We start from the raw sequence: 57671 nt of genomic DNA on the forward strand, positions 1-57671 counted from the left end.
GGCTGCGTCGATGCCGACGAGGCGCAGCAATACACTCATCAGGTGATGGATCATTCCGCCGTTTTCGCCCCGATCACCAAGGCCACCTTTACGCTCAGCACCGCCAGCGCAGGATTAATCACCGATAAGGCGCTTGGCATCGCGCTCGAGGGCCGGCCGGGGCCGGTGTTCATTGACGTGCCAATTTCTGTAGCCGATGCCAACGTCTCAAATGCGATCACTCCCCACCGAGCTCCTGCGGGCGCGACCGCCCCAGCACATGGTGTGGATCTGGATCGCGCGCGTGGCTGGCTGGCCAAGGCGCGCAAGCCGGTGATGATTGTTGGTGTCGATGCAATGAATGAGAGGGCCGAGGAAGCACTCTTGCAGTTTGCTAATCATCACAACGTACCGTTCGTGACGACCTATAAGGCCAAGGGCATCATTGCCGAAGACCATCCGCTTTGTCTGGGGGGGGCGGGGTTGTCACCCTTGGCGGACAAACATCTGCTGCCGTTTATTCAATCAGCGGATCTGATCCTTTGTGCTGGTTACGACCCGATTGAAATGCGCACGGGCTGGCAGAACATCTGGGATCCGGCACAGGTGAACGTGATCGACATCAGTGCCGAACCCAATCACCACTATATGCATCAGGCAACTTTGAACTTTACCTGTGACACCGCGACAGGCTTGAACACCCTGTCGGATGGAATTGCACCTGTTCAAACGTGGACGGCTGGTGAAGTGTCTGCGGTCAAAGACGCTTTGAGCAAAGCCTTTGACACCTCGGAAGATTGGGGCCCCGCAGCAGTCATCGCAGAGTGCCAAAGACATCTGCCTGCCAACACCACTGCCACCGCTGACTCCGGTGCGCACCGAATTTTGCTGTCACAAATCTGGAAATGCTCAGAACCGCGCAGCCTGCTGCAGTCCTCTGCACTCTGCACTATGGGCTGCGCCGTACCATTGGCTATTGGCGCCTCAATAGTTGAGCCGGAGCGGATCTCTGTGTCTTTCTCGGGCGATGCTGGGTTTCTGATGATCGCGGGTGAGCTGGCCTCAGCCGCCGAACTGGAGTTAAAAACCATTTTTGTGGTTTTTGTAGATCGCAGTCTGGCACTGATCGAGCTGAAACAACGCCAGCGTCAGATGGTCAATCGCGGTGTCGATTTTGCGCATCACGACTTTGCCGCCATTGGCCGCGCTTTTGGCGGGCAGGGGCACCGGGTCACCTCGCGGGTTGAATTGGCCGAGGCTCTGAAAGCCGCGCAGCAAGCTGACACATTCACCGTAATTGCCGCTGAGATCGAGCGCGGCGCCTATGATGGAAGGATTTGATACATGGCAGGGGCACTTGATGGATTAGTTGTTCTGGATCTGAGCCGCATTCTGGCCGGACCAACCTGCACGCAGATGCTGGGCGATTTGGGGGCAACCGTCTGGAAGATCGAAAATCCAAAGTCCAAGGGCGATGACACCCGCGCTTGGGGTCCGCCCTATGTGCGCGATGTGGACGGCAATCAAACCGATCTGAGCGCCTATTTCATGTGTACCAACCGCAACAAGCAATCGGTTGCAGTCGATATTGCCACGCCCGAAGGGCAGGAACTGATCCGCCAACTGGCCGTGCGCGCCGACATCGTGGTGGAAAACTTCAAGCCCGGCGGTTTGTCGAAGTATGGCTTGGACTATGAGGGTTTGAAGGTAGTGCATCCATCGCTGATCTATTGCTCGATCTCGGGCTACGGCCAAACCGGCCCGAACCGTGAAAAGCCCGGTTATGATCTGATGGCACAGGGCTTTGGCGGCATCATGAGTTTGACCGGAGAGGCCGACGGGCAGCCGATGAAAGTGGGCGTCGGCATCGCCGATGTGATGTGCGGCATGTATGCGACTATCGGCGTTCTGGCGGCGCTGCGTCACCGCGACCAAAGCGGCGAAGGGCAGCATATAGATGTGGCGCTGGTTGATACGCAAATGGCCTGGCTGATCAACGAAGGCGCCAACTTCCTGACCAGCGGGCAGTTGCCGCAGCGCCGCGGCAATGGCCACCCGAACATCGTGCCTTACGAGGTGTTTGGCACTTCAGATGGCCATGTCATCGTGGCCGTGGGCAACGACGCGCAATTCCGGCGGTTCTGTGATTTCCTGGGGCTGGCGGAATTGGCTGATGACGTGAAGTTCAGCACCAATCCCGCGCGCATTGAAAACCGATTGGAGTTGATCCCGCAGATTGCAACGCGTCTGAATGATTACACGATGGACGAGGTGATCGCAGGACTGGAAGCGGTGAAAGTGCCGGTGGGGCCGGTCAACACGCTGGATCGTGCTCTGGGGTCGGATCAGGCCAAAGCGCGTGATGGAGTGATTAAAATGCCGGTGGAGAGCGCAGAAAACGGCGAGGTTTCCTTGCTGGGCAATCCGCTGAAGTTTTCAAAAACACCGGTCAGCTATCGCACCAGCCCACCCCGCTTTGGCGAACATACCGAAGAGGTTCTGGCGCAGCTACAGCAGACGGAAGTGACCTAACGGCGCGCATCATTGATGCGCTCAGGATGGATTGCGTTCAGGCCACGCAGGCCTTGGGGGCGCTGCCCCCAAACCCCCGGCCGTTGTGCTGGAGGCGAGCGAAATGATTACGCCACGCCCGTGCGCAGGATGTCATGAATATGCACCAGCCCCTGCACTTGGCCTTGATCATCCACCGCAAAGAGGGCGCTGATTTTCTTGCTGTTCATAATTCCCAAAGCTTCGGGCAGCAGGGCTCCGGGAGAAATCGTGGTTGGCGTGCGGGTGGCAACATCAGCCGCTGTCTGGCTCATCAGCCCATCCATATTGCGGCGCAGGTCGCCGTCGGTGATCACCCCGGTCAAGCGGCCGTTTTCGATGAGTGCAGCCACCCCGAACCCCTTGGCGGTCATTTCAAGCAAAGCTTCGGTCATGGGGGTCGCCTCGTGCACAATCGGCAGGTCATCGCCCGTGTGCATCACCGCTGAGACCGGCATCAACTGTGCCCCCAATGAGCCGCCCGGATGGAAGGTCAGGTAGTTTTCCTTTTCAAACCCGCGCAGATGCATCATCGCCACCGCAACCGCATCCCCCAGTGCCAGCGTGCAGGTGGTAGAGGTCGTGGGCGCCATGCCAAGCGCGCAGGCTTCGCGCGCTTCGGGCAGTTGCAGCTGGTAGTCGCCCTGCTTGGCCAAAGTGCTGCTGGCGCGTTTGGTGATTGCCACCAGCGGAATGGCAAACCGCCGTGTGTGCGCGATCATATCAGCCAGTTCTTTGGTCTCGCCAGAGTTGGAGATCAGCACCACCGCATCCTGTGCCGTGATCATCCCCAGATCGCCATGGCTGGCCTCGCCCGGGTGAACATATTGTGCTGGCGTGCCGGTGCTGGCCATGGTGGCGGCGATTTTGGCAGCGATATGGCCGGATTTGCCCATGCCCGAGACAATCACCCGCCCCTGCACCTTGAGCAACATCTCAACCACCGCATCAAAGTCCGGCGGCAGATTGTCCCGCATGTCAATCAGGGCATCGATTTCAATCGACAGCACGTCGCGGGCATGGCTGGAGGGGGTCGTCATCGGCGTTCCTTCACGCAAATCCTATGCGCTGTGATAGCCCGAAGCAGCCCGGGGGCCAACCCCCTGACAGGTGTCGCTTATTCGCCGCCCGGCAGATAGGGCATATGCACTTCGCCACGTTTTTCCGACAGGGCAATCTGCTTTTGTCGCTCGCGGAACCGGCCCTTGTCCCAATCCGAGGTTTCATTGATGCACTGGTGGCACGAGACCCCGCGTTCGTAGTCTTCGCGTTCCATATCCGCAGGCAGGATCGGACGGCGGCAGGCATAGCACAGCTCATGCGGCCCTTCCTTCAGCCCGTGACCAACAGACACTCGCCCGTCGAACACAAAACATTCGCCTTCCCAAGTACTGTCCTCTTGCGGCACTTCCTCAAGGTATTTCAGGATCCCACCCTTCAGGTGGTAAACATCCTCAATCCCTTGTCCCATCAGGAAGTTGGTCGATTTCTCGCAACGAATGCCGCCAGTGCAGAACATCGCAATGCGCTTGTTGTGGAACCGCTCCTTGTTTTCCTCCCACCACGCTGGAAAGTCACGGAACGAGGCGGTTTCCGGGTCCACCGCACCCTCAAAAGTGCCAATCGCCACCTCGTAGTCATTGCGCGTGTCGATCACCGCCACATCGGGGGAGCGGATCAGCTCGTTCCAGTCCGCAGGCTCGACATAGTGGCCTACACTAGCCGTCGGATCCACGTCCGGCTGGCCCATGGTGACGATCTCTTTCTTCAGCTTGACCTTCATCCGTCCAAAGGGGCGGGCTTCGCTGAAGCTCTCTTTGTGCACCAGTTCAGCGCAGCCGGGCAGGGCTCGGAGATGCGTCAGCAGCGCATCAATACCCGCGCGCGGCCCCGCGACGGTGCCGTTGATCCCTTCATTCGCCAGCAGCAAAATACCGGTGATGCCCTGCGTATCGCACAGCTCCTTGAGCGGCCCCTGAATGGCGGCTGGGTCGTCAAAACGGGTGAAATGATAGAGGGCAGCGATGGTATACATGGGCTCGGATCAATCTGGTTAATAAGGGGCAGTTCGCACAAGGCACGACAAAACTGCCTTTGACAGGCGGCAATACGCCTCTCATGCCTCAGGATCAAGAGCGCGGTCTTTGATGTGGGTCAAATTGGCTCTTTCGCGTATCTGCCTTCGTCTATCCGTGCCGAAAGCGCAGTAAGTTTTGTTCAAAGGCAAATTTGAAGGATTCAAATTCTGATGTTCCAAACGCCAATGAGATGACTGCGGCTTTCTTGCTGCCGTAATGAATGAAGAGGCTTTCAGACCATTGCGTCGAATGTGCCTCAAATTTCGAAATGCTTTGAAACGGAATTTCGAGGGTTTTGAGCGACAGGGCCGATTTGGGAAGAATAATACGATCATCGAATACTTCTATGTATCTTGAAACACTGAATGCCAGATAGGTGATCCAGGACCCAAACCAAAAGAAGAGCGCGCCAACGAGGGCGAGAAACCAAAGCACATACCAGCTTTGGTCACGCGTCAGGTTTTTAAAGTGTTTGGAACCAACGACCAGATCGCCTGTCCATAAGGCATATGCCGACATAGCGAACGCGGTAATACCAAATGCCAAAGAAGTAAGCGCAAAGAATTTGTTGGGCGAATAGTTAAAAGATTGAATGTTCAATTGTCGGGTTTCTCGTTCGCCGCGATCAATGACACCTGTGTTGGATACGACGCAGCTTAGGTGCTTTGATGCCTCTATCGTTATTCGATTTCAATATGAGGTAGCCGGTCTGAAATACGCTGCTTGATTTGTTTATAGTGTTTCTTCCTTAGGTATCTTGCCTGGATAATCGCCACTTGATTTGCTTGCTCCGCGACGACCCAAAGAACTTCCGGCTTGACGCTACTCTCTTTTAAGAAAGTGACATCCTCCCAACGCAACTGATCGGCCTCTTTACTCAGTTGAGAGCGCGGCACTCGGATGTAATGTTCGTCTATAGACACATACACTGGCTGCGTGATCAACTTCACCAAAATATGCACCATTGCAAGTAAACCAAGGCTCACCACCGCAGATAATATCCAAAAAAAAAGTATGGCTGTGGATTGGGTGCCCAGTTCAATTCTATTGACGATGGTTAGGGTCGAATCTGCCTTCAAAGCCATAAGAGTTGTGCCAGCTAATGTGCCCGCTACAATCAGGATTGCGATCGTCGATTGAAACAACGAAAGGCCATACCGAAATGTCAGTTCATTCATTTAATGTGCCTTCGTGATCATTTGGAGCTATGAGCGTGGGCCATCCGCTTGACCCCCTCCATTCAACCCCCTAACTCTTTGGCGCAAAGGGAGGCGATAACAATGACGCAAGCATTGATCGTGATTGATGTCCAGAATGATTTCTGTCCCGGCGGTGCGCTGGCCGTGGCGGGGGGTGACGAGATCGTGCAAGGCATCAACAGCTTTATGGCCGATTTCTCTGCATTGATCCTGACGCAAGATTGGCATCCGGCGGGCCATAGCTCCTTCGCCAGTGCGCACGATGGCAAAGCGCCTTTCGAACTCACTGAAATGCCTTACGGTCCCCAAGTGCTCTGGCCCGATCACTGCATTCAGGGCAGCGCGGGCGGCGCCTTCCATCCAGACCTCAACACCGCCCGCGCCGATATGATCGTGCGCAAGGGCTATAACCCGGCAATTGACAGCTATTCAGCGTTTTTCGAGAACGACCAGAAAACCCCCACCGGCCTGCATGGCTACCTGCAAACCCGGGGCATTACGGATCTGACCATGGTTGGCCTTGCCACCGATTTCTGCGTCAGCTTTTCTGCGCAGGACGCGGCCAAGCTGGGTTACAAAACAACCGTGCGCACTGATCTGTGCCGCGCGATTGATCTGGATGGCTCACTGGCCGCCGCCACTGATGCCATGACACAGGCCGGGGTCACGCTTGCCTGACATCGCCACCGAAATCGCCACCTGTCGGATTTGCGAGGATCGCTTCGCCGCCACCCATACCGCGCATGAACCGCGACCGGTGGTTTGGTTTCAACCCTCTGCGCGCCTGCTGATCGCAGGCCAAGCCCCCGGCATGCGGGTGCATAAATCCGGCCAGCCGTTTGATGACCCCTCCGGTGATCGCCTGCGCGACTGGCTGGGCCTAGATCCTGAGGCGTTCTACAATACAAAAAACGTCGCCATTGTGCCCATGGCTTTTTGCTTTCCCGGCTATGATGCCAAGGGCTCCGATCTGCCGCCGCCAAAGATTTGCGGTGAAACGTGGCATACCCGCGTGATGAACACCCTCAAGAACGTGCAGACCACCGTGCTGGTTGGCGGCTATGCCCATAAATACCACCTTGGGGCCAAAACTGGCGTGACCGAAACGGTGAAATCTTGGCGTGACCATGCGCCCAATGTCTTCACCCTGCCGCACCCCAGCTGGCGCAATACCGGCTGGCTCAAGAAAAACCCGTGGTTCGAGGCGGAGCTGCTGCCCGTCCTGCGTGCCCGGGTCAAGGATGCCCTCAATGCCTGATACCCCGCTTGATCATGCCTTTGCCGCGATGCAGGCCGCGCCAGACAACACACAGGCCGAACTGCACTATTTTGAACACCTCGCCGGGTCCGAGCTATTCTTGCTGCTGACCGAAGAACCGGACCTCGACAACATCTCGCCTGATCTGTTCGAGGTCGAAGGCACAGGGTTTGCTTTGGCCTTTGATCGACCCGAGCGTCTGGCGGGCTTTGTCGGGCGCGAGGCCCCATATGCCGCGCTCTCTGGCAGCGCGCTGATCAGCATGCTGGCCGGGCAGGGGATTGGTCTTGGCATCAATCTGGGCATAGACGACGGGCAAAACCTGCTGGAACCCGCCGCCCTTGAGTGGCTGCAACAAATGCTGCCCGATACGCCCGATGAAACCACCCGCCGTCCGGTGCAGTTTGACGCCCCCGCTGGCTTGCCCGAAACCGTGTTGACCGCGCTGGACACCCGCCTATCACACGCCGCCGGTCTGGCCGAAAGCGCCTATATCACCAAGGCCAGCTATGACAGCGGCGAGCAGGGGTTCTTTGTCGGCTTCACCGGTGCGCCCACCGCCGCCCAACCCGCGCTGGCCCAGATGGTTGCCGAAGTGCTGGCCTTCTCCGGGCTCGAGGCTGCGGCGATGGATGTCGGATTTCTGCGCGCCGATGACCCCGCCACTCAGGTCCTTGCCGCGCAGGCTCTAAGGATCGACCTGCCCACACCAGAAGAACCGCAAAGCCTCACCCCCACCGCCCCCGGCCGCAACCCCGCAAAACCGCCGAGATTGCGGTAGCAAGGACTGTAGTGAATTTCGGTAGAGTGGGTGCCAGCCCATCATGGCTACGAGACGCTTAATCTATATACGATGGTAAGTTATGGGTGCAGGGAAGTTGATTTGAGCGGTATTTGGAAGAGAATCCGAAGAGAGATATAAGAAAATCGCAGACCCGCCCCGGTGAGTCTATTTGAGAAATGTAAACATACGCTGGCCATTCTGAATCTTTTATCCACTGGGATGCCGTAAAAATATTTCCTGTTGGGATCGGCGAGTCAGGTATTTCTACTGGGAGTTCATCGGAGTTCACGATTTTTATATTGTGCCTGATGGTTTCTTGAGTTTTCGTGTGATCGGGCCCGGCGGATCTATGTGTAACGCAGGAGAAAAATTCCTCACTCGGGTTCTCATCTGAAATGAAGAGGCGGACAATAGGACCGTCAGATGAGTCAGAGTTGAAGCCGTTCACTGTGATTTCGCCAAGCTTTCGGTTAGGAATAGCACCTTTCACAAATGCCTCAATGACGTTCACGTCTAACTCTTCGAAATTGGTACAAACATAGATGTGTTCAGCTCTGAATATCTTTTTTGTCGGTGTTGGTAGATCTCGAAGTTCTTCGACGTTGTTTTCCGCTTTGATCGGGCTGTGGATTCCGGTTCCGACAAGAAAGCTAGCGAATACTGTGAGTGCCTCTAAAAATACCTTCACGCGTAGCATGGCTCCGTATTGCCTTCTGAGATGAACAGTAAACGTAGGGTGGGCAATTTTGCCCACCAATTCTTAATCTGACACTACCACCCGGCACGCGCCCAAACTGACCCGTTTTGACGGCGCACGACGCCACACCCCGAGTTTCGTAAAAAACCCATGTGCAAGTCGTACAACCTGTACATGGGTTTCCAGACCGTACGGACTAGTAAACCTTAGTTCATCAACCCTGCAAAGCGTAGGGCGTCATCGACCAGAACTTTGGTCTCGTCGCTCAGGCTGGTAAGGGGCGAGCGCACCTCTTCACTGCACAGGTCCAGTTTGGACATGGCGTATTTTGCGCCCACGAGACCCGGCTCGGTAAAGATCGCCTTGTGCAACGGCATCAATTTGTCCTGCAAATCCAATGCAGTGGCATAATCGCCGGCCAATGTGGCCTCTTGCACCTGAGCCACCAGCTTGGGCGCGACGTTGGCGGTGACAGAGATCACACCTTGTCCGCCTTGGGCGTTGAACCCATGTGCGGTGGCATCCTCGCCCGAGATCTGGGCAAAGTCCTTGCCGCAGGTCATGCGCTGCTGACACACCCGCGCCAAATCGCCAGTTGCGTCCTTAACCCCAACAATTCTTGGCAATTTCGCCAGTTCACCCATGGTCTCGGGTGTCATGTCGACGACTGATCGACCGGGGATGTTGTAGATCACAATAGGCAAGTTGCAGCAGTCATGCGCAGCCGTGAAATGTGCGATCAGCCCGCGTTGTGTGGGTTTGTTGTAATAGGGTGTGACAACCAGACCAGCAGCGGCACCAACCTTTTCGGCGTGCTGCAGGAAGCGCATTGTTTCCAATGTGTTGTTGCTACCCGCGCCTGCAATCACCGGGATGCGGCCAGCGGCGGCACGCACCACTTCCTCGATTACGGTTTCATGCTCTTCGTGGGTTAGGGTTGGGCTTTCGCCGGTGGTGCCAACAGGGACCAAACCGTTGCTGCCTTCGCCGATATGCCACTCGACCAGCTTTTTGAGTGTTTCCAGATCCAGCTCGCCGTTCTTGAACGGCGTGACCAAAGCAGGAAAAGATCCTTTGAACATGACACGCTCCTTTCATCATCGTGTGGCGGGCAAAGGGCCCGGTTGCATAAACCGTGCGACACTTAGCGAGAATATGTCCCTCTGCCAAGCTTGTGAGTGGACGTTTGCCAGTGACGCACCTAGGTTGACGGTGTCTATCCTTTGCCTGAGCTGGAAATGCAAGACATGATGCGCCGCTTTTCGATACTGATTGCCCTTCTGTGCTTGGGAACCATCGCCCGGGCCGCTGATCCTGAACCCATTGCGCCCCGACCGTTGGCCAGTGCCTTGCATGCCATGCGGGCCGATCGTTGGGATGTGGCGGCAAAACTGGCCGCCCGAGACGGGCCGGTGGCGGTTGACATGATCGAGTGGTTCCGCCTGCGCGAGGGAGAGGGTACACCGGGCGAAGTGCTTGCCTTTCTTGCGCGCAATGACGATTGGCCGGGTGTTGCCTATTTGCGCAAGCAGAGCGAGTTCGTCATGTCCACGGCAGACAATGACGCGATTTTACGCTTCTACGATGGATATTTGCCCCAGACCGGTCTGGGGGCCCTCAGCTATGCGCGCGCGTTAGAAGCGTCGGAGCGTTTGGAGCGCGCGGAAATAGTCATCACGCTGGCGTGGTTGTCGCTGGATTTGACGACAAAGGAGCATGATGCGATTCTGGCCGTTTACGGTGACGAACTGAAGGTGCATCACGAAGATCGTCTGGACATGGCCCTGTGGCGCGGTCTGAAAGATCACAAGCAGATGCTGCCGTTGGCGTCAGAGAAAAAGCGTAAGCTGGCCGAGATTCGGCTCAAGCTCAAAAACGGCAAGAGCGGCTTGTCAGATTATATCGAAGGCCTACCTAAGGCGACCCGTGAGGATCCGGGTGTCGCTTATGAGGCGTTCAACTATTACATTCGCCGCAATGTGCCGGATGCGGCCATCAAAACTATTCTGCGTCAAAGCCGGATGAATGGCGGCTTGAGTGAACCTGACCGTTGGGCGGGATGGCGGCGAGTTCTGGTGCGCCAGCACATGGGCGAAGGTAACGCGCAGCTGGCCTATGATTTGGCCTCAGTACACCAAATGACCAACGGGGCATCCTATGCGGATCTGGAGTGGTTATCAGGCTATCTTGCGCTGACCTATCTGGATGAGCCGGAGCTGGCGCTGGACCATTTTCAGAGGTTCCGAGCCGCGGTGAAATCTCCTATCTCGATGGGGCGCGCCGGGTATTGGTTGGGTCGAGCGCAGGATGCGTTGGGCGATAACGAAGCGGCAAAGATCGCCTATGCTCAAGGGGCGCGTCATCAAACCAGTTTTTACGGATTACTAGCGGCTGAAAAGGTCGAACAAACGCACGATCCTGATTTGGCAGGCAAAGAGGTGTTTCCCAATTGGGAAGACGCAGACTTTGTGAATTCCAGCTTGTTCAAAGCCATGGCCTTGGCGCGGGCGGCGGGTGATCTGAATCTGGCAGAGCGCTTTGTGGTTCAGATGGCCGAAACCCTGTCGCGCGTAGAGTTGGGTCAGTTGGGGGACGCTTTGGAGGAAATGCACGAGCCTCACCTACAGGTGATGATGGGGAAGGCGGCAGCGAAGCGCGGCATGGTTTTGCCTGGACCGTATTACGCCTTGCATCCGATGAAAGAGATGGAGTTCCCTGTGCCAACGGAAATGGCGCTGGCCATTGCCAGACGCGAAAGCGAATTTGATACGCGTGTCGTTAGCGGTGCCAAGGCGCAAGGGCTGATGCAAATCCTTCCGGGAACGGCGGCGGATGTCGCGCGAGAATTAGGCATTGCCCACGACCCTGCACAAGTACTGAGAAATTGGCGTTACAATGCGCGGCTCGGCTCGGCTTACCTTGCTGGTCTGTCCGACCGGTTTGACAGCAACGTGATCCTGATGTCAGCGGGCTATAATGCTGGCCCAGGTCGGCCAATTCGGTGGATGAAAGACCGGGGTGATCCACGTGATACGTCGGTGGATGTCATCGACTGGATCGAGCACATCCCGTTTCGGGAAACTCGTAACTATGTGATGCGGGTTGCTGAAAGCCTGCCGGTCTATCGCGCGCGACTCGGCAAGACACCACATCCGGTTCCATTTAGTGAAGAGCTGAAAGGCGCCACTGTCCCGAGTAATTAATCATCATCGCCGTTTCGGTGCTTTGAATTGACGCCACGGGTGCGATTCTTTTCTAGTCGAATCCGTGGCAATTGGTGCTTTGGGTAATGCCGATGCTGCGAAAGATGGGTTTCAAGGTGAACAGAAGGTGAAAGATTGACCGGATTGTTTCTTTTCGCCTCTAAGAATTGCTCGACCGTGAAATCGGCTTAACCCTTATTTTAAAGGTCTTTTTCGGACACCATTCGGGCGATCATAATTGCGCCTTATTTGAGGCGTCAAAAATTCCCATTTAGGCCAAACAAACACCGCCTTGAACGTCATGCTCGCACTGGTTGGGGGAGTGAGTCTTTAGGCACGGTGCTGTGCGAAGGATTTGCTGATTTTACTCTAGGGTTCATAGGGGTCTGGAATGAGCGAAATGCTGAATAACGCAACGAATGGAATTGGTTCGATTTTCATCGCGCGCGAAAGCTTCATAGGCGAATTGAAAGCGCTCACCAGAAAACACCCAGATATTGGCTTTGGTATTGCGCTGCAGACGCATGCAGGTGAACAGTACCTTCTCGCAAATACTAATATGCCCACGCCAAAAGACAAAAGTCAGGGCTTTCCAACCGGGCGCCGTATTGCATTTCTTGAAAATGGCGAACGCTTCAAAGCCGTAGAGGTTTTGGCCGACACGGGTGAATCCAAACCAACTGACCCGCGCGCAGAAGCTGCGTTGCTGGAAAACGTAATGAAATTAATCGCGCAAATCGAAGAGCCGACGACGCTACCTGTTGGTCGATTTGATCTGCGTTGCGAAGAAAAGTGTGTTGCTACCGGTACAAGGGGTTAAGTGATATGGCGCGTAATGAGCATCTTTTATCAGTCGGAAATGAAGCATTGGAGCCGATGACCTCGGCAATGTCAGGGCTGACCACTCAGATTGATCAGTTGACATCAGTTGCAGATGCGCGCTCGTCCGCGCGCTTGGCGACGTTGAAAACACGAATGGAAGAATTCACCGCCAGTGTGACGTTTGTTGGACAGGTCAAGGCGGGTAAATCTTCGACCGTAAATATTCTGGCGGGTCGCCCGAATTTGTTGCCGTCAGATGTAAACCCGTGGACCTCGGTTGTGACGACGTTGAATGTTAACACCCGTGCTCCCAGCGATATCAAGTCCAAATTCACGTTCTTCAATCAGGATGAATGGAATAATCTGATGGTTGGAGGAGGTCGTCTCGGCGAGTTGGCCAACCGGGCCGGTGCCGATGATGAGATGGATGATATCCGCCGTCAAATTGGTGAAATGAAAGCCGCTTCTGAGGAGCGTCTAGGCAAACACTTTGATCTGGTTCTGGGGCAAAGCCACCAGTATGATTATTTCGATGATGAGCTGATCCAGAGGTATGTCTGCCTCGGGGATGAAGATGATCCCGATATCGATCCCAAAACCGGGCGCTTTGCGGATGTCACCAAATCGGCCGAACTCTACATGGATATTCCGCAGTATCCGATCGCATTGAAACTGTGTGATACTCCGGGTGTGAACGATACCTTCATGGTGCGTGAGCAAATCACACTGCGGAGTTTGCGCGGGTCTGAAGTTTGTGTTGTGGTTCTGGCCGCCAGTCAAGCGCTAACCACCATGGACATGGCGCTGATGCGGGTCATTTCACAATTTGAAAACCGCCAGTTGATTTTGTTCATTAACCGAATTGATGAGCTAAAAGATCCGGTGACACAGGTTCCTGAGATCCGCGAGCGGGTCATGGATACTCTCGCACAAAATGACATTTCGACAGATACCAGTGTGGTTTTCGGAAGTGCAATGTGGGCCGAAGCGGCATTGACTGGCGACCCTGACATTTTGACCAAAGATTCGCGCGAAGCACTGAACACATTTTATGTGGCGACAGGACTCGATGCTGAAAAAATCTCGTTGGACAAGATCTGGGCGCTATCTGGGATGCCTGATTTGTTGTTTGCGATAAACGAACGCATTGCTGAAGGTGCGGGGATGCGGCTCTTAGAGCGAACCAAGAACAAGGCGCGCAACGTGGCCAGCCAAATTCGTGCGACATCTGTTGCGAAAACCCTGACAGACGCCGAAGACCTGAAGCGTGATCTTGATGGGCTGCCGCCGGAAGATGCGATTGCCAAGTTGATAAAAGAATACGATGAAAAATCGGCCGCTTTGAGCAAAATACTGCGCGAGAAAGTCGTGCACCGCCTGTCTGGCGCGGAGAGTAGTTTTGTAAAACGTGCAACAGATTCTCTGATCTCACACCTCGAGAAATTCGGTGAGCAGGGAACTTGGCAGTATGATCCGGCTGGGCTGCGTACGCTACAAAAAGCCGCTTACTTTAGCTTTGCCCGCAAGATGCGCCGAGAAACGGGGGCGCTTTATGCCTCTGCAGCAAAAGATGTCGAAGCACTTTATCATCAGCTACTAGGCAATCACTTGGGGGAGTTTTCGATTGAGGCCCCGATAGTGCCTCAAGTGCCGCCTCCGCTGGGTATCGGTCGAACAATCGCGCTCGATCTGCAAAGCACATGGTGGAAGCGTTGGTGGCAACGTCGAAAAGGGTTTGAGGCCTTCGCCTCTGATTATACACGCTTGATTGCCTCTGAAGCGAATTCGATCACCAAAGACCTAGAAGAAAACCAGATTGCGGCTGTGTTGGAGAATATTCGCGCATCCTTGGCTGACTTCATGAATGAGCAAAAGGACACCTTGCTCAGTATTGCGAATTCAAAAGATCAAAGTGCAGAACATCAGGCAGGTCTATTGGCTAAGGCCCAACCCGAGAAATCCAAGGACGAGATCCTTGGTGACATTCTCAAAGACCTCAATCATGAAGCAGCGTGAGCGGACCAATGTTAGACAATAAAAAGAACCGCCGTATCAATTCTGGTCAATGGGATCGCATCGAAGAGTGGTCGCGCCGCAAACCTGTTTTCGCCCTCATGGGAGAGTTTAGTGCTGGTAAATCCACGCTAATGAACTTCTTGCTTGGGAAAGAAACATTGCCGACTCAAGTCACGGCAACACAATTACCACCAGTATGGTTTTCTTGGGGAAATAGCTCTCCTTATGTGCTGCGAAATGATGGGCGTCGTGAAGACATCACGCTGGATCAACTGGAAGACGTCGGTGTTGAAGATGCACAATTTATCCGAATTTTTCTTGAGGCTGAAATTTTGGAAGCGATCGACCTGATCGATACTCCGGGTATTTCCGATCCAAAAATATCGGGGGACGTCTGGCAGCGGGCTGTCGGTCAGGCCAATGGTGTGATCTGGTGTACCCATGCAACACAAGCCTGGCGTGAAACCGAGCGCGCGACATGGGTATCTTTACCTGAGCGGTTGCAGCACAACTCGCTTTTGCTGATTACCCGCGCAGACACATTGAACGCGAAAGATCGCCAAAAAGTGCTGCGCCGGATCAACCGCGAGACTGGGTCCCTGTTCAACCGATCCATTTTGTTTTCAGCGCGTGATGCAATCATTGCACGCGAGAACAACGATGATCCTGATTTGGCGCTGCGTAGCGGAAGCGGCAAGATGTTCGATAGCCTGTTTGAGATTACAGAAAATATTATGAACAACCGAGCGCAGATTTTGACGCGCTACGATGTTCAAAGTGATGGGCGTCCGGACACTGTGTCACCTTATCTGCTAAGGCGCGAGGAAACGGTATCAAGCCCCGATAAACAATCGGAGGGCGCAGGTGAGCATAGCTCGGATAATACAATCGCGGTATTTCCAGTGCGTCCTGCGCGGGTTATACGTAACCCCGAAGCGCATACGTCGCGTGAGGACCGTTCAAGGATCGAAGTAGACGATTCGCAAAAATTGCGAGAGCAGTTATCTCAAGAAAAAGATGCGGCGCCTGCACTCGAACCGGAACTTCCGCAATGCGCTGCTGATATCGAAGTAACTGAGGATGTGGTTGATAGTGATGTATCTTTGGCCGATGATGCGCCCTCGGTCGAGTATAAAGTTGATAAATTTGAAGCTCTGACTGATACCGACTCGGATACCATTATCGATGGCAAGATGCCTCAGGCTGAGCTCGAAGCTGAGGCTGTTGAACTTGAAGAAGAGCCCTTGAAATCTTTGAGTGATCCTTCGGCTTTTGTTTCAGAAGCAGAAGCAGAAGCAGAAGCAGAAGCAGAAGCAGAAGCAGAAGCAGAAGCAGAAGCAGAAGCAGAAGCAGAAGCAGAAGCAGAAGCAGAAGCAGAAGCAGAAGCAGAAGCAGAAGCAGAAGCAGAAGCAGAAGCAGAAGCAGAAGCAGAAAATGTAGTTTCTCAACACGAGGATGTTGGGCCTGATGCTGTGTTGGAACGCCATCAGAACCCAAATGAAGACCTAGTTGAATCCCCTCAAGAGATCCTCAACGAGGCTGATGCTCTCGAACTACTAAGGGAAGTCGAGACTTCTAAAGACGCAGAGATATCTGACCTTTCGACCTCGCTGGAAGGGTTGGGTGAGCAAGAAGCTGTTGAGACAGTGGACAAGGACCTACTTCCGAAGGACGCTGTTGAGGCAATGAATGACCCTGCTTCAACAGAGATCGAAGATGGAAGGAGTATCACTGGTGATCAGCCAAACATTGAGAAATGTGAGATTTCGCAATCTTCTGATGATGACATCAACGGCCTGTTGGCCTCATTGTCTTTCCGTCTAAATCAGGATGAAGAGGCACTATTAGAAGTTTCTGACGCATCAAATGAAGATGTGAATGATGTTGCAGACGATACGAATATCGAAGGAATAATTTCTTCCATTGCAACCTCGCTTGGGCCAAAGGAAGGAACTGATGAACAAGGCGCTTTAGAAGGCTACGAAGACGAAAGTGAGTCAGTTTTCGATGCGGCGATATGCAATGAACCGTGTGTTGTAGCTGATCCAGAGTTTCAGGATGATGACAACGATCCTGCGAGTGCTGAGGTGTTACCTCTTTCTGATGCAAAACCAGCCGAGGCGTCAGAATCTGAACCCGCGGAAGTGATCAAGAGTGTTGCCAAAGCGGATGATCAAAGTCCGATGTCATCCGAACCGCCTTTAAGTGCGGCTTCAATGTGGCAAGAGATCGCGCGCCTTGAGGGGACAACGAACGATCCTGAAAAGTTGTTGAGCATGTTTGCCGCATTTTTGGAGGAATTCGACCAGATCGCGATTGAACATCAAACGCGTGTTATGCGTGATGCACTGGCCTCTATTCCAGGAGTGGAAGCGCGTAGCGGCGCTGAATGGCATGTGCTTTGATGCGAGTATTTTGCCGACATAATAGAAAGTTAGATGCCGCTATATGACCCGGATGTCGCCGGAGTGATGCCGTTTTTGTGCATAGAATGTATAAACTAAGAAGATCTGGATCTGAAACATGGCACTTGATGCTGCAATAAAGTCCGCATTGGATACTGTACCCGACTGCCTTGCAGTTGGTTACATTGACATGAATACAGGCATGTTGCTGGAAATGCAGGGTGAGAGCCCTGCCAGTGTCGATGTGCTTGAGACTGTATCAATTGCTATTTCGAATCTATTCCAAGGACATGGAGTGCAAGCCTTTGAGAAGTTGCTTGCGGAAGCCGGGGATGGCGCAATTGATAATGCTGGATTTAGTGAAGTCACGATTTTTTCAGGGGATCATCTGTTCGTTTTCCTGAAAGCCCGCGATTATCAGGAACACGTAGTGTGTTTCGTCTGCCGTGGCGGTGCCAATCCTGGAATGGTCATGGCCAAGTCGCAAATGAGCCTTGGCAAAATAGCCGAGGCGGTGTGAGGGGCGACAAGATGATTGATATGAATATTGTCGATATGCTGAGCGAGATGAGCAAAACGACCGTTGCTCGCCTTTCACCCGCGAGTGAATTGCAAAGCGACAACGCACCGGTTCGTCGAGCCGCTATCCTGCGCAGCATTCGAGACACCATTCTACCACGCCATTTGGAGTTTGTCGCGGCAGATGGCACGCGGCTTGTGCTTGAGGTGAGCAGCGCCCGCGTGGTGGAAATCCTTGAATTCAACGGCAAGACGCTCCCAGATTTTGAAAAAGATGAAAGGGTCTTTGTCACGCAGGCAATCGCCGAGGTAATCACTGAATTTAGTGCGGTGCCTGGCCCGTTGGAGTTACTGGCTTTGCATCCTGACACGTCGCCAGACGCGGATGACGTGGGCATCACTTTCAACGAAGTTGAACGTGCCTGCGATAAGTTGGAGCTTTCGGAAGAGAGTGGAGAAGACTCCCCAGCCCTGCAGGCGACTGCTGATGCTGCGGAATCTATTCAAAAAACACCTCGGGCAGACGTTGTAGCGACGCCCGCTGTGGCCAAAGATGCATTGTGCCCGTCATTCTTCGAAGGCTCAAAGGGATTTGCCTTGGAGCGTTTTCAAATGGCAGCGGATGGTTCGCTCAAAGCGGCGGGAGAGGGGAGCAATGGCGAAGTTTCATTTAACCCCGATGCAGACATTTTAACTCAATTTGCCCGCGACCTATCGATTTGGGGCGAAGATTGTGGAGCAGCCTTGCAAGGGCCGCAGATGATTTTGATGCGTTCGGCAGACAAGAAGGCGTCAAGTCTCGCGGTTGTGCGTGATGATAAAGATATATCGATCGCAATGTATGAAGCCCGCAAATTGGGGGCCGCGGTTGGCCTGTGGAAGTCACTAACTAAGAAACAAGAAAATTGAATTTACGACATGGATCCAAGGGATTTACCATAACAATTAGGAGCAAGTTTGACTTGTAGGTGCGATGAATAGTGAATTGAAACGCCGGGAATTAATTCGGATTGCCAACGAGATGCACGATGTAACAAACGAGGAAACGCGTTTGTTCATATCCAAGATTCAACAAGATCTAACTGAACTAAAGCCAGGGGTGGCGTTTGTCGGGCAAATCAAGGCAGGTAAGTCACGGCTTATCAATGGCTTTATCGGACGAGCCGAATTTCTGCCGTCTGATGTAAACCCTTGGACAACTGTTATCACCGATATGCACTTTGGCCACCCCAGCGGGCGGACAGACGGTGCGGAATTCCATTTCTTCGATAACGAGCAGTGGCAAGAACTGATCGCTGAAGGCGAAGAGATGCGCAAACTTTTCGCTGACGAAGAAGATAGCTACAAGCGCGAAATGATCGAAGAGCAGGTTGACGCGATGAAAAATCGCGCGAAGCTGCGCCTTGGAGCCAGTTATCAGAATTTGTTGGGTCAAACCCACGACCTGCCAGAGCTGTCCTCGGATGACCTGATGCGCTATGTCTGTGCGGGCGATGACCCGACAGATTTAGACGATGGCGAAGACATCTCTGATCGAGGTCTGTACAGCGATGTAACGCGCAAAGCCGAAGTGTATTTTGAACTCGGCCACTTCCCGTTCCCGCTGACGGTCACGGACACGCCTGGTGTGAATGACCCGCTTCTGATCCGCGAGGAAATTTCACGTCAGTATCTTAAAAAGGCGGATTTCTTTGTTGTTGTTCTGTCCGCACATCAGGCGCTTTCGCGCGCTGATCTGAAACTGTTTCGCCTGATGCAGGCTCTGGAACTCGGCCAATTGGTTGTTTTCATCAATCGTGTAGATGAACTTAACGATGGTGCCGAGGATGCAGCCAAGGTCAAGGAAGATGTTCGCAAGGGCCTCAAGCAGGCCTTGGTCGGCTCTGAGATCGAAGTTCTAACCGGCAGCGCACAATGGGCTCATTATGCTTTAACTGGTGACGAAAACGGCGTTGATCATGACGACGTTTTGGCGTGGTTACGAGCCAATCCGGCTTTGATGCAGAAATATTTGGATGGCGTCAAAGACATGAAGCGCGGCGACGGGCCGGTTAGCCGAGAGGCTATCTTGCGTTTTGCAGCAATGGTCGCCTCTGGCTTGCCGGAATTGCGTAGCTATGTGACGGACGCTCTTACACTAGGTACGTGTGGGGAGCAGATGCAAATGGCTTGGCAGCATCTCAACAGCTTTGCCAAGGGTGAATTGGAGAGAAGTGAGGCGCGCTTGCGTGCGATCGGTCAAGAACCTGTTGAGCGGGGTGTAGACACACTGAGCAATAATGAAACCTTCAACGAACTGAGGGCCATGATCACCGAAAAGTCGGAGGGCATGATTCAGGATATGGATGATGTGTTCGCCAATTTGCGCGGCGTCATGGATGATACCGTTGGTGAACTTGTTGCAAATGTTGTTCATGGGCCCAACGGGAAATCTCCGCTTTTGGCGCAGGGTGCCGCAACGGAGTTGGATTTCACCGCACTTAGAGAGCGGATGCGGGAGTTGATCCAGGATGCGACGCAGGTGGTGCGGCAACGGCTGATGCATGAACTTTATGCCATCGACATGCATAGCAATGCGGTATTGCAAACACTGCCGGGTTGGGAAGAAAGCGAAAATGGGCGGATGAACACAAGCGCGGTGCGTTGGTTCCGGCCTGACACCAGCGCTCTGAGCCGAGGCATAACAGTTGAGCTACGTGTGTCTTGGCTATCTCGGTTGTTCTCGAAAAAGAGCTACGTGGCGCGGGCAAATGAGATGATCACACAGGAATTCGAAATGATTGGTGATGATCTGGTTGATACCGCCCGCACCGACATCATTGAGCGAATGGAGACTGTGCTCAATCATCACCAGGCACTTTTGGCCGGGCACTTTGATGACGACCGCAGAAACGGGGCAAAGGGAACAAACACCGAGACCGACCCACAGGGCGCGTTTGATCAACTGCGGCGTATAACGGGAGAGCTAGAATTGGTGTATGGCCCTGCAAATTTTGAGGACAGGCTAGCGGAGGCAGCAGAGTGATCGAATTTTCCGATACGGAACAAGAAGTTAGGCAGTTAGATCGGTTTCTTTCAAAAACTGAAAACCTGCCATCCTCGCCCGAGCTTGAAGCGCTGCGCGCGCGCGCGCTGGGGCATGCCGAACGCTTGTCCAATGCAGTTGCGATAGGTTTTGCCGGCGAATTCGGCGCTGGCAAGTCCAGCTTGGCGAATATGCTGGCTGGGGCGGATGTTCTTCCAACGGGGCCGCAGCATCTGGAACTGCCTTTGGTTATCGTGGCGTATTCTGAAGAGCCTCAGACAACTGTTGGTTGGTGGGATAAACCCGAGAAAACCTATGCCGGAATTGCGCTTGAGAAAGCGGCCGCAGACAAGCCTGACTTTATTTCCGTGGGTTTGAATTCACCTGCACTGCGCGAGGTATCTCTGTTTGACTTGCCCGGATCAGGGGCCTTGGAAGAAAGTTATGACAAGGCCTTGGGGCTTTTGAATTTTGTGGACTGCGTCATCTGGTGTACGAACGGGGCCAATGCCTGGCGCGAAAGCGAACGCCATCTCTGGTCTCAGGTCCCCGCCAAGCTACGTGAAAACAGCGTGCTTGCGGTGACACACGCCGATTTGCCGCCAGTGCGTGAAGCGCTTGATCGGGTTGTTTCCAGACTGGAAAAAGAGAAAGACGGGTTGTTTCAATCTGTTGTCCCGATTGGGACCCCCGAAGCCGTCAAGGCGATGTCAGCTGAACCTGAGCCAAACCTGGAGCTTTGGAAAGACTGTGGCGGGCAAAGGCTGGCCGAAGAAGTGCTGCGCATCGCTTCAGTTCGGCGCAGTAAGGATTTGGAAGATGCCCAAAAGGATCTGGAAAATTTGTTCCTCCCCGCTTTGGCTGCGTTAGACAATACTCCGGATGTCACGCCGGTGGCAGACTCAGCAGTCAGAATCAGCGACAAAGAAAACTTGCATCAAGCGCTGCCAAATATCAGCAATCCGTTGTTGGAAGAGTGGCTTGCGGCGGTCACGGACATTTATGAAGAGGTTCGAGAGGCGACTGAAATGAAGCCCTCTGCCTTCTTGCAAAATTGTCAGGAAATTGTGGAAGAGTTTTCAGATCGCCTGGAAGACAGTGAGGGCCTTTCGCCATCGGCTGAATGGGTCCCCGCTGAGTTTGAAAAGGCCGCAGATCTGTTGTTGTTGTTGCAGTATGAAAACGGGACAGATGTTCTGCGGGATGCAGTGAGCATTTTGGCTCAGCTTGGGGACAATCTGGCCTGGGCGGGCAGTACGCCTATGGATTCGTTGGCCCGCACTGGCACCTGATTGTTTCCGGCTTGGAAAGAATGATTCTGATGAAATCGAACTGTAGAATCGGGCTTTGGCTTCGATTTCTTCGTGTCAGACCTATGACACCTATGAAGAATTGGTGAAATTGAAGGGTATTTTATGGTTGAAAATCAAAGATTTAGCATCTTGTTGTACCCGTCGAGTAAATGAATTTTGAACCATACCGAAGTCATCCGGTGGCCAAATTTTAGTCTTAATTTTTCAGTCTAACCTTTGACTGGGTACTCTGCGGAAGAGTGTATTTTAGTCAGTTCCAAGGCCTTCGCTCCGGCCGATTTACCGCAGGTTTTGCAATCATGGCGGGAATACTATGAGTCAAAATCGGGCTGTTGAAGACACACAAGACGAAAATCAGATTGTAGGGTTGAAACCGGGCGCAAAACTGCTGCGCGGGCAATATGAAATCATCAGCTTTCTAAGTAATGGCGGTTTTGGAATCACCTATCTGGCGCGTGACAGTTTGGAACGTGATGTCGTTATCAAAGAATGCTTTCCTGGTGCGCTTTGCCGACGGAATGGCGACCTCGTTGAGGCAGTGGACCCCGCTTACAATAAAGACCTGCGCTCGATCATCGAACTGTTCATTCTTGAAGCCCGCAATCACGCCCGTCTGGTTCATCCAAACATCGTCGATGTTCATCAGGTGTTTGAGGACAATGATACGGCCTATATAGCGATGGACCTTATCAAGGGGTGTGACCTGCTTGATTATGTTCAAGACAGCAAGAATGACAGCTCACCCGACTTCATTGTGCAGGTCACTGAAAAAATGCTGTCGGCTGTTTCCTTTATTCACGACAGCGGCATGTTGCACCGTGATATTTCGCCGGACAACATCCTGATCGACGAAAACAAACAACCCGTCTTGATTGATTTTGGTGCAGCCCGCGAGCAAGCCGCAAACAAGTCGGCTGCCTTGCTGACTCTGCGGGTGATCAAGGACGGCTATTCTCCGCATGAGTTTTATGTGCGGGGTGCAGAGCAAGGCCCCAGTAGTGATTTGTACGTGTTAGCGGCGACGCTGTATCACACAATCAGTGGAGAGCGACCAATCGACGGTCAGACACGTCTTGATGCTTTCAACAATAGCCAACCCGATCCTTATGAGCCGCTTAGTGGCCGTTTCGAAGGTTATCCGAAAGGTTTCCTCGAGGCGATCGACAAGGCAATGGAAATCCATGTGCCAGATCGTCTGCAATCGGCTCTTGAATGGCTACGCATGTTCCGGGGCAAAAAGGTCGAGTTTGACAACTTCAGTTATCGCCCTGTGTCCGTCATCGTCGCGGTGGACCGTGAGGACGAAGAAGAGCTGAGCGAGGCTGAACAAGAGCGCATTCGCGCCGAGACTGAAAATGCTGAAGCTGTAGTCAATGCGCTGCTAACTGGCGACATCGACGCGGGACCGGATGTGAATCAACCCGCCGCCACCTCAAAGGCCAAGCCTGCGCAGGCTATGGATACCGTGGTCCGCAATGACTCTGGCGGCAATGGTAAACTCATGGCTGGTGCCATGTTGGTGGTTATCGCTTTGGCGGCTGGCGGGTATTTTGCGATGTCAGGTGGGGAAGATGAGGTTGCAGTCACCACTGACGTTACTGTTGCTACAACAGTTGTTGAGCCCACTGCAGAAGAGCCCGTCGTAGAAGAAGCTGGGGTAGAGGAAGTTCCTGCGGCAATCACAGAAGCGGTGAATGCCGAAGAAACCGTTGAACCAGCTGCTGCACCTGAAGAAGCTGCCGCTGTAGCAGAAATTGAGACGCCTACGACGACAGAACCGGAAGTGGCGGGAGAGCGCGTTTCTGTAGAAGAAATCCCCGCTGTTGAGCCGAAAGAAGTAGAAGTCGCTGTGGCCAGCGAGCCTGCGGAAACCTCGGTTGTTGAAGCCACCGTTGAAGACGTTTCAGAGGCTGCTGTTGCCGAGCCCGTCAACCTGCGTGACGAGCAGATCGCCTTTTCGCATTGGGATGTGGATATTCCGTTCCGCACAAGTGTTCGGAAGATCTCCACAGCAAGCGCAATTGCGATCAACAATGTGGATCGGGATGCTGACATGTCTGTCATTGGTGACTGGGTCGAGCGCGGTGCCGTGATCTTCACTTTGAATGGTGAACCGATCCGCAAGAATGTGCCTTTGGCGACTCAGATCATGAATGGGACAACTGCAGATGAAGATGGGTATTTCCGGATCGTGGCGAGGTACCGCGCAAAAGGACAGACCCGCGTCTCAAATGGCTTGCTGGCATTGCCGGCAGTACACGTGATCGGGCTGGGGAATGGAGTGACCTTTGCCGTCAGCAGTGATGCCAAGGGTGGCTGGAATACACGTGTGAGCGAGCTTTCCGCCGGACACGGCACGACACTGCGCGTCGATGACATCATCGTTCAGGAACAAACCACGGGCGTGAAGTTCGATGGTCAAGACAGCCTGAAGTCCACGCTGGAAAAACTTGTCGAACTCGGCAATCCCAAAGCGGAATTCACCATCATGCGACTGAGCGGCATTCAAAAAGCACACATGGAGTTGGTCGCAAAATGATTAAGAACGCAATCAATCGTCTCACTAACAAAACGGTTTCCATCAACCGAGAAGCAGAAAAGGTCTAATTGATATGTTTAAATATAAAAGCCCCCTCAGCCGTCTTCTCGAAGGCTCTGCAAAGTCAAATGAGGACGCAAAGGACAAAGTCGAAGACAGCAATATCGAAAAACTCGAGCCGATTGCAGATTTGAATGTCCTGCGTCAGGTGCTGGCAGAAGAGAAAATCAAAGCCGCCTCATTCGAAGACAGTGAAGAGCTGCTGCCAGAGCAGAAAATGCCAGATTTCCCAGATCAAGAAGAGTCCAAGCCAGTGTCAGCGATGGACAACATGCCAGACGTTCTGGTGATCAAAGAAGCGCTGAGCAACGAAGAGCCACCAAAGGAAGAAGCGAAGGCGGAAGAGCCAGCACCGCAGCTTGAAGTTGCCAAAACAGTAAACCCAATGACTGAAGCGTTTTCACCGGCACCAGAGCCGACCGAGGCCCCGGAGGTAGTTGAAACACCCGTTGCTGAAACTCCACCAGCCGTGGCGCCAGCAGCACCGGCACCAGTATCCGCAAAATCAGATGACCGCCGCGACCGGGTGAAAACCACCTTCCTTGGCTTCGAGCGCCCAGATGCGCATGTACAGGACCTGATGGAGCAGGCACCAGTTGAGATAGCCAAGCAGGCCAACGTGACGTTCCCAGTGGGTTGGTTGGTTGTGACCTCTGGCCCCGGCCGCGGTGCCAGCTTAACAGTGACAGCAGGTTTGATGCAGATCGGGCGCAATGACGATCAAGCTATTCAACTGGACTTTGGGGATACGGGTATCTCTCGCAGCAGCCATGCTGTGATTGCGTACGATCCCGAAGATCGAAAATGCTATCTGGGCCATGGCGGCAAGGCTAATCTGGTGCGTCTGAATGGTAGCCCGGTTCTGGCCACTGTACCTATGTCGAACGGCGATGAAATTCGCATAAGTGAAACCACCATGCGTTTCGTAGCCCTCTGTGATGAAAACTTCGATTGGTCGGATAAATAAAGAATGCTGGCAGCCCCAACATATGACATCGCAGTCATTGCGGACCGAGGTCGGCGCGAGATGCAGGAAGATGCAATCGCAACCCGCACCTTCGATTCAGCCGAAGCCGCCTATGTTGTCGTCGCTGACGGCATGGGCGGGCACGAGGCAGGCGAGGTCGCCTCTGACCTTGTGACAAAGGCCTGGCGTGCCACTCTGGATGTGCAGCTTGAAGGCAGCGAAGTGGCAGAACGCAATCTACTGGATGCACTGCCAATTGCAGCGATGCAGGCCAACGTCGACGTCTCGGAGTATACCGAAGAAAGTGGCTCGCTGCAGATGGGTTCGACCCTTCTAGGGACGCTCTTGTTGCGTAATCGCCTATTCTGGATCTCAATCGGCGACTCGCCTTTGTATCTGTTTCGCGAGGGACATCTGGTTCAGATCAATGAAGATCACTCGATGGCGCCGATGATCGATGCGAAAGTGGCCGAAGGGGTGTTGAGCGTCGAGGAGGCGCAGGCCCATCCGGATCGCAATCTTTTGACGTCGGTCATTATGGGGGCCGCGATCCCCAAGGTGGATTGCCCAAGTTCTCCGCTTGAGTTGACGCCAAGCGATGTCCTGATCGCCGCCAGCGATGGTATTCAATATCTCAACGATGGGCAAATCCTTGAGGTATTGAACGCCTGCTCGGGGCTCACTGCTCAAGAGATCGCTGATACCCTTCTGAAAGCTGTTCAGAGCCAGGAAGATCCTGATCAGGATAATACATCCATTGCCGTTGTAAAGTTGTTATCAGTTTGAAAATAAAAGAAAAAGAGAATGCGAGGACTATGAATAGATATCTAGTAGCATCCAGCCTTGCCATAGCAGGAGCATCTGGTTCAGCTTTCGCTCAGGAAGCCTGTTCCACATATGTCATTCAGCGTGGTGACAGCCTGAGAGAACTGTCGATGTCAGTTTACGGAACGGCGGATTATCGAGCGATTTACGATGCAAACCGCGATGTGATTGGTAGAAATCCCAACATCATCCAAGTCGGTGACACATTGCAATTGCCCTGTGTCGACTCTGCGATTGCAAGTGGTGAAGAGAAAACTGAGGCTGAGAAACTGGCGGCAGAAATGGCTGCGGATTTGGTTCACGCTGCCGAGGCTCGTGCCGCAAAGGCAATCGCCGAAGCAGAGGGGCGTGTTGCGGTTGCCGAAGCCGAAGCCCGTGGCGCCAGCTCAGAAGAACTGGCCGAAATTCGTGCCAATGCTAAGGCTGAGATCGAAGTTGCCCGCGCGGAAGGTGCTGCGTTGATCCGCGACGCTGACGGTGGCGAACGCCCAGCGATCCGTGACCGTCAGGTTCTCATGATCACAGGCGGCAACTATGCGCCATTCACTGACGAAGGCTTGCCAGATCGGGGTCTCTATACCCGCTTGGTGGAAACCGCCTTTTTGCGTGCAGCTCCGGAACAGGCTTACAAGATCCAGTTCGTAAATGACTGGAACTCGCATTTGGACCTGCTGATGCCAACTTTGGCATTCGATGCAACCTTCCCTTGGTCACGTCCGAACTGCGAAGAGCCAGAGGCCCTGTCAGAGGGTGATCGCAATCGGTGCGAAACATACAACTTCTCGAATCCATTCTATGAAGTTGTCGATACATTCTTTGCGAAAGACGGCTCAGGTTATGAAGAGGCCCGCAGCTACGTTGAGTTTGCGGGAACAATCATCTGCCGCCCCGAAGGCTGGAGCCTCAGCCACTTGGACGCGGTTGGCTTATATGAGCCAGCGGTCACTCTGATGCGTCCGGAATCGCCCGATGATTGCTTTGATGCAGTTATGAGTGGTGAAGCCGATATCGTTGCGGTTGAAGCGCATCTTGCAGTCGAGGCGATTGCCCGTCTTGGGTACGAACACCAGTTGATCGAAAACCCAAACCTTGCGGCAATCAAATCGCTCAATGTCATGACACACATCGATAACCCGGATGGGGAAACGTTGCTTGAGACGTTGAACGAGGGTCTTGAAATCATGCAGCAATCTGGCGAATGGCGCGAAATCATTTCGACCGCCCTACGCTATCAAATGGAAAACGGTTAACGCCCGGCCTGGGCACGAATTTGGAATATCTGGAGGACAAAAATGTTTGACTTTAACCTGAAAAACATCTCACTGACGGCTTTTGCCGGTGCGGCTGTGATGGCCGGAAGCGCCAGCGCACAAGAAGCATGTACCAACTATACCGTTCAAGATGGCGACACACTCGCGACCATCTCGATCACGGCTTATGGCACATCCAACTATCAGCCAATCTTTAACGCCAACCGGAACGCAATCGATAACCCCGGTCAACTGGCCCCAGGTCTGGTTCTGGCTCTGCCTTGTGAAGACGGTAGCCTGCCAAACGGCCAGTCAGCTCAGGAACTGATCGCCCAGCAAGAAGAGCGTGCTGCGGCAAACCGCGTTTCCAACGTCTATGCACCACCAATCAAAATGGTCACGGGCAGCAATTGGACTCCATTTGCCGATGATAGCCTCAACGGTGGTGGCATCTTCCCTCGTATCGCCTCGACCGCGCTGAACCGTGCTGGTAACCAGCGTGAATATTCGGTGAGTTTTGTGAACGACTGGACCGCGCACCTGCAGACTCTGCTGCCACTGGGTGCTTTCGACGTGTCACTCGCGTGGAACATTCCAGATTGCTCAAACACCACATATGAGTGGTCTGAAGAAACAACTTACCGCTGCACCCAGTTCAACGCAACTGTCAGTGTGTACGACACGGTTGTTGGTTTTGTTTCGCTGCCAGACAGCCAGTATGCTTCAGCACGTACCTATGACGACCTGAAAGGTGCAACCATCTGCCGTATGAAGGGTTGGTTCACGTCCGACCTCGAAGAACAAGGCCTTGGTGAACCTACAATCACATTGCTTCGCCCTACCACTGCAAAAGAATGCCTTGATGCCGTTCTGACCGGTGTTGCTGACATGGCGTCCTTCGAACTTGAATCCATCGCGGCTGAAATGAGCGGCATGGGCCTGACAGGACAAGACCTTGTTGAGAACCCGAATGTGACAACTATGTCGTCACTGCGTTTTATCACCCACAAGTCCAACCCGTATGGACGTCAGTACATGGCGATGTTCAACCGCGGTCTGAACGAAATGCGTGAATCGGGCGAATGGTATGCGATTATCTCTGACTCGCTGAACGAGCAAAACCAGAAGAACAACGCCGAAACCAACTAAGCGGTATTGGTCTGAAGAAAGATTGAGGGCCGGTCCTATGGAGCGGCCCTTTTCAATGTGTGTTGAATACGGATGTGATTCAGATTGTTTTTCCGGAAGCCACCAGAAGTATTGATCAGGCGGCCAGTCCTTTAGACCCCATATCCAGAAACTTCTGACGGCGATCCTGTATCAATTCATCGGGAGTTTTGCCCGAAAGCTCTTCCAACATGCTATCGATTGCTTGCCTAACAGCTTGGATTGTCGCATTGGAATCGCGATGTGCGCCGCCCATGGGCTCGTCTATGATCTGATCTGCGATTCCGAGTTTGGTTAGGTCTTGCGCGGTCAGGCGAAGCGCCTCGGCTGCTTCGCGCATCTTTTCGGCGTCTTTCCAGAGGATCGAGGCACAGCCTTCGGGCGAGATGACGGAATATACCGAATGTTCCAACATCGCCAATCGGTTGGCCGAAGCAAAGGCCACAGCACCGCCAGAACCGCCTTCGCCGATGATAACGCTGACCAAGGGCACTCCGATTTGCAGACATTTCTCGGTTGAGCGCGCAATTGCCTCCGATTGACCACGCTCTTCGGCACCTTTACCCGGATAAGCCCCTGGAGTGTCAACCAAGGTGATAACCGGCAGGCCAAACCGTCCAGCCATTTCCATCAGGCGGATCGCCTTGCGATACCCTTCGGGGCGCGCCATGCCGAAATTACGCTCAATGCGCGATTGCGTATCATTGCCCTTTTCATGGCCGATCACCACGACGGGGGTGTCATTGAAGCGCGCCAAGCCACCCATGATGGCCAGATCATCGGCAAAGTTTCGATCGCCCGCCAGCGGTGTGTATTCGGAGAACAGCGCTTCGATGTAATCTTTGCAGTGCGGGCGCTCAGGATGGCGTGCAACCTGGCATTTGCGCCATGGCGTCAGGCTTTTGTATAGGTCGCGCAGCATATCGGCGGCTTTTTTATCCAGCGCGCCAGCCTCATCATCGACATTCATCTCTTCGTTGGCGCGGGCCATAGCCCGCAGCTCTTCGGCTTTGCCTTCGATTTCGGCCAGAGGCTTTTCGAAGTCGAGATAATTGGTCATTCCGTGCTCCACAATTGTCGTTGCGATATATGGCGTTATCGCAGGCAATTTGCAATCACATCGCGGCGAATCCTGCACGAAATGCGAACTCTGGTGAACTGAAGACCGGAATTGGCAGGTCAGACAGCAAGGCTGCAGCACCCGCCATTGAAGCTTGCGCCAAGATCACACAAGCGATGTCACGCTTGTGTTCGACCATTCCGCGAATTTCGCTGGCAAGGACAGCGGCAAACGCCTCATTCTGCCCCGCCTCAAACAAGGGCCAATACTGCCCAAGCGGCATCGCGTGGACCTTGGTCGGCATACCTGCCTCTTCCAAAGCGCGATCCAGCAAGGAGAGGCTAGGCTGATAGGTGCTGTCTAGGCAGTAGGCAAACATGATCGGCCCGCCTGTCTTTGCCGCCTTCTGCATCATCGGCCAATCTACACGGATGGCACCTGCTTCTTCTGCGACAGCGCCGATTGTTGTGCAGGTGCAGACCACTGGGCCTGTCATCTGGCCGATTTCGTCTTTGATTTCTTGCTCAAGTGCGGGATCAACGCCGGTTTGCGCCCGTGCGAGCCACTCAGGCCGGACAATGTGCGTGATGTCTGTGCCCGGTGCGATCTGATCGCGCAGCGCATCAAAGGTCACGCGATGTACTTCTGCGGTGTGAACGAAGGTCAAGGTCATGAGGTGGCTCCCATTTAAGACAAGGGATGGCTTACCGTTGACCTTCGGCAATGAAAACAGGGATTTTTACGTATTGGGCCACAGAACTGGTATCAAGGTCGCTACCAGCAAGAGCGCCATGGTGATGTTGAAGGTTTTCAAACGCGTTTGGTTTTTCAAAATCCGTCGCATCTGCTGTCCCAGAACAGTCCAACTGGTGGTGCTGACACAAGAGACCATCACATAGGTGCCCGCGACCCAAAGCACAGCTGTCAGATCGCGGCTCGTGGCGTATAGAGTGATCGCAGACAAGGCCATGGTCCAAGCTTTAGGATTAACCCACTGAAAAGCCGCTGATTGCAGAAAAGTCAGCGGTTTACCCCCAGCCTCGGCATTTTTGGGCGCTGCCGAGTTTGCAATCCTCCAGGCTAGGTACAGCAGATATGCGACGCTGGCGACTTTCAAAATGGTGTAGCTCATGGGCCAGCGATCAAAGATCTGCATGATCCCGATGCCGACCATCACCACCATCACCGGCATGCCAAGGCCAATGCCCAGCATATGCGGCACCGTGCGCCGGAAGCCAAAGTTGGCCCCAGAAGCCATAAGCATCAGGTTGTTTGGCCCTGGCGTGATGACCGTGACCAAAGCGAAGGTGAAGAGGGCGGAGTAGAGTTCAACTGTCATGGCCGCAATCTTATGCCGTAAGTGATGCATTTGAATTGCGTATGCTTGTTGAGATTACACTTGTAGTGCAATATAATTTGCTCATGGATCAGATTGACCAACATATATTGCGTGAAATTTCGAAGAACGGGCGCATTAGCAATCTGGATCTGGCGGATAGAATCAATCTTTCTCCCTCGGCGTGTCTGCGCCGTGTGCAGGACCTCGAGCGGCGCGGGGTAATCACCGGATATCGCGCCATTCTAGACAAATCGAAGCTAGGGGTGGGTTTTGTGGCCTACGCCACGGTGGGCCTCAGCTCGCACACCAAGGCCAGTCAGGAAGCATTTGAGCGCGCCATGGCCATCGCGCCGGAGGTGGTCGAATGCCATAACACCACCGGGGCCGTAGAATATCTTTTGCGTATCGAGGTGTCTGACTTGGCGGCGTACAAATCCTTTCACACCGATGTGATTGGCACCTTACCACAGGTTAGCTCTATCACGTCCTATGTGGTTATGGGATCACCAAAAGACGAGCGAGCGTGACGGAAATCACGAACCTTCTGGCGCAAATGCTTTGGTTGTTTCGCTGACTGGTCTTATATCCCGGAGGGAGTTGGCCCTATCAGATTCTGCATATCTCAGGCTGATATGGTAGGAATGAGAGACACTTTTTCCCGCGTTTACTCACATGGCTGAAGACACCGGGCATCATCTGATGGAGCACTGCTATGGACGGCAAGATTTTTGACAATGATATCAGCAAGGTTGTGGATGCTGACCGTGCCCACGTTTGGCACCACCTGATCCAGCACAAGCCTTTTGAAACCGGCGAACCCCGAATCATCGTGGAAGGCCGCGGCATGCGTGTTTGGGACCAAAAGGGCAAAGAGCACATTGATGCCGTCTCTGGAGGTGTCTGGACTGTTAACGTTGGCTACGGTCGCGAGCGTATCGCCAATGCCGTACGCGACCAGTTGGTCAAACTGCCATATTTCGCCAACACAGCGGGTAGCATTCCTGGCGCGATCTTTGCTGAGCAGCTGATCGACAAGATGCCTGGCATGAGCCGTGTCTACTACACAAACTCAGGCTCGGAAGCGAACGAGAAAGCCTTCAAAATGGTTCGTCAAATCGCGCACAAGCGTTATGGCGGCAAGAAGTACAAGATCCTGTACCGTGACCGCGACTACCACGGCACCACCATTTCGACCCTGTCCGCCGGTGGTCAGGACGAGCGTGGGGCACAGTACGGCCCATTCACCCCTGGCTTCATCCGCGTGCCACACTGCCTTGAGTACCGTGCGCAGTGGGATCTGTCGGGCGAAGAATACGGTATCGCAGCTGCGAATGCGATCGAAGAGGTCATTCTGGCCGAAGGTCCGGACACCGTTGGCGCTCTGTGCCTTGAGCCCGTGACTGCGGGTGGTGGCGTGATCGTGCCGCCAGAAGGTTACTGGCCACGTGTTCAGGAAATCTGCAAGAAATACGACATCTTGCTGCACATCGATGAAGTTGTTTGTGGCGTCGGTCGGACCGGCACGTGGTTTGGCTATCAGCACTATGGCATCGAGCCTGACTTTGTGACCATGGCCAAAGGTGTGGCCTCGGGCTATGCAGCAATTGCCTGCTGTGTCACCAACGAAAAAGTCTTTGACATGTTCAAAGATGACGCGACTGACCCGATGAACTATTTCCGTGACATCTCAACCTTTGGTGGCTGCACCGCGGGTCCTGCGGCGGCGATCGAAAATATGGCGATCATCCAAGAAGAAGGCCTGTTGGAAAACACCGTGCAGATGGGCGATTATATGCTCGACCAGCTGAAAGCCTTGCAAGATAAGCATAAAGTTATCGGTGACGTGCGCGGCAAGGGCTTGTTCTTGGGTGTGGAACTGGTTTCGGATCGGGCAACGAAAGAGCCTGTCGACGAGAAGCTGGTACAGGCCGTGTCCGGCGATTGTGCAGCAAACGGCGTTATCATCGGTGCATCAAATCGCGCGATTCCGGGTTTCAACAACATGCTGGCCTATAGCCCTGCGCTGATCGCAACCAAAGACGACATCGACGAGATCGTCACTGCGACAGACAACGCACTGACCAAAGTGTTCGGCTAAGCCACTCGCCAAGTGCTTTAGGAAAAGGCCGCGTTAGCGGCCTTTTCCTTTTGTGATTTGTGTACAGCCTGTACGTTTTGACTCCCTGTTATTTACACAAATCCGTTGGGGTGGTTTCCGGGGCTTTGAATCGGTCGCATGGTTCAAACGTCGCATGGTTCAAACATGGATAACCAAATTTTGCGCCTGCGGCGCGCTTGATGTCTCGGTGCCGGCCTTTGACCTCCGCCTCGGGGATTGCCTCCGGCGGAGATATTTGTGGTCAGATGAAACAGGCGAATTTTGAGGTGGTTGTTACGCGGCGCGAATGGGGGCTGTGGGTTGTAAGGTCCCCTTGTAGGAAACGATCAGGCCGACAATCGGAGCCTCTATGGAGACGTTGAAGCAAAATTGATTGTCGCGGGTGGTCTCAAAAGTCTGGCCTTTGGGCAACAAGGCGCGGGGCAGGGGTAGGCCAAAGCAGAACCAGTGGCGCGGGATGAGGTACATCTTGTCGTCTTCGATCACCAAGGCGAGGGCCACGCGGATTGGACCAAAGCGTTCAATTAGAAGGTGCTGATTTCGCCCGGTTCCGGCCCATTGTTGGGATGAAAATGGTTTGCCGCCAAAATCGCGGTGCCAGAGTTCCTGGTTGCCCTGTGGTGTCAGCGTCACACAGGCGGGAATGTCTTTTCCGGTGTTGGGAAATCCGATGAGTCGGGCGATGGCATTGGCGAGCATGCCTTTGCCGCGCTGAACTTCGGCCTGTCCGTTCCAAGTGCGTTTGGCCGTACTGTTGTGCAGGGTCCGAACCGGGGTGGGCAAGTTATGGAAAGCGGGGCCCAGAATGTGCTGATAGAGCGGGGCATCTGCGGGCAAGGGGGAACGAAAGCCGGTGAAGATGGAACGATCTTCAAAAAGCAGATCATAGTCAGAAAGCTCCAACGCCCTGGTGGCCGGGCGGGCACCGGGCGCGGGAGCGATCCCGAGCAAGAGCTTGCGAATAAGCGCCTCGATCGCCATGGAGGGGATGTAGGGGCCATCATTGCCTTCGGCCAAAAGGTGCCATGTCTGTGTAATGTCTTGATCATCGCGCTTGCCCGTGGCCCGCACATACATGCCGCCTCGGTGTTCGCCGAATTTCATCAGGTTCAGCACTTTGTAAAACAGGCCTGACAGTGGCGTCAGTGCTGGCAGGTGCAAAGCAGCACGTGCCTTGGCCAGCAGATTCAGAATCCGATGCAGGATTTCAGGCACAGGCCCGGCCCCCATCCAGATGTCTTGCAAGGTTTCATGTTCGGGCGGGATGACCTGCAGGTCAGGCACATCTACCAGAGAAAAGTGGATGTTTTTGAGTGGCAACCGTCCGGGCACTGCAATGGTGTGCCGCCGACTTTCGGCCAATCCGCGGGCGGTTGTTTGTTTGCTGTCGCGGGTGAGCCTTACCGGGGCACCAGCGTAGCCGACAACGGCGCGCATCACATTGAGGCCGACACCAGCGTAGGGCGACGGGGCGATTCCGCCTTCGACCGAGGTGATGTCCATGGTTTTGGACATCTCACGCAGAACGGTGGCGGTCAGGACCGGAAAGCTGCTGACGCCTGAGAGGATAAATACGCCTGCATCTTTGGCGTTTTGGTCAAATTGGGTGATGCCAAAGACAAAATCGGCGGCATCGGCGAAGTCGAGGTATGAGGTGCCCGCGTTGATGCAGGCTTTGACCACCCGATAGGGATCATCTCCGTAGTTTTGAAATGGACCGGAGGCGTCGACCACCAGATCCGGCTGTTCTGTTGTCAGGCAGTTGTGGATCTGCGCCCGATCCAGAGAGAGAGGGTGCACCTGCGGCTTTCCGAGGTAGGCGTTACAGAAGGCTGTAGCGCGGTCTAAATTGCGGCCGCAGATCAACAATTCCAGTTGCGGGAGGTCGGACAAAAGTTCAGCCAAGCGACCGCCGAATACGCCATAACCGCCAAGGACGAGGATCTTCATGGGATTAACCTTTTACGGACTTCGGGGTCGGGCAGGGTGCACAGATCTGCACGGCCAAACAAGCGATAGCGGTTGCGGGCGACGGCGCGGTAGAGTGGATTTTGAAAGGCTTCGGGCAGGAGATGGAAGAGGTGCAGCATCCGCCAGATCCCACCCAGCCGGGTGCCGACGCGGGCGAGGGCGTCAAGAGAGGTATAGGCGATCCCGTATTCGACATAGAGCCATGTGGTCGGGTCGTCGGGGTCCAATCCGTAGTGATGCAGAAGGGCACGGCCGGCGGGGGATTGAATTGGCAGGATGCGAAATTCATGCTGCGTGTCGTTTTGGGCGATCCAGCGGGCGCCGCGGGCACAAAGCGCGCACTGGGCATCCATCACAGTAAAGATTTCGCCAGCCTCAAAGGTGGGGACCTTCGGATCTGATTTGTAGGAAAATGGTGCATGAAGGCGCAGCATGTCTAAGTTGTAGGGCTGCCAATAAGCGGCGCATAGGTTACAAAGTGTCGCTGTCTGTAGGCCAAAGAAAAACGCCCACCCCGTTGCCGGGATAGGCGTTGCATTTGATACGGGTGCGAAGTTAGTCGCGGACGATCATGACCGAGACTTTGGCGTAGCGTGCGACGCGCGCTGAGTTGGGGCCCAGTACCTTTTCGGCGAGGTCGGGTTTATGTGCGCCTACGACAATCAGGTCCGCTTCGCTTGCTTCTGCCAGCTTTAGAATTTCTTCGTAAGTATTGCCGGTCGCCACGATGTGCCGAATGTTTTCGTTTGTGTCAGCACCTAAAGCTTCGCTGACTGCATCCTGCAGGGCATCGTGCGCGTGTTCGACAGCTTTTTCGTGGAATTCGCTATCGAAGAATGAACCCACAAGGCTCATTCCAAAATCCGGAAGCACCGTTATGACGTCCAGTTTTGCGCCTTCGACCTCGGCCATTCGTGCGGCCTGTTTTAGAACTTTGGCATCACGATCATTGCTGCTGACATCGATTGCGCACAGTATGGTTTTGATACTCATGCGGGTACTCCTTCTTTGCTGGCGCGGCCACGTTGCAGCAGCACAATCAATCCCAAAAGGGCAAGCGCAGGGATGAAAATGATTTCTTTGGGCAGTTGGTCAGATGGTGCCTGAACCGAAGACATGGTTACAGGTGTATCTGCGTAGAAATCGTAGTTTTGAAGCGTATCTGCGAAGGGCGATCCAAAGGCGGGTTCATCCATTTTAACCACGCCATCTTCTTCCAGAAGCAGCAGGCCGAAGCTGTCGAGACGCTCGGCGCCAGTACCTTCACCATCGACCAGCAAAACCAAAGTTGTGTCTTTGGGTTCGCCCGTGTCAAAGTCTGGTCCCGAAACGATGACCCGCAACTCGTCACCTGGGCTGGCTGTCTCCAATGCCTGCTCCAGTTTGCTTGGTTCGATGACCGAGAATGGAGGTTGCAACTTGTCCATGAAGAAATCCGGGCGGAACAGGGCGAAGGCCACCAGTATCAATGCCAGGCTTTCATAGATGCGATTGCGGGTCAGGAAGTATCCCATAGTACCAGCTGTGAAGACCAAGATGGCAATCGTCGCGGATATTGCCACGATTATTCCTTGCGTCCATCCGACATCAATCAACAATAGATCTGTGTTGAAGATGAAGACAAACGGCAGTGCCACAGTTCGCAGGCTGTAGAAGAACGCGGTGAAACCGGTTTTGATCGCATCACCGCCGGACACAGCTGCAGCGGCAAAACTGGCAAGCCCCACAGGCGGTGTTACGTCGGCCATGATTCCGAAATAAAACACAAACAGGTGCACGGCGATCAATGGGACGATCAATCCGCTTTGCGCGCCCAGTTCGACCACAACGCCGGCCATCAGCGAGGACACAACGATATAGTTCGCTGTGGTGGGTAGACCCATGCCCAAGATCAAGCTCAGAATACCCACCATCACCAGCATCATGATCAGATTGCCGCCTGACAGGAACTCAACCAAGTCCGCCATCACCTGGCCAACACCTGTCAAGGTTACAGTTCCTACGATTACACCGGCAGTGGCCGTTGCCAGCGCAATGCCAATCATGTTGCGGGCACCGTCCTGCAGGCCTTGCCACAGATCAAGGACGCCGGATTGGAATGATGCTGCCATTTCCGACTCGCCCCGGAAGATCGACTTCAGCGGCTTTTGCGTCAGGAGAATGACGAACAACAACAGTGTCGCCCAGAAGGCCGAAAGGCCGGGTGATTTTTGTTCGATCATCAAGAAGTAAACCAGAACGATGATCGGCAACAGGAAGTAAAGGCCGGATTTGTAGATCTCGGCAACGACCGGCAGTTTGACCTCTTCTGCGTTCGGATCATCAGGCTCCAGATCTGGACCTTGGGCAGCCAGCCACAACAGCAGGATATATGTCAGCACGATCAGGCCAGACAGGACCAGCCCGGACGACGGCAGTGCCGATGTGATCCAGCGTACAGGGTATTGAACGCCATAGCAGAGCGCGGCAAAACCAACGAAAAATGCTGCCATGCCGCCAATGGTTTTGCCCATTGATACCACCCGGTCACCCAGGGTTGGCATGTTGTTTTTCACCGCTTCCAAGTGCACGATATAGACCAGTGCGATGTAGGAGATTGCGGCAGGTAGAAAGGCGTGAGTGATTACCTCGACATAAGAAATGCCGACATATTCCACCATCAGGAAAGCCGCGGCACCCATAACTGGTGGCATGATTTGCCCGTTTACGGAACTTGCGACTTCAACAGCGCCCGCCTTTTCATTGGAAAACCCGACGCGACGCATCAACGGAATTGTGAACGTTCCGGTGGTTACAACGTTGGCAATTGATGATCCGGAAATCAGACCTGTTGCTGCTGAGCCGACGACCGCGGCCTTCGCCGGGCCGCCACGCAGATGGCCGAGGGCACCAAATGCCATCTTGATGAAATAGTTCCCCGCACCCGCCTTTTCGAGCAAGGCACCGAACAAGACGAACAGGAAGACGAACTTAGTGGAGACACCCAAAGCAATCCCGAAGACCCCTTCGGAGGTGATCCACATGTGGCTCATTGCTTTTTTCAACGAGGCGCCTTTCCAGCGGATAACTTCTGGGACCCATTCTGAAGAGCCGAAGAAAACATAGAGCAAAAATATTGTCGCAATGATCGCCATTGCGGGCCCTAGTGCGCGGCGTGCGCCTTCGAACAACAGGACCAATCCGACGAGGGCGACCCATTTATCAAAGTCATCGGCCAATCCACCATTGTTGACGATTTTTTGATAGAAAATATATCCGTAAAGCGCGATCACAGTCCCCAATAATCCCATGATCCAGTCTTGAATCGGGATATAGTGTCGGGGGCTGGATTTCAGCGCGGGATAGGCCATGAAGGCCAGAAAAATTGCAAAACCCAAATGAATTTGACGTGAATTGTTGATGACATCGCCCGGCAGCACATAATTTGCGATTGGCGAAGCAAGCAGCACCTGAAACAGCGACCAGACGACGGCAATGATGGCCAGCATCGTGCCAACGGGCCCCACTGGGTTACGAGCGCCAGCGTCAGACGATGATACCAGATCCTGAAGTTCTTCTTCACTGAGGGCCTTACTACCCTGCGGATTGTCGGTCATGTGACTTTTCCCTGTTCTACCGCGGTTTTTGTTTTTGTGCGGTTATAAAAAATGGAATGAGGGGGCAGAAAACTGCCCCCTCATCAAAAGCGAAGATCATTCAATCCAGCCTTGTTCTTTGTAATATTTGGCAGCACCTGGGTGCAGCGGAGCCGACAGGCCAGCCGTGGCCATTTCTGCCGGATCAAGGTTTGCGAATGCAGGGTGCAGTTTTTTGAAGTCTTCAAAGTTTTCAAAGACTGAGCTTACGACAGCGTAAACCGCCTCTTCGCTAACGGCATCCGAGGTTACAAATGTCGCACCAACACCAAATGTTGAAGTGTCGTCATCGCTGCCACGGTACATGCCACCTGGAATGGAGGCCGTACGATAGAACGGGTTGTCGTCTACCAATTGGGTTACTGCGTCGCCGTCGACTGTCACGAGAACACTGTCACAGGCGGTGGTCGCTTCCTGAATGGAACCGGACGGGTGGCCGACTGTGTAGACCATTGCGTCGATCTGATTGTCACACAGGGCCGCTGATTGCTCAGATGCTTTAAGCTCTGTTGCCAATTCGAAATCATCTGTCGTCCAGCCTTTTGCTTCCAGTAGGACTTCCATTGTGCCACGCTGGCCAGAACCCGGGTTGCCAATGTTGACGCGCTTGCCTTTGAGATCATCAAAGGTGGATATACCTGCGTCTGCACGGGCTACAACGGTGAATGGTTCTGGGTGGACTGAGAACACGGCGCGTAGGCCTTCAAAGGGACCGTCTTCTTCGAACTTGGAGCTGCCGTTAAAGGCATGAAATTGCCAATCCGACTGGGCGACACCAAATTCTAACTCGCCTTCGCGAATGGTTTTGATGTTGTAAACTGAACCACCTGTGGATTCGACCGAGCAGCGGATGCCGTGTTCTTTACGCCCTTTGTTTACCAGACGGCAGATTGCACCACCGGTTGGATAATACACGCCGGTTACGCCGCCAGTGCCAATCGTGATAAATTCTTCGCCGGTTGCGCTTGTTGCACTTCCCAGACCCATCGAGAGCGCTGCTGCCGCAGCGAGGGTCAGATTCGTGTGTTTCATGAGTTATCTCCCTAAAAATTCTACGGACGCTTAAACGTCACGAATAATTGAAGTTTCCTCATCATGATCACAATGTCACGAAAAACTAACGTTTTTTTTGCCGAACCCAGTAGGCAGAGTTGGCAGCGCGCAGGTCTTCGTAATCCTTGATTCGCTTGCGGGCCTCGGTTCCGCCCATTGAAACAAGTGCCGCCAGAAGGCTTTCGGCGATGCCCATGAGTCCAGTGAAACAAGCAAAATGATGGGTGCTGACGGTGGATGCGGCAAAGACATGTTCTGGAATCAGATCGGGTGAAATCAGGTCTGAATCAGTCAAAAAGATCAGCTTAACACCTCGGGATTGGGCAAACTTGCAGGCCTCAATCGTCTCCCTTGAATAGGGGGAAATTGTAATCGCGATCATCACATCTGACGAACTGGCGAGAGTTAGCTCATCGAGGGCGCTATTCATGTGGCGGGGAATCAGTTGCAAGGACGGCAAAGCCATTCGACCGACGTAATGAAAATAGTAAGCAAGGCTATAACTGGCACGAACTGCAGTAATATAGACGTTCCGCGCGTTCAAAAGGGTCTCAACAGCGCGTTCAACCTCAACGGGATCAAGGCGTTGCAAGGAATGCTGCACAATCGACAATGTATTCAGCGTGCTATCTGCTTGAACCGGACCTAACGTGCCCTCGGATTGTTGTGTTTCAATCCATTCGGGGCGTTCTTCATAGGCCGTTGTGGCCACCAACGCATGCCGGAATGGCGCGCGTAGATCGTCAAAGCCATTAAAACCAAGGGTTTTTGCGGCCCTGACCAAAGTATAGGTGCTGACGCCTGCCTTGGAAGCGGTGACGCGTACCGGGTCGAGACCGAAGTCGGACTGATTATCCAGAATGTATTTCGCGACCCGCTGCATGCGTGGAGGAAAGGTTGAAAATTCAATCTTTAGTTGTAGTAGGGTTTTCGATTTGAGTGTTGGGTCCATCAGCTTCCCCTAGGTTAACTCTTGAAATAATAACACATGTTATTTTTTACAAAAACCCAGTTGCAGTGTAATTTTTCGAATCGATTGCGGAAAGTGCCGTAACGTCAGGTGTTTGGAGAAACCCAATGGGAACTGTTTTGCCTTCGCAGGCCTCGGTCGTGGTGATCGGGGGAGGCATTATGGGGTGTTCGACCCTGTATCACCTTGCCAAGATGGGCGTGAATGATGCGATTTTGCTGGAGCGTAACAAGCTGACGTCGGGAACGACGTGGCATTCAGCGGCACAGGTGCGGGCGCTGCGTCATTCGCACAATCTGACCAAGATGATTCAGTATTCGGTCGATCTGTATTCACAGCTTGAGGCCGAGACCGGGCAATCGGTTGGCTGGATCCAGAAAGGATCTTTGTCGATTGCGACAACGCCGGATCGCTTGACGCATGTGAAGCGGCAAGAGGCGCTGGCGCATGCCTATGGGATCGAGGCCTATTCGGTGTCTGCAGGCGAGGCCAAGGAGCGTTGGCCGCTGATGAATGCTGATGACGTTCTGGGCGCTGTCTGGTCACCGGATGATGGGCGCGTGTCGCCCAGCGATGTCTGTGCTGCATTGGTCAAATCGGCCAAGGGCATGGGCGCGAAGATTTTTGAAAACACCGGTGTCACCGGAATTTTGACTGAAAATGGCCGGATCACTGGGGTGGAGACCACGCAAGGCACGGTGATGTGCGACGCCATCGCACTGTGCACTGGCCTGTGGTCACGTGAAGCCGGAGCGATGGCGGGGGCCGCAGTGCCGGCGTTGGCCTGTGAGCATTTCTATCTGCTGACCAAGCCGATTGACGGCATCGTTGGCAATACGCCAACGCTGAGCGACCATGACAGCCACTTGTACATTCGCGATGACAGTGGTGGGTTACTGGTTGGTTGCTTTGAACCGATGGGCAAGCCGATTGCGCCGGGTGTGTTGGATGAGACATTCGAATTTGGCCTGCTACCGGAAGACTGGGATCACTTTGAGCCGATGATGGAACTGGCTTTGCATCGCTTGCCTGCGCTGGAAACGGCTGAGGTGAAGATGCTGCTTAACGGGCCCGAGAGCTTCACCCCCGATGGCACCTTCATGCTGGGTGAGACAGCCGAAACGCGCGGGTTGTTCTTGGGCTGTGGTCTCAACTCGGTTGGTCTGGCCTCGGGTGGCGGTGCGGGCATGAACCTGGCGCATTGCATCGTGCATGGGCACACCGCCTATGACCTGACAGAGGCGGACGCCAAGCGGTTTGCGCCGGTCTACAACTCGCTTGAACATCTGATGTCGCGGGCGCCGGAGATTTTGGGCACGCATTATGACATTGCTTATCCGGGCAAACAGCTCTCAACCGCCCGGAACCTGCGCGCCCTGCCGCTGGAAGACGAATACAAGGCGACAGGCGCGCATATGGGTCAGTTCTATGGCTGGGAGCGTCCTTTGTATTTTGGCAAGGCCGCAGAGCCGCGGATGACGTTCGAGCGCCCGGACTGGTTTGAGAATGTCGCCGCAGAGGTGAAGGCAGCAAATGAAAGTGCTGCGATCTTTGATGCATCGCCCTTTGGCAAGATCGAGGTGGCCGGCCCGGATTCCGAGGCGTTTCTGCTGAAGACCTGCGCGGGCTATATGGGCCGCAAGCCGGGCAGCGCGATCTATACCTCGGTGCTGAATGAGCGCGGCACGTTTGAATCGGACATCACGGCACACCGGATTGCCGAGGATCACTATCGTCTGTTTGTCGGCACTGGGGCGATCAAGCGAGATCTAGCGTGGTTCCGGCGTCATTCGGAAGGGTTTGATGTGACCCTGACCGACAGCACAGAAGAGTACGCCGTGTTGGGGCTTATGGGGCTGGAAAGCGCCCGCATCATCGCCGAGGTGGGCGCGCCCGAGTTGAACGAATTGGGATATTTCAAGGTTGGGCCAGCGCATGTCGCGGGCAAGCATGTACGGGCTGTTCGGATGTCTTATGTGGGTGAAGCCGGGTGGGAGATCACCATGAAGGCCGAGAACGCCAGCGCTGTCTATGCGGCGCTGACGGCGGCGGGAGCGAAGCCAGCCGGGCTGTTCGCCCAGACCTCGATGCGGGTTGAAAAGGGCTTTTGCGCGATGGGGCATGAGCTGGATGGTGACAACACGCCGGTTGAGGCCGGGCTACTGTTTGCCACGCGCAAGTCAGGCGGGTTTATCGGTTATGAAGCGCTGCAGGAACGGTTGGCTAATGGGGCGCAGCCGAATGTTGTGTCGCTGACACTGGATGATGAAATCGCTGTGCCTTTGGGGCATGAGCCGATTTATCTGGATGGTGAGATTATCGGTCAGACCAGCACCTGTGCTTTTGGCTACCGGATCGGCAAACCCGTTGCGCTGGGCCATGTGAAAACACAGGTTGCTGATGGCGCACGGGTCCAATTGGACATCGCGCGGCAGATGTTTGATGCGACCATCACCATTGGCCCGCTGTTTGACCCCGAAGGAAGCAGGATGAAACAATGAATATGAAACACCCTTTTGTTATGGTCGCCCCGAATGGAGCGCGGCGCGGCAAGGCGGATCACCCCGCCTTGCCCGTGACCATGGAGGATATTTTATCAACGGCAAGCACCTGCTTTGCGGCAGGGGCTAATGGGCTGCATCTTCACGTGCGTGATGATTCTGGCCTGCATTCACTGGATGCAGGGCGGTACCGCGAGACATTGGCGGCGCTGGAGCAAGCTGTGCCGGAAATGCGTTTGCAGATCACCACAGAATCCGGTGGGCGATTTGACGTGGCGCAGCAGTTGCACTGCCTTCGCGAGGTCAAACCAAGCTGGGCCAGCGTGTCTGTGCGCGAGGTGATGCGGTCGCCGGAACTGGCGGATACGGTTTATGGCACGATGGCGGAGAATGGCACCGAGGTGCAGCATATCCTGTATGATCCGAAAGATGCCGAACAGTTGCGTCAATGGCAGGCCGAAGGCATCGTGCGGGCGCATCAGACCAGTGTCATCTTTGTGCTGGGCAAATACACGCCGCCGGTGGCCGCGGTACCAAGTGACCTGAACGCCCATTTGGATGGGCATGATGCGAATGCGCCTTGGATGGTTTGCGCCTTTGGTCAAAATGAACACGAATGCCTGCTTGAGGCGGCCCGCCGGGGCGGCAATCTGAGGGTCGGGTTTGAAAATAATTTGGAAGATAACGGCAATGGGATGTTTGAGGATAACGCCCAGTCGGTTACTTCTTTGCTCAATAGCTTAAAAAGGATTGCAGCATGAGCCATGTATTTCCACGTCATTGTCACGCCCAGCCGCCTATGGCGGTGGCCGGGGACGGCTGTTTTCTGATCGATCAGAGCGGCAAGCGGTATTTTGACGGCTCGGGCGGGGCGGCGGTGTCGTGTATTGGGCATTCTAATGAGCGCGTCAAACAGGCGATCAAGGATCAGGTGGATCAACTCGCCTTTGCACATACCGGGTTCTTTACCTCTGATCCGGCGGAACAGCTGGCGGATCTGCTGGTGGCGAATGCGCCTGAAGGGATTGAACGGGTTTACTTTGTTTCGGGTGGGTCTGAGGCGACAGAGGCGGCGATCAAACTGGCGCGGCAGTATTTCACCGAGCGGGGCGAACCGCAGCGCCGACACCTGATCGCGCGGCGGCAGAGCTATCACGGCAATACGCTGGGGGCCTTGGCCGCCGGCGGCAATGAATGGCGCAGACAACAGTTTTCACCGCTGCTGATTGACGTGAGCCATGTTGATCCCTGCTATGAATATGCCGAGCGGCAAGAGGGCGAGAGCCTCTATGACTACGGCCAGCGCGCAGCGCAGGCCTTGGAAGATGAAATCCTGCGTTTGGGGCCGGATACGGTTATGGCCTTTATGGCCGAGCCGGTTGTGGGCGCGACATTGGGTGCGGTGCCGCCGGTTGAGGGGTATTTCACCCGCATCCGCGAGATTTGTGGCAAGTATGGCGTGCTGCTGATTTTGGATGAGGTCATGTGCGGCATGGGTCGGACCGGGCATTTGTTTGCCTGCAATGCCGACAATGTGCGCCCTGATATCCTGTGCATCGCCAAGGGGTTGGGCGCGGGCTATCAGCCGATTGGTGCAATGCTGTGTTCAGGTGAAATCTACCAGACGATCTCTGAGGGCACCGGGTTCTTTCAGCACGGGCATACCTATATTGGCCATCCGGTTGCCGCAGCGGCTGGACTGGCCGTGGTGAGCGAGATGCTGGATAATGATCTGATTGCGCAGGTGCAGGCGCGCGGCGCGTATCTGCATCAGCAACTACTGTCGCGTTTTGGTCAGCACCCCAATGTGGGCGATATCCGGGGCCGGGGCCTGTTTCAGGGGTTGGAGTTTGTCGCAGATCGCGACACCAAGACGCCGTTTGATCCAGCCAAGGCGGTGGCCAAACGGTTCAAGAAGGTGGCTTTTGAAGAGGGGCTGATCTGTTACCCAATGCCGGGCACACGCGATGGCAAGGTTGGAGATCACGTTCTGTTGGCACCGCCGTTCATTGCGAGCGAGGCAGAGCTAGACGGCGTTGTCGAGATCTTGTCGCGTACGCTGGATCGTGTGCTGGCAGAGTGAAACATAGATTACCCGGCTGATCACCATTCTGTCAGCCGGGTGTCATATGCTTTGCAATTGACGTACTGCACCCCATCTGATGATCTGAACTCACAAACAGATTGGGGGATGTGCATGACATATCGTAAAACCGATGAAGCCGTTGCGGCCCTGACGCCCGAGCAATACCGGGTGACGCAGGAATCCGGTACAGAACGTCCGGGTACGGGTGAACACCTGTCCAACAAAGAGCCGGGGATCTATGTTGATATTGTCTCGGGCGAACCTTTGTTTGCCTCTGCTCATAAGTATGAATCCGGTTGCGGTTGGCCCAGCTTTACCAAGCCTCTGGTGCATGAACATGTCGCCGAACTACGTGATACCAGTCATGGCATGATCCGCACGGAAGTGCGCTCGGCTCATGGCGATAGTCATCTGGGGCATGTCTTCCCGGATGGACCGCGTGAGCATGGTGGGCTACGTTATTGCATCAACTCGGCATCCTTGCGGTTTGTGCACCGCGACGAGATGGAGGCCGAAGGCTATGGTGAGTATCTGGATCAGGTGGAGGAGATATGATGGCTGAAGAACGCGCAGTATTGGCTGGTGGATGCTTCTGGGGCATGCAGGATCTGATCCGTAAAATGCCGGGGGTTTTGAACACCCGTGTGGGATATACCGGCGGTGATGTGCCCAACGCGACCTATCGCAACCACGGCACCCATGCTGAAGGGATTGAGATCATCTTTGACCCGGCCAAAATCAGCTATCGTCAGTTGCTGGAGTTCTTTTTCCAGATCCACGACCCGACCACGCCAAACCGGCAGGGCAACGACCTGGGGATGTCGTACCGGTCAGCGATCTACTTCGTTGATGAAGATCAGAAGGCCACAGCAATTGATACCATTGCTGACGTCAACGCCAGCGGCCTGTGGCCCGGCAAGGTGGTCACGCAAGTGGAGCCTGTAGGCGAGTTTTGGGACGCAGAACCTGAACATCAGGACTATCTGGAGCGGGTGCCGAACGGCTATACCTGCCACTTTGCCCGCCCCGGCTGGGTGCTGCCGAAACGCGACGCGGCGGAATGAGTTGCAAGCGGGCCTCAGAATTTCTGAGGCCCGATTTTCAAGTGATGCCGCTGGATGTCGGGATACGCAAGCATATGACCAATTTTAGGTGACCAGGTGCTTGAAGTATATCGTTTGAATTCAGCCTTGTTGTTTATGTGTTTAGGTTCACCTGAGATTGAGCTAGGTTTCCGGAACTGTCTGCGTGGGTGATATAACCCTTCACAGCGTTTGGCCCTTGCCGGTAGAACGTTGCACCAACATGCTTGCCATAGCGGCTAACTGCCCCGCAATTCACGGAAAAACGTGTAAACCCTTCTTCGGATTGTTGTGCGAGGGAGCCGATGGTGTCGGTTCCGCAAATGTGCTTGGCGATGTCGCGCATATCATCACTTGAGAAAGTATTCGGATCATAAATCCCTGTAACGGTCTGGGCATTATTCGTGACATCAATGATCGCGGCATCTTTTTTAGCGCTAGGAGTTGATGAGCAGGCCGCAAGCCCGCCAACTAAAAGAACCAAAGCTGCCGTCTGTAAAATTTCATAACTTACTCCAAAGTTGTGTGATTCTAGACGTGGTTAACTTTTCTAATGGATGATTTCCAGGGCGAGATTTCGGCTACTGGTTTAAATCCTTGGATGTATGGCGTGAACGCTTAAGAACTATCTATGCGCTTCGAAGTGGGGTCCCTTGGGTCAAGAATAGCATAAATGATGAGGTTTAAATCGCGCCAGATGCAATGCGAACAGCTTCATATTCCGCCGGGGCCTCATGGCTGCCGTCAGTAAAACAGGCCACGGTGATGGGTGTTTTACGATCCGGGAAATGGTACACGGCGTTCACACAGAACGGGCCAGCGCCGGAATGGCCGATTGCGCGGCCAGTTGGGCCAGTGTCGCCGCTCATGAGCCCGAGCGCATAGCCTGCAGTGACCCATGGGCGGTTGGGAAGCGGGCCGCCGAGGTCGATGCGATCTAGCATCATTTCCAATGAGGCGGGTTTCAGGACGTGTCCTTGAAACAACGCGTGCAGCAGGCGGGTGGCATCGCGGGCGTTGCCGATCAGGCAGCCGTGGTAGACCCAGCGGGGATCATAACTTGCGGCAGCAGGCCAGTGCAGGGTGGAAAATTGTGCTCTGGTTTCTGCGAGGATGACGCTGTGCAAGCCAAGCGGCGCAGAGATCAACTCGCTGATGATGGCCCCGAGGGATTTACCTGTTGATTGTTCCAGTGCCTTTCGCGCCAGCATGTAGCCGACATTGGAGTAGGCCCAGCCTTTGTTGGGAGGGAAGAGTGGGCCCTTGGCGGTGACCATCTCGAGGATTTTGAAACAGGGCCATGGCGTATCCTGTGCTGCAACGGCTTGATGGTATTCCGGCAGACTGCCATAATCGCCGAGCCCGGAGGTGTGCTGCAGCAATTGGCGCAGGGTATAGGGGTGCTCCAGAATGGGTGCGTCCAAGTCCAGGTCACCCTGTTCAACCAGCTTCAAAGCGCAGATCGCTATGACGGTTTTGGTGAAGCTCCAATAGGGGAAGAGGGCGGTGTCACTGCCGGAACTGCCCTCGTGCCCGGTGACGTTGACCCAGTGTGAATGAATAGTCTGAACCGACATCGGTTGTTTCAATCCCGTGGTTGAAAGGTCTTTTCGCGAAGCTCTTCGGTAATGCCCGCTTGAACCGGACGTTCAAGCACGGTGGACAAGGCTACGTAGCTTTTGGTCGTTTGAACCTCGGGCATGTCGTAGATGCGGGCCAGCAGGGCTTCTAATGCTTGGGTGTTCTCGGTGCGGACCTTGAGAACCATGCAGGCGTCGCCAGCGACGGTGTGCATTTCCTCGACCTCGGGGAAATTGCACAGGTCCAGCATGGCCTGAGATTTGCCCCAGCCTGTGGAATCGACGTGAACGAAAGCCAGAAGGCTTTTGCCGGTCATTGCCGGATCAAGCTGCGCACTGACGGATTTGATTCGGCCCGTGGCCTTGTAGCGTTTGACCCGTTCGTGCACGGCAGGGGCGGACAGGCCCACCTGTTTGCCGATCTCGGCATAGGTTTGTTCGGCGCCCTGCGACAGCAGGCCTAACAGTTTTCGGTCAATCGCGTCGAGGCCATGTGGATCTTTGGGCATCTTCTGAACACCATTCGGAATATTTCTTCAATGGCAATATGGTGTTTTGAAAATGCGGGGGATGCAATAGGTTTTGAGCGAATTTGTGGAGGAAACACCATGTCTGCGTTGTGGTATTTGATGCTGGCCGTCGGAGTTGTCGGGTCGAACGCACTGGTTCTGAGCCCGATCGCGGGAGATGTGGCCTTGTCCTTTGCCGGACATAAGCCTTCGGATGTTTTGCTGGCCTCGGCAGTCTATGGCGCGATCACGGCACTGAGTGCACTCACGCTTGCGCCCAAGGCAGATCGGTTTGGCTTGGCCCGCTCGGTGTGCTGCGCGCTGGGCGTCTTGGCTGCAGCGATGATGATCAGTGCGATGGCGCCAACCCTGTGGGCATTGGTAGCGGGACAGGCGTTGGCTGGACTTGCGGCTGGTGTAGCACTGCCAGCCGCCTATGGGCTGACGGCGGTGATTTCCAAGCCAGGTGAGGAAAGCGCCTCTCTGGGCAAAGTTCTGACCGGCTGGACGTTAAGCCTGGTGCTGGGCGTGACCGCGTCGTCATTCTTGGCGGATGCGGTACATTGGCGTGCGGTGTTTGTTGTGATGGCGATAATGGCCGTTGGGACAGGTATGTTGTTGTGGCGCGCCGTTGACGGCTTGCCCCGCACCGGGGAACGGCCAGAGGCGGTTTCGCCTTTGTCGGTCCTGCGGTTGCCGGGTTTGATGGGACTCCTGATCTCCGTCATGGCCTTCATGGCCGCGTTTTATGGGCTATATGCTTACCTCGGGACCCATCTGAGTGAGACGCTGGGGTTGTCGACGAGCATGACCGGAATGGCTGCATTGGTCTATGGTATCGGGTTTGGGTTGGCCTCCTCCTTAGACAGGTTGATAGATCACTTTGGAGCCGCACGTGCTGCACCGGTGGTGTTCGTCACAATGATCGGGATTTACGTTGCACTGGCGGTGTCCGCATCCTCTGCCATGGCGCTCTTTGTTATGTGTTTTGTCTGGGGCGCTGTGAATCACCTCGGGCTCAATTTGTTGGTTGGCCAATTGGCGGCAATTTCTCCACAGCAACGCGCGACGGTGATGGGGTTGAACAGTGCGGTGACCTATTTGGCTATGTTCGTCGGTACGATGAGCTTCAAGACGATTTTTGAGGTCTACGGTTTTGGTGTAGCGGCTTATCTGTCCGCGCTCTGTATTGTGCCGGCTGCGGGCTATGCGTTGAAGACCTGCCAGAGACGCGTGCAGGTCTGAGCTCTTGGGGAATTGCAACTCGAATAACTGAAATATATTACAATAGTTTACTCTGGCGTTTGCCATGTCGGCAGGCACCGAAGACCCGCGCCCTGAACGCTATATCGAATATGAGGTCACACTCGGGCTGCATATGCCGATTTTACCCGAGTGCGTTGCTGGTCAGAAAGTTGCACTTTCGGAGACGCTCGCCTTATGAGTACATCAACTGGACCTTGCGGTATGATTGTTCGGGGCTGGTGGAATGGGGGCTTGTCGCGGATTCTTCTGGCCTGCGGGAGCGTCTGCCCGAAGGGATGCCAATTAAAGCGGTTGATTGCGCCGTGCGGGCTGACAGTCAGGGTGTTTGGTTTCAGGTTGTGGGTGATGGGGAATCTGCCTGTGTTAGCGCGCGATACGTCAGCCGAAAATGGAATGGAAGATTTCAATGGCAACAACGTGGTCATCCGACCAGCTGGGTCGGATTAAACTTTTATTGGTTCGCGCCGCGCAGGGGGCTTAGCGGAACTTGTCGACTAGCTTTTGCAGAGTGGAGCGCTCGTCTGAGTGTTCTTCGGCCTGCGCAGGTTTTGCGGCTTCCTTGGGCTTTGCATCCTCAGCGGGTTTGTTTTTGGAAGAACGCGCTGGGGTTAGACGCTGTGCCACGGCGTTGAGGAAGCGGTCATTGCGGCCTGAGGCCAACTCGGGTGCGCCGTCGCCGATGCCGCGCAGCAGATCATCGAGCCAGTTCTGATCAGCCTTGGCAAAGTCTTGCAGAACGTAGTTGGCGACGAGTTCCTTGCGGCCGGGGTGGCCGATGCCCAGTCGGACGCGGGCGTAGGCATCACCGACATGTTGATGGATGGAGCGTAGACCGTTATGACCTGCGTGACCACCGCCTCGTTTGACGCGCAGCTTGCCGGGGGCGAGGTCCAGCTCATCATGAAAGACAATGATGTCTTCAGGGGTAAGTTTATAGAACCGCATGGCTTCGCCCACGGACTGGCCACTGCGGTTCATGAAGGTTTCGGGCTTGAGTAACAGAACCTTTTCCGATCCAAGCCGCCCTTCGCTGATCTGGCCCTGGAACTTGCTCTTCCATGGGTCAAAACCATGATCACTCGCGATCTGGTCCAGTACCATAAACCCGATGTTGTGCCGGTTTCCGGCGTATTTCGCGCCCGGATTTCCCAGACCGACAAACATAAACATGGCACTGTCCCTTTTGTTTCTGGCGCTGATCTACGCCGCTTGCGGATTGGAATCAACGGCAAGCGGCCAAGGGATTAGTCGCGATACGGTACGCCCGGCAGCACGCAGAGCATTTCATACAGAAGGTTGCCCGCAATTACGGCGGTATTGCCCGAAGGATCAAAGGGCGGCGATACCTCGACCAGATCGCAGCCTACCAGATTGAGTCCCTTGCAGCCGCGCACAATTTCCAGTGCCTGACTGGTCATTAACCCTCCCATTTCCACGGTGCCGGTGCCGGGGGCACAGGCGGGATCAAGGCTGTCGATATCAAAAGTCAGGTAGACTGGCATATCGCCGATCTCATCGCGGATCGTGTCCATCAGCGGGGCGCAGGATTTGTACCAAAGCTCTTCGGCATGCACGACGGTAAACCCCCATTTGCGGGCGGTGTCGAAATCATCCGCCTCATAGCCCGTGCCACGCAGACCGATCTGATAGGTCTTGTCAGGGACGATCAGCCCTTCCTCGTAAGCACGACGGAATGGGGTGCCATGAGCGATCTGTTCGCCGAACATGTGGTCGTTGATATCGGCATGGGCATCAACGTGTATCAGGGCCACGGGGCCGTGTTTCTTGTGGGTCGAGCGCAGTACGGGCAGCGACAGTGTATGATCACCGCCCATTGTCATCGGGATGGCGCCGTGCTGCAGCACATCGTCATAGAATGTGGTGATCCGTCGCACGCTGTCCTTGAGATCAAAGGTGTTGATCGGGACGTCGCCGATATCGGCCACCTGCAGCCCGTCAAACGGTGCGGCCTTGGTCCACATGTTGTAGGGGCGCATCAGGGTGCTTTCAGCGCGGATCTGGCGCGGGCCGAACCGCGTGCCCGAGCGTAGGCTTGCACCAATGTCCATCGGAATGCCAATGAACGCTGCATCCAGCCCTTCGGCGGTTTCTGCAGCGGGCAGGCGCATGAAGGTGCCAGGACCGCCGAAACGCGGCATTTCATTGCCGCCAAGTGGTTGGTTTTTCATGGAAGTGCTCCCTCTGTCCGATGTGATGGTCCGTGCATGGCGCAGAGCTAGCATTTCCTTAAGCCGATGTCAGGCTCAGGTTTACGGCGTGTACCAGATAGGCGAGGTATAGGCGCGTTCCGTGGTGGTCATTGGCACGTCTTCGTCCATTTGCACATTAAAGCGCTTGGCTTCGTAGGCAGTCCAGCGTGGTGTCGGAATTTCGATCACGCGGACATAATAGACTGTCTTTAGTGCCGGATCGAAATCAGGGTCTTGCCAGTATGTGATCAACTCCGGCGCGCCGATGGTGTTTGTCCAAGTGGCGTTTTCCACATCGACGGTGTTGCCAACCGACGGCAGTTTGCCATCGTCTCCGATTTCGCGGTCGCCACCCCAAGCCACGTCAAAGACCCGTTCACCGCGTGTGCCGTCGGCATTGAGCCAGCCTTTAATGACCTGCACCCGGTCCAGATTGCCACTGAACGGGTCTTTCAAAGCGGCGATCTGGAAGCTAGGGGCACCGTCGCCGGAACGTTTGGGCAGATCTGCGCCCATGGGCACACCCTTGGCATAGCCGAGATTGGCGGGTAGGCGTGACTGTGCATCCTCAGGCGCAAAGTCCCAGCCGCCGAAGAACCGCACCATTATCCGTGATCCGGTTGTGCCGTAGACTTCGCGCCGTTCCAGTGCATCAAAGATCGCGGCACGCGTATTTTCGGTAGCCCAGACAGCAGCATAGCCGCCCGAAGCCTGTTTCCAGCCGTAGATAGTGAATTCCGGGTCCGGGGCCTCGATCACCAGGTGTTTCCAGCGGTTGGGTTCGGGCTCCACGCCGGAGTGTTTGCCAAAGAAGTTTTCCTCTTCGACTGCCGCCATGCCGGTGTGCGCGTCAGTCGATCCGATCTGGCCAACTTTGTAGGGGTTGATGCCAAGCTGTTCCTCGAGCAACAGGCCGGTTTTATAGGCTTCCCGGCTGTATTCATACTGCAGCATATCCTGTGTTTTGGCCTGGGTCCCGTTCAGGTTTGAGGCGTCCCAGGTATCAAAATCGGAAAACTCGTCATCCGGGCTTAGGAACGGGTGGGCTTCGCTGTCGCCCTTGATTTGGGTGGTTTCAATGACAGGTTCAAACCTGGCGCGCAGGCGGGCGTTTTCTTCGGTCAGGGGGGAGCCATCGAAGTTGGACACTGAAAACAGCCGCCCATTCGAGAGGTTGCCATTGTGCGGAATCGCCAACACGTCACTACCGGTGCGATCCTCAAAATCGGCCAGATGCGCCCAGAGATCTTCGGGATTCTTGCTATCGAATTGTGAGAAGGGCAACACCTCGTTGGCCTTGCTGGCATCTTCGCGGAAGATCACGTTTCGGTGGATGTTGTCGCCACCTTCAGAGGTCCACTCGTAGCCGATCAGCGCGCTGAAGATGCCAGGCTCGTTATATTGATCCGCGAGTGCAGTATAATGTTGCCATGCTTTTTGGGTGGCTTTGGGGTTGTCGATCGGGGGCACATCGCCTGACAGCGAGGCGACAATTTCCATCGCGGTGTTGAAGATGATGTCGTCATCGCCGCTGGTTAATGAATCGTACCAGGCTTTGCCCTGTTCAGTGGCAAGGATTTCCTGATCGCCGCTTAGCAGTTGTGGCATCAAGCCGTACATTTCTGCGTGATCGGATACGACAAGCCAATCCAATGGTCGGGCCAGTTTGGCCTCCAAGCCATGGGTGGTGGTTACTTGATGACCACGGGCGAAGCGAAAGGCATCTTCTTGGCTGAGTTTGTTCATCGTTCCGGCATCGACCGACACCTCGGTGTGCAGGTGGGTATCGCCCCACAGGAGTAGTGTCGAGAAGGTGCGACCGGCGTAGGGTGAGAAATGGTCAGAGGTGAATCGTTCGGCGACGTCTTTTTTGAGCGGCAGGGTGTCTTGCACCTGTGCGGCACTTGGGGAGCCGAGAGAAACGAGCGCTGTGGTGGCAGACAAACAAGCCGTAAAATATAATGGGTGAGGCATAATTTTAATCCCCTGAATATGCAGTCTTGGCAACACGGTCATGAGATTCGACCGCGCACGAGGATCATAGCACAATTAGGGGTTTAGCGCGCGATGAGCGCGCCAAACAAGAAAACGGGACCCCGAAGGACCCCGTTTCCAAAACATTCAATTGCCGTAAAGCTGGGTTCAGCTTTCTGCGGCTTCTTCTTCCGCCGGAGCTTCGCCATCGGCGATGACTTCGGTTTCAACTGTTTCGTCTTCGTCGTCATCTTCAGCTTTCAGAGCAGACGGCGCCTGGATGTTGCAGATCACGAAATCACGATCGATAGTCGTTTTCGCGCCCGATGGCAGCTCAACGTCCGAGATGGTGACCGTGTCGCCAACGTTCAGACCAGCCAGATCTACAACAACCTTTTCAGGGATGTCGCCAGCGGTCACAACCAGCTCAACTTCGTTCCGAACAACCGTTACAACGCCACCCTTTTTGATGCCGGGGGCTTCTTCTTCGTTGATGAATTCAACTGGGATGAAGAGGTTGATCTTTGTTGTACGACGCAGGCGCATCAGGTCGAGGTGCGTTGGCAGGTCTTTGACAACATCGCGTTGTACGTCACGGCAGATGACACGGACGTCCTCTTGGCCGTCAACCTTGAGGTTGAACAGGGTCGATTTGAAGCGACCTTTTTTCAGACGTGTGAACAGCTCGTTGAATGGGATTTGGATCGCCAGTGGATCAACGTCACCACCAAAAACGATTCCCGGAACCATACCAGCACGACGTGCTGCGCGAGCGGCGCCCTTGCCTGTCCCCGCACGTTCCTGGGCGTGAAGATCAGGAATTGCTCCAGCCATAATAATTCTCCAATAGGTTAGGGCGGGCATCCTCCAAGGCTGTATGCCCGCGTGAAGCCGTGCCCATAGACCAAATTCAAAGGTTTGGAAAGGGGGATTCGCCTTGATGTGCAGGGATCAAGGGATTTATTCCCAATCGCCCGAGAAACCGCGTGGGATCATTAAAATATCGCGATCCAACGTTTGCACATCCGTGCGCCCACACAGGCCCATCGAGGTATCCAGTTCTTTGTGAATGACTTCGAGTGCCTTGGTCACGCCAGCCTCACCCATGGCCCCCAGACCATACACAAAAGCGCGGCCGATATAGGTGCCTTTGGCTCCCATCGCCAGCGCCTTGAGTACGTCTTGGCCAGAACGGATGCCGCTATCGAGGTGGACTTCGATCTTGTCGCCGACTGCATCCATGATCTCGGGAAGGGCGCGAATGGCGCTGAGCGCGCCGTCGAGTTGCCGCCCGCCGTGGTTGGAGACGATGATGGCATCGGCACCGGCATTCAGGGCCTCGTGTGCGTCGCGGGCATCCATGATGCCTTTGATGATCAGCGGGCCATCCCACATCTTGCGAAACTGGCGAATGCGGTCCCAGTTGAGGGTATGATCGGTGGCTTCGGCGAACCAAGCCGACAGTGATGAGGGATCGCTGACACCCTTGGCATGGCCCATGACATTGCGAAAGGTGCGCCGATTGGTGCCCAGCATGCCAAGGCCCCAGTGCACCTTGGTCATCATATTGGCAACGGATTTGGGCGTGAGCTTTGGCGGAGCGGAAAGCCCGTTTTTCAGGTCTTTGTGGCGTTGACCCAGCATCTGTAAATCGACGGTGATGACCGCTGCAGAGCAGTTTGCCGCCTTGGCGCGATCAAACAGGCGGGTCATGAAATCATCGTCCTTGAGGGTATAAACTTGCATCCAGAAGGGCTTGTTTGTGTGCTCGGCGACATCCTCGATCGAACAGATCGACAGGGTGGAGAGAGTAAAGGGCACGCCGAATTGTTCGGCCGCACGGGCGGCTTTGATCTCGCCATCGGCACATTGCATGCCCGTCAAACCCACCGGGGCCAAAGCCACAGGCATGCTGACATCCTGCCCTACCATCTGGCTGGCCGTGCTGCGCCCGGTCATGTCGATGGCCACTCGTTGGCGCAAGTAGATTTGGTCGAAATCAGAGGTGTTTTCGCGAAAGGTTTGCTCAGTCCAACTGCCGGATTCGGCATAGTCGTAGAACATTTTTGGCGTTCGGCGGCGGTAGAGCTGTTTGAGGTCGTCGATGCAAGTGATGACGGGCATGGCTGCAATCCGGGTTGTATTGGTTAGTTTTGTTTACCAATTTGGCAATTGAGGTGCAATCCCTTAGCGCAAAGCACTTGCTACTGCCTTTAGGCCTATGAGGTAAACTGTAGCAGCGCAGAATCCTGCCAATGTCCCCCAGCCGATTCCGATCAGTGGAAACGTCAGCGACGTCGTCAACGCATAGACCAGCAATGCCACCAGACCGACGGGATAGATCCGGATCATGGCATTGACGGGGGCAGGGCCGTGATCGCGGTGGATGATCAAAAGCAATGGGAAGGTCACCACCGGGAAGCCTGCCAGCAATCCGGCCCAATCCGGACCGATGACGTTGGCCAGTCCGGTGATGATTAGAACAATCGATGCCGCCAATCCTGCGCGAGCCAGTATGGCTATCGAACCCAAGCGTGGTTTGCGAGGTATCTGGCTATCTATTGCGTGGCGCATCAGCCATGTGATCAGCCCGATCATTCCGAGGGTTAAAAGGCTTGCGCTGACCTGTGACAAAGAGAACTGCTGCAAGATTGCCGAGACCAACAAAAACACCGCGACGCTGACCAAAGCCGCCAGCGCGACGTTCAAAAATGAGCGGTTCTTGCACAGCCGGTTGTAGGCATAGCAGAGTACCACATTCGCAGAGAGCCCACCGATAGCATAAAGTGCGGCGCGGCTGGCGAACTCCATGCCTTGCTCGATTCCGATGAAATAGAGCACGATAGCGATGCCATGTGGATAGCCCGCGAGCAGACCCGCAATTTTGGGGCTTACGCGCTCGGCGATGATTGAAAGGCCAATCACGATCACCATTGTGACCGCGATTTTAATCAGGAGGATGCCTGAAAATATCAGAGGGGTATCCCCTTAACCCTGATGTGCGCCGTCGGCGAGGCCGCGGACAAAATCGAGCACTTCTGGAACGGGGGTGCCGGAGGCGATTTTGCTGACGATGGCAGAGCCAACCACTGCACCGTCCGCAACTTTGGCAATCGCCTTGGATTTCTCTGGTGTATTGATACCAAACCCCACGATGACAGGCAGGTTGCTGGCAGCTTGAATGCGGGCGACTTCGGGGGCGACATCCACAGCCTGCGCTTCGGCGGCACCGGTGATGCCGGTGATTGAGACGTAGTAGACAAAACCGCTGGTGTTTTGCATCACCTTGGGCAGGCGCTTGTCATCGGTTGTTGGCGTGGCTAGGCGGATGAAGTTCAGGCCCGCTGCCTGTGCCGGGATGCACAGCTCTTCGTCTTCCTCGGGCGGCAGGTCGACCACGATCAACCCATCGATGCCAGCTGCCTTGGCGTCGGTCAGGAACTGATCAACGCCGTGGTTATAGATCGGGTTGTAATAACCCATCAGCACAATTGGCGTTGTGTCGTCTTCCTCCCGGAACTCGGTGGCCAGCTGCAGCGTGCGCTCCAGGGTCATGCCAGATTCAAGCGCGCGTTGCCCGGCCAGCTGAATGGTGGGGCCGTCTGCCATCGGGTCGGTAAAGGGCAGACCCAGCTCGATGATATCGACGCCCGCACCTGG

At 54.7% G+C, this 57671-nt stretch carries 52 protein-coding genes (2 of these 52 cut by a window edge); 27 read left to right on the top strand and 25 right to left on the bottom strand.

What is annotated here, in order from left to right:
* Positions 1 to 1320 carry the 3' portion of a thiamine pyrophosphate-binding protein gene (locus tag ROA7450_RS05035; protein ID WP_085804559.1) on the top strand. 297 nt of this gene lie to the left of the window's left edge, so only the last 1320 of its 1617 coding nucleotides appear in the window; its start codon lies beyond the left edge, outside the window; it ends in the stop codon at positions 1318 to 1320.
* A 3-nt stretch (positions 1321 to 1323) separates the two neighbouring features.
* Positions 1324 to 2511 carry a CaiB/BaiF CoA transferase family protein gene (locus ROA7450_RS05040; RefSeq protein WP_085804560.1) on the top strand — a complete coding sequence of 396 codons (1188 nt, stop codon included), beginning with the start codon at positions 1324 to 1326 and terminating at the stop codon, positions 2509 to 2511.
* Between the two features lie 107 nt (positions 2512 to 2618).
* Here ROA7450_RS05040 and ROA7450_RS05045 read toward each other — a convergent pair whose 3' ends face one another.
* The 4 genes from ROA7450_RS05045 to ROA7450_RS05060 all read right to left on the bottom strand — a co-directional run bounded on the left by ROA7450_RS05045 (position 2619) and on the right by ROA7450_RS05060 (position 5785).
* The gene (locus ROA7450_RS05045; RefSeq protein WP_085804561.1) at positions 2619 to 3569 is read right to left on the bottom strand and encodes a KpsF/GutQ family sugar-phosphate isomerase; all 951 of its coding nucleotides are present in this window, start codon (positions 3567 to 3569) and stop codon (positions 2619 to 2621) included.
* A gap of 77 nt (positions 3570 to 3646) precedes the next feature.
* On the bottom strand, positions 3647 to 4564 hold the full coding sequence (gene trhO / locus ROA7450_RS05050; RefSeq protein WP_085804562.1) for an oxygen-dependent tRNA uridine(34) hydroxylase TrhO: 918 nt from the start codon (positions 4562 to 4564) through the stop codon (positions 3647 to 3649).
* A gap of 151 nt (positions 4565 to 4715) precedes the next feature.
* Positions 4716 to 5126, bottom strand: coding sequence for a hypothetical protein (locus ROA7450_RS05055; protein ID WP_143534363.1), 411 nt, complete (start codon positions 5124 to 5126; stop codon positions 4716 to 4718).
* 161 nt (positions 5127 to 5287) lie between these two features.
* The gene (locus ROA7450_RS05060) at positions 5288 to 5785 is read right to left on the bottom strand and encodes a hypothetical protein (protein ID WP_085804564.1); all 498 of its coding nucleotides are present in this window, start codon (positions 5783 to 5785) and stop codon (positions 5288 to 5290) included.
* Positions 5786 to 5887: 102 nt separating this feature from the next.
* On the opposite strand from ROA7450_RS05060, the gene pncA reads away from it, so the two are divergent.
* The 3 genes from pncA to ROA7450_RS05075 are packed head-to-tail and all read left to right on the top strand — an operon-like array spanning position 5888 to position 7845.
* Positions 5888 to 6484, top strand: coding sequence for a bifunctional nicotinamidase/pyrazinamidase (gene pncA, locus ROA7450_RS05065; protein WP_085804565.1), 597 nt, complete (start codon positions 5888 to 5890; stop codon positions 6482 to 6484).
* Positions 6477 to 7064, top strand: a complete 588-nt coding sequence (locus ROA7450_RS05070) for a uracil-DNA glycosylase family protein (protein ID WP_085804566.1) — start codon at positions 6477 to 6479, stop codon at positions 7062 to 7064. Before pncA ends, ROA7450_RS05070 begins: the two co-directional genes overlap by 8 nt.
* Complete coding sequence (locus ROA7450_RS05075) at positions 7057 to 7845, top strand: SseB family protein (RefSeq protein ID WP_085804567.1); 789 nt, start codon at positions 7057 to 7059, stop codon at positions 7843 to 7845. Before ROA7450_RS05070 ends, ROA7450_RS05075 begins: the two co-directional genes overlap by 8 nt.
* A gap of 58 nt (positions 7846 to 7903) precedes the next feature.
* Here the strand turns inward: ROA7450_RS05075 and ROA7450_RS05080 are convergent, their stop codons facing one another.
* On the bottom strand, positions 7904 to 8545 hold the full coding sequence (locus ROA7450_RS05080; protein ID WP_085804568.1) for a hypothetical protein: 642 nt from the start codon (positions 8543 to 8545) through the stop codon (positions 7904 to 7906).
* A 206-nt stretch (positions 8546 to 8751) separates the two neighbouring features.
* Positions 8752 to 9627 (bottom strand): 4-hydroxy-tetrahydrodipicolinate synthase, encoded by an 876-nt coding sequence (dapA, locus tag ROA7450_RS05085; protein ID WP_085804569.1) that lies wholly within the window; start codon positions 9625 to 9627, stop codon positions 8752 to 8754.
* Positions 9628 to 9792: 165 nt separating this feature from the next.
* Between dapA and ROA7450_RS05090 the strand changes: the two genes are divergently transcribed.
* The 13 genes from ROA7450_RS05090 (at position 9793) to ROA7450_RS05150 (ending at position 28638) form a co-directional block, all read left to right on the top strand.
* Entirely contained in the window at positions 9793 to 11748 is a 1956-nt protein-coding gene (locus tag ROA7450_RS05090; protein WP_234999445.1) for a lytic transglycosylase domain-containing protein, read from the top strand.
* Positions 11749 to 12139: 391 nt separating this feature from the next.
* Positions 12140 to 12568, top strand: coding sequence for a hypothetical protein (locus ROA7450_RS05095; protein ID WP_085804571.1), 429 nt, complete (start codon positions 12140 to 12142; stop codon positions 12566 to 12568).
* 5 nt (positions 12569 to 12573) lie between these two features.
* Positions 12574 to 14586 carry a dynamin family protein gene (locus ROA7450_RS05100; RefSeq protein ID WP_085804572.1) on the top strand — a complete coding sequence of 671 codons (2013 nt, stop codon included), beginning with the start codon at positions 12574 to 12576 and terminating at the stop codon, positions 14584 to 14586.
* Positions 14587 to 14594: 8 nt separating this feature from the next.
* The gene (locus tag ROA7450_RS21135; RefSeq protein WP_200812923.1) at positions 14595 to 16991 is read left to right on the top strand and encodes a dynamin family protein; all 2397 of its coding nucleotides are present in this window, start codon (positions 14595 to 14597) and stop codon (positions 16989 to 16991) included.
* Between the two features lie 118 nt (positions 16992 to 17109).
* Positions 17110 to 17511 (top strand): hypothetical protein, encoded by a 402-nt coding sequence (locus tag ROA7450_RS05110; protein ID WP_085804573.1) that lies wholly within the window; start codon positions 17110 to 17112, stop codon positions 17509 to 17511.
* An 11-nt stretch (positions 17512 to 17522) separates the two neighbouring features.
* Positions 17523 to 18419 carry a hypothetical protein gene (locus ROA7450_RS05115; protein ID WP_085804574.1) on the top strand — a complete coding sequence of 299 codons (897 nt, stop codon included), beginning with the start codon at positions 17523 to 17525 and terminating at the stop codon, positions 18417 to 18419.
* A 112-nt stretch (positions 18420 to 18531) separates the two neighbouring features.
* Positions 18532 to 20535: a dynamin family protein gene (locus ROA7450_RS05120; RefSeq protein ID WP_234999446.1), complete on the top strand. Its 2004-nt coding sequence runs from the start codon at positions 18532 to 18534 to the stop codon at positions 20533 to 20535.
* Positions 20532 to 21827, top strand: coding sequence for a dynamin family protein (locus tag ROA7450_RS05125; RefSeq protein WP_085804576.1), 1296 nt, complete (start codon positions 20532 to 20534; stop codon positions 21825 to 21827). Before ROA7450_RS05120 ends, ROA7450_RS05125 begins: the two co-directional genes overlap by 4 nt.
* 334 nt (positions 21828 to 22161) lie before the next feature.
* On the top strand, positions 22162 to 24387 hold the full coding sequence (locus ROA7450_RS05130) for a serine/threonine protein kinase (protein ID WP_085804577.1): 2226 nt from the start codon (positions 22162 to 22164) through the stop codon (positions 24385 to 24387).
* A gap of 73 nt (positions 24388 to 24460) precedes the next feature.
* A complete protein-coding gene (locus tag ROA7450_RS05135; protein WP_085804578.1) occupies positions 24461 to 25414 on the top strand; it encodes an FHA domain-containing protein in 954 nt (317 codons plus the stop codon).
* Between the two features lie 3 nt (positions 25415 to 25417).
* A complete protein-coding gene (locus tag ROA7450_RS05140; RefSeq protein WP_085804579.1) occupies positions 25418 to 26200 on the top strand; it encodes a PP2C family protein-serine/threonine phosphatase in 783 nt (260 codons plus the stop codon).
* A gap of 29 nt (positions 26201 to 26229) precedes the next feature.
* Positions 26230 to 27489 carry a transporter substrate-binding domain-containing protein gene (locus ROA7450_RS05145; protein WP_085804580.1) on the top strand — a complete coding sequence of 420 codons (1260 nt, stop codon included), beginning with the start codon at positions 26230 to 26232 and terminating at the stop codon, positions 27487 to 27489.
* A gap of 42 nt (positions 27490 to 27531) precedes the next feature.
* Positions 27532 to 28638 carry a transporter substrate-binding domain-containing protein gene (locus tag ROA7450_RS05150; protein WP_085804581.1) on the top strand — a complete coding sequence of 369 codons (1107 nt, stop codon included), beginning with the start codon at positions 27532 to 27534 and terminating at the stop codon, positions 28636 to 28638.
* Positions 28639 to 28753: 115 nt separating this feature from the next.
* Here ROA7450_RS05150 and ROA7450_RS05155 read toward each other — a convergent pair whose 3' ends face one another.
* From ROA7450_RS05155 to ROA7450_RS05165, 3 genes are all read right to left on the bottom strand, one after another.
* The gene (locus ROA7450_RS05155) at positions 28754 to 29716 is read right to left on the bottom strand and encodes an acetyl-CoA carboxylase carboxyltransferase subunit alpha (protein ID WP_085804582.1); all 963 of its coding nucleotides are present in this window, start codon (positions 29714 to 29716) and stop codon (positions 28754 to 28756) included.
* A 55-nt stretch (positions 29717 to 29771) separates the two neighbouring features.
* Positions 29772 to 30389, bottom strand: coding sequence for a hypothetical protein (locus ROA7450_RS05160; protein ID WP_085804583.1), 618 nt, complete (start codon positions 30387 to 30389; stop codon positions 29772 to 29774).
* Between the two features lie 66 nt (positions 30390 to 30455).
* The gene (locus ROA7450_RS05165) at positions 30456 to 31055 is read right to left on the bottom strand and encodes a LysE family translocator (RefSeq protein WP_085804662.1); all 600 of its coding nucleotides are present in this window, start codon (positions 31053 to 31055) and stop codon (positions 30456 to 30458) included.
* An 83-nt stretch (positions 31056 to 31138) separates the two neighbouring features.
* Between ROA7450_RS05165 and ROA7450_RS05170 the strand changes: the two genes are divergently transcribed.
* Both ROA7450_RS05170 and ROA7450_RS05175 read left to right on the top strand, forming a co-directional pair.
* Entirely contained in the window at positions 31139 to 31582 is a 444-nt protein-coding gene (locus ROA7450_RS05170; RefSeq protein ID WP_085804663.1) for an Lrp/AsnC family transcriptional regulator, read from the top strand.
* A 185-nt stretch (positions 31583 to 31767) separates the two neighbouring features.
* Complete coding sequence (locus ROA7450_RS05175; protein ID WP_085804584.1) at positions 31768 to 33153, top strand: aminotransferase family protein; 1386 nt, start codon at positions 31768 to 31770, stop codon at positions 33151 to 33153.
* 294 nt (positions 33154 to 33447) lie between these two features.
* Here ROA7450_RS05175 and ROA7450_RS05185 read toward each other — a convergent pair whose 3' ends face one another.
* From ROA7450_RS05185 to ROA7450_RS05210, 6 genes are all read right to left on the bottom strand, one after another.
* On the bottom strand, positions 33448 to 35124 hold the full coding sequence (locus ROA7450_RS05185) for a saccharopine dehydrogenase family protein (protein WP_085804586.1): 1677 nt from the start codon (positions 35122 to 35124) through the stop codon (positions 33448 to 33450).
* Positions 35121 to 35579: a thiol-disulfide oxidoreductase DCC family protein gene (locus ROA7450_RS05190; protein ID WP_085804587.1), complete on the bottom strand. Its 459-nt coding sequence runs from the start codon at positions 35577 to 35579 to the stop codon at positions 35121 to 35123. Before ROA7450_RS05190 ends, ROA7450_RS05185 begins: the two co-directional genes overlap by 4 nt.
* Before the next feature lie 121 nt (positions 35580 to 35700).
* Positions 35701 to 36138, bottom strand: coding sequence for a universal stress protein (locus ROA7450_RS05195; RefSeq protein ID WP_085804588.1), 438 nt, complete (start codon positions 36136 to 36138; stop codon positions 35701 to 35703).
* Complete coding sequence (locus ROA7450_RS05200; protein WP_085804589.1) at positions 36135 to 38741, bottom strand: TRAP transporter permease; 2607 nt, start codon at positions 38739 to 38741, stop codon at positions 36135 to 36137. Before ROA7450_RS05200 ends, ROA7450_RS05195 begins: the two co-directional genes overlap by 4 nt.
* 96 nt (positions 38742 to 38837) lie before the next feature.
* On the bottom strand, positions 38838 to 39812 hold the full coding sequence (locus ROA7450_RS05205) for a TAXI family TRAP transporter solute-binding subunit (protein ID WP_085804590.1): 975 nt from the start codon (positions 39810 to 39812) through the stop codon (positions 38838 to 38840).
* A gap of 85 nt (positions 39813 to 39897) precedes the next feature.
* The gene (locus ROA7450_RS05210) at positions 39898 to 40785 is read right to left on the bottom strand and encodes a MurR/RpiR family transcriptional regulator (protein ID WP_085804591.1); all 888 of its coding nucleotides are present in this window, start codon (positions 40783 to 40785) and stop codon (positions 39898 to 39900) included.
* Positions 40786 to 40910: 125 nt separating this feature from the next.
* On the opposite strand from ROA7450_RS05210, the gene ROA7450_RS05215 reads away from it, so the two are divergent.
* The 5 genes from ROA7450_RS05215 to msrA all read left to right on the top strand — a co-directional run bounded on the left by ROA7450_RS05215 (position 40911) and on the right by msrA (position 46454).
* Positions 40911 to 43304, top strand: coding sequence for a GcvT family protein (locus tag ROA7450_RS05215; RefSeq protein WP_085804592.1), 2394 nt, complete (start codon positions 40911 to 40913; stop codon positions 43302 to 43304).
* Positions 43301 to 44065, top strand: coding sequence for a beta-keto acid cleavage family enzyme (locus tag ROA7450_RS05220; RefSeq protein WP_306372423.1), 765 nt, complete (start codon positions 43301 to 43303; stop codon positions 44063 to 44065). The genes ROA7450_RS05215 and ROA7450_RS05220 overlap by 4 nt, the downstream gene beginning before the upstream one ends.
* A complete protein-coding gene (locus tag ROA7450_RS05225; RefSeq protein ID WP_085804594.1) occupies positions 44062 to 45387 on the top strand; it encodes an aspartate aminotransferase family protein in 1326 nt (441 codons plus the stop codon). The genes ROA7450_RS05220 and ROA7450_RS05225 overlap by 4 nt, the downstream gene beginning before the upstream one ends.
* 114 nt (positions 45388 to 45501) lie before the next feature.
* Positions 45502 to 45945, top strand: coding sequence for a peptide-methionine (R)-S-oxide reductase MsrB (gene msrB, locus ROA7450_RS05230; RefSeq protein ID WP_085804595.1), 444 nt, complete (start codon positions 45502 to 45504; stop codon positions 45943 to 45945).
* A complete protein-coding gene (gene msrA / locus ROA7450_RS05235; RefSeq protein WP_085804664.1) occupies positions 45945 to 46454 on the top strand; it encodes a peptide-methionine (S)-S-oxide reductase MsrA in 510 nt (169 codons plus the stop codon). Before msrB ends, msrA begins: the two co-directional genes overlap by 1 nt.
* 133 nt (positions 46455 to 46587) lie before the next feature.
* On the opposite strand, the gene ROA7450_RS05240 is transcribed toward msrA, so the two are convergent.
* The 3 genes from ROA7450_RS05240 to ROA7450_RS05250 all read right to left on the bottom strand — a co-directional run bounded on the left by ROA7450_RS05240 (position 46588) and on the right by ROA7450_RS05250 (position 48561).
* Complete coding sequence (locus ROA7450_RS05240) at positions 46588 to 46956, bottom strand: hypothetical protein (protein ID WP_085804596.1); 369 nt, start codon at positions 46954 to 46956, stop codon at positions 46588 to 46590.
* A gap of 199 nt (positions 46957 to 47155) precedes the next feature.
* Positions 47156 to 48049, bottom strand: coding sequence for a serine hydrolase domain-containing protein (locus ROA7450_RS05245; protein ID WP_085804597.1), 894 nt, complete (start codon positions 48047 to 48049; stop codon positions 47156 to 47158).
* Between the two features lie 8 nt (positions 48050 to 48057).
* A complete protein-coding gene (locus ROA7450_RS05250) occupies positions 48058 to 48561 on the bottom strand; it encodes an Lrp/AsnC family transcriptional regulator (RefSeq protein WP_085804598.1) in 504 nt (167 codons plus the stop codon).
* A gap of 99 nt (positions 48562 to 48660) precedes the next feature.
* Between ROA7450_RS05250 and ROA7450_RS05255 the strand changes: the two genes are divergently transcribed.
* Positions 48661 to 49806 (top strand): MFS transporter, encoded by a 1146-nt coding sequence (locus ROA7450_RS05255; RefSeq protein WP_085804599.1) that lies wholly within the window; start codon positions 48661 to 48663, stop codon positions 49804 to 49806.
* A gap of 64 nt (positions 49807 to 49870) precedes the next feature.
* On the top strand, positions 49871 to 50005 hold the full coding sequence (locus tag ROA7450_RS21405) for a hypothetical protein (protein ID WP_268808447.1): 135 nt from the start codon (positions 49871 to 49873) through the stop codon (positions 50003 to 50005).
* 299 nt (positions 50006 to 50304) lie between these two features.
* Here the strand turns inward: ROA7450_RS21405 and pth are convergent, their stop codons facing one another.
* The 7 genes from pth to trpA form a co-directional block, all read right to left on the bottom strand.
* Positions 50305 to 50997, bottom strand: coding sequence for an aminoacyl-tRNA hydrolase (gene pth / locus ROA7450_RS05265; protein WP_085804601.1), 693 nt, complete (start codon positions 50995 to 50997; stop codon positions 50305 to 50307).
* Between the two features lie 74 nt (positions 50998 to 51071).
* A complete protein-coding gene (speB, locus tag ROA7450_RS05270; protein WP_085804602.1) occupies positions 51072 to 52016 on the bottom strand; it encodes an agmatinase in 945 nt (314 codons plus the stop codon).
* Between the two features lie 81 nt (positions 52017 to 52097).
* Positions 52098 to 54011, bottom strand: coding sequence for a DUF3604 domain-containing protein (locus tag ROA7450_RS05275; RefSeq protein WP_085804603.1), 1914 nt, complete (start codon positions 54009 to 54011; stop codon positions 52098 to 52100).
* A gap of 168 nt (positions 54012 to 54179) precedes the next feature.
* Positions 54180 to 54845, bottom strand: coding sequence for a 50S ribosomal protein L25/general stress protein Ctc (locus ROA7450_RS05280; RefSeq protein ID WP_085804604.1), 666 nt, complete (start codon positions 54843 to 54845; stop codon positions 54180 to 54182).
* A gap of 126 nt (positions 54846 to 54971) precedes the next feature.
* Entirely contained in the window at positions 54972 to 56135 is a 1164-nt protein-coding gene (locus tag ROA7450_RS05285; protein WP_085804605.1) for an alpha-hydroxy acid oxidase, read from the bottom strand.
* A gap of 63 nt (positions 56136 to 56198) precedes the next feature.
* The gene (locus ROA7450_RS05290) at positions 56199 to 56945 is read right to left on the bottom strand and encodes a hypothetical protein (protein ID WP_085804606.1); all 747 of its coding nucleotides are present in this window, start codon (positions 56943 to 56945) and stop codon (positions 56199 to 56201) included.
* Positions 56946 to 56999: 54 nt separating this feature from the next.
* Positions 57000 to 57671, bottom strand: the 3' portion of a protein-coding gene (gene trpA, locus ROA7450_RS05295; RefSeq protein ID WP_085804607.1) for a tryptophan synthase subunit alpha. The gene runs 120 nt beyond the window's last position; only the last 672 of its 792 coding nucleotides appear in the window; the start codon falls outside the window, past its right edge; it ends in the stop codon at positions 57000 to 57002.

Origin of the sequence: Roseovarius albus (assembly GCF_900172335.1) — a bacterium.
Classification (GTDB): domain Bacteria; phylum Pseudomonadota; class Alphaproteobacteria; order Rhodobacterales; family Rhodobacteraceae; genus Roseovarius; species Roseovarius albus.

Bases quoted from the DNA above. Each gene is read 5' to 3' on its own strand.
- ROA7450_RS05040 (WP_085804560.1), top strand. From the start codon at position 1,324: ATGGCAGGGGCACTTGATGGATTAGTTGTTCTGGATCTGAGCCGCATT.
- ROA7450_RS05045 (WP_085804561.1), bottom strand. From the start codon at position 3,569: ATGACGACCCCCTCCAGCCATGCCCGCGACGTGCTGTCGATTGAAATC.
- trhO (WP_085804562.1), bottom strand. From the start codon at position 4,564: ATGTATACCATCGCTGCCCTCTATCATTTCACCCGTTTTGACGACCCA.
- ROA7450_RS05055 (WP_143534363.1), bottom strand. From the start codon at position 5,126: ATGTCGGCATATGCCTTATGGACAGGCGATCTGGTCGTTGGTTCCAAA.
- ROA7450_RS05060 (WP_085804564.1), bottom strand. From the start codon at position 5,785: ATGAATGAACTGACATTTCGGTATGGCCTTTCGTTGTTTCAATCGACG.
- pncA (WP_085804565.1), top strand. From the start codon at position 5,888: ATGACGCAAGCATTGATCGTGATTGATGTCCAGAATGATTTCTGTCCC.
- ROA7450_RS05075 (WP_085804567.1), top strand. From the start codon at position 7,057: ATGCCTGATACCCCGCTTGATCATGCCTTTGCCGCGATGCAGGCCGCG.
- ROA7450_RS05080 (WP_085804568.1), bottom strand. From the start codon at position 8,545: ATGCTACGCGTGAAGGTATTTTTAGAGGCACTCACAGTATTCGCTAGC.
- dapA (WP_085804569.1), bottom strand. From the start codon at position 9,627: ATGTTCAAAGGATCTTTTCCTGCTTTGGTCACGCCGTTCAAGAACGGC.
- ROA7450_RS05090 (WP_234999445.1), top strand. From the start codon at position 9,793: ATGATGCGCCGCTTTTCGATACTGATTGCCCTTCTGTGCTTGGGAACC.
- ROA7450_RS05095 (WP_085804571.1), top strand. From the start codon at position 12,140: ATGAGCGAAATGCTGAATAACGCAACGAATGGAATTGGTTCGATTTTC.
- ROA7450_RS05100 (WP_085804572.1), top strand. From the start codon at position 12,574: ATGGCGCGTAATGAGCATCTTTTATCAGTCGGAAATGAAGCATTGGAG.
- ROA7450_RS21135 (WP_200812923.1), top strand. From the start codon at position 14,595: ATGTTAGACAATAAAAAGAACCGCCGTATCAATTCTGGTCAATGGGAT.
- ROA7450_RS05110 (WP_085804573.1), top strand. From the start codon at position 17,110: ATGGCACTTGATGCTGCAATAAAGTCCGCATTGGATACTGTACCCGAC.
- ROA7450_RS05115 (WP_085804574.1), top strand. From the start codon at position 17,523: ATGATTGATATGAATATTGTCGATATGCTGAGCGAGATGAGCAAAACG.
- ROA7450_RS05120 (WP_234999446.1), top strand. From the start codon at position 18,532: ATGCACGATGTAACAAACGAGGAAACGCGTTTGTTCATATCCAAGATT.
- ROA7450_RS05130 (WP_085804577.1), top strand. From the start codon at position 22,162: ATGAGTCAAAATCGGGCTGTTGAAGACACACAAGACGAAAATCAGATT.
- ROA7450_RS05135 (WP_085804578.1), top strand. From the start codon at position 24,461: ATGTTTAAATATAAAAGCCCCCTCAGCCGTCTTCTCGAAGGCTCTGCA.
- ROA7450_RS05140 (WP_085804579.1), top strand. From the start codon at position 25,418: ATGCTGGCAGCCCCAACATATGACATCGCAGTCATTGCGGACCGAGGT.
- ROA7450_RS05145 (WP_085804580.1), top strand. From the start codon at position 26,230: ATGAATAGATATCTAGTAGCATCCAGCCTTGCCATAGCAGGAGCATCT.
- ROA7450_RS05150 (WP_085804581.1), top strand. From the start codon at position 27,532: ATGTTTGACTTTAACCTGAAAAACATCTCACTGACGGCTTTTGCCGGT.
- ROA7450_RS05155 (WP_085804582.1), bottom strand. From the start codon at position 29,716: ATGACCAATTATCTCGACTTCGAAAAGCCTCTGGCCGAAATCGAAGGC.
- ROA7450_RS05160 (WP_085804583.1), bottom strand. From the start codon at position 30,389: ATGACCTTGACCTTCGTTCACACCGCAGAAGTACATCGCGTGACCTTT.
- ROA7450_RS05165 (WP_085804662.1), bottom strand. From the start codon at position 31,055: ATGACAGTTGAACTCTACTCCGCCCTCTTCACCTTCGCTTTGGTCACG.
- ROA7450_RS05170 (WP_085804663.1), top strand. From the start codon at position 31,139: ATGGATCAGATTGACCAACATATATTGCGTGAAATTTCGAAGAACGGG.
- ROA7450_RS05175 (WP_085804584.1), top strand. From the start codon at position 31,768: ATGGACGGCAAGATTTTTGACAATGATATCAGCAAGGTTGTGGATGCT.
- ROA7450_RS05185 (WP_085804586.1), bottom strand. From the start codon at position 35,124: ATGAAGATCCTCGTCCTTGGCGGTTATGGCGTATTCGGCGGTCGCTTG.
- ROA7450_RS05190 (WP_085804587.1), bottom strand. From the start codon at position 35,579: ATGCTGCGCCTTCATGCACCATTTTCCTACAAATCAGATCCGAAGGTC.
- ROA7450_RS05195 (WP_085804588.1), bottom strand. From the start codon at position 36,138: ATGAGTATCAAAACCATACTGTGCGCAATCGATGTCAGCAGCAATGAT.
- ROA7450_RS05200 (WP_085804589.1), bottom strand. From the start codon at position 38,741: ATGACCGACAATCCGCAGGGTAGTAAGGCCCTCAGTGAAGAAGAACTT.
- ROA7450_RS05205 (WP_085804590.1), bottom strand. From the start codon at position 39,812: ATGAAACACACGAATCTGACCCTCGCTGCGGCAGCAGCGCTCTCGATG.
- ROA7450_RS05210 (WP_085804591.1), bottom strand. From the start codon at position 40,785: ATGGACCCAACACTCAAATCGAAAACCCTACTACAACTAAAGATTGAA.
- ROA7450_RS05215 (WP_085804592.1), top strand. From the start codon at position 40,911: ATGGGAACTGTTTTGCCTTCGCAGGCCTCGGTCGTGGTGATCGGGGGA.
- ROA7450_RS05220 (WP_306372423.1), top strand. From the start codon at position 43,301: ATGAATATGAAACACCCTTTTGTTATGGTCGCCCCGAATGGAGCGCGG.
- ROA7450_RS05225 (WP_085804594.1), top strand. From the start codon at position 44,062: ATGAGCCATGTATTTCCACGTCATTGTCACGCCCAGCCGCCTATGGCG.
- msrB (WP_085804595.1), top strand. From the start codon at position 45,502: ATGACATATCGTAAAACCGATGAAGCCGTTGCGGCCCTGACGCCCGAG.
- msrA (WP_085804664.1), top strand. From the start codon at position 45,945: ATGGCTGAAGAACGCGCAGTATTGGCTGGTGGATGCTTCTGGGGCATG.
- ROA7450_RS05245 (WP_085804597.1), bottom strand. From the start codon at position 48,049: ATGTCGGTTCAGACTATTCATTCACACTGGGTCAACGTCACCGGGCAC.
- ROA7450_RS05250 (WP_085804598.1), bottom strand. From the start codon at position 48,561: ATGCCCAAAGATCCACATGGCCTCGACGCGATTGACCGAAAACTGTTA.
- ROA7450_RS05255 (WP_085804599.1), top strand. From the start codon at position 48,661: ATGTCTGCGTTGTGGTATTTGATGCTGGCCGTCGGAGTTGTCGGGTCG.
- ROA7450_RS21405 (WP_268808447.1), top strand. From the start codon at position 49,871: ATGTCGGCAGGCACCGAAGACCCGCGCCCTGAACGCTATATCGAATAT.
- pth (WP_085804601.1), bottom strand. From the start codon at position 50,997: ATGTTTATGTTTGTCGGTCTGGGAAATCCGGGCGCGAAATACGCCGGA.
- speB (WP_085804602.1), bottom strand. From the start codon at position 52,016: ATGAAAAACCAACCACTTGGCGGCAATGAAATGCCGCGTTTCGGCGGT.
- ROA7450_RS05275 (WP_085804603.1), bottom strand. From the start codon at position 54,011: ATGCCTCACCCATTATATTTTACGGCTTGTTTGTCTGCCACCACAGCG.
- ROA7450_RS05280 (WP_085804604.1), bottom strand. From the start codon at position 54,845: ATGGCTGGAGCAATTCCTGATCTTCACGCCCAGGAACGTGCGGGGACA.
- ROA7450_RS05285 (WP_085804605.1), bottom strand. From the start codon at position 56,135: ATGCCCGTCATCACTTGCATCGACGACCTCAAACAGCTCTACCGCCGC.
- ROA7450_RS05290 (WP_085804606.1), bottom strand. From the start codon at position 56,945: ATGGTGATCGTGATTGGCCTTTCAATCATCGCCGAGCGCGTAAGCCCC.